The sequence below is a fragment of the Arthrobacter sp. TJ-240 genome (genome assembly GCF_058269195.1).
This window is the reverse complement of sequence record NZ_JBZCNG010000001.1, coordinates 897,345-951,722: the sequence shown is the minus strand read 5'-3', so window position 1 is coordinate 951,722 and position 54,378 is coordinate 897,345. Positions and strand designations below refer to the sequence as shown.

Genomic DNA, 54,378 nt, shown 5'->3' with positions numbered 1-54,378 from the left:
GACGGCCCTCGCGCAGGGCGCGTGCCATCTCGAGCACGCCGCTGCCGCGCGTTGACGTCGCACCGATCGCGGGGATGGTCTCCGGCTCGTCACTCCCCCGGCGCGTGAGCGTGAGGTCGCCGGTGAAGTTGTTCGGGTCGGGGAACGCGAGCGTCCCCTCCGTGCCGGTGACCTCGACGAATCCGGCCCGCTTGAGCGGTGAGTCGAAGCTGAAGATGCTCTGCGAGGACTCGCCGTTCGCGAACTGGGCGATCGCGCTGACGTGCGAGGGGACGGTGACGTCGAAGACCTCGCCGGCCTTCGGGCCCGATCCGATGGTCCGGGTCTCGCGGGACTTCGAGCCGAACCCGGCCACCTTCGTGATGGCGCCGAAGGTCTGCACGAGGGTGGTCAGGTAGTAGGGGCCGATGTCGAACAGCGGACCGGCCCCCTCCTGGAAGAGGAAGGCGGGGTTCGGGTGCCAGGACTCGGGGCCCGGGGACTGCATCAGGGTCAGCGCCGTCAGGGGGACCCCGATGTCGCCGCGCGCCACGAGCCGCAGCGCGGTCTGCAGGCCCGCACCCAGGAAGGTGTCGGGGGCGCAGCCGAGGCGCACACCGGCGGCGTCGGCGGTCTTCAGCAGGCCGATGCCGCTCTCGCGGTCCAGCGAGAAGGGCTTCTCGCTCCACACGTGCTTGCCGGCGTTGACGGCGGCGGTCGCCACCTCGACATGCGCGGCGGGGATGGTCAGGTTGACCACGATCTCGACGTCGGGGTGGTCCAGGGCGTCCTGGACACCGCCGGAGGCCGGGACGCCGAACTCGGCGGCGCGGGCGGCCGCGACCTCCTCGAACATGTCGGCGACGATGTGCACCTTCACGTCCGGGAAGCTGGTCAGGTTGGTCAGGTATTCCTTGCTGATGACCCCGGCGCCGATGACGGCGACGCCGACGGGGCCCGTGCGCTCGGTGTTCATGGGGGCGCTCATTTCCTTCCCTCGTTCAGGTACGCGAGGCTGTCGGTGACGGCGGTGAAGATGTCGCCCTCGAAATCGTCGAGTTCGACGACGGCGGCCTCCAGGCCGGGAACGGCGTCGAGCACGTCCCAGACGCGCATCTTCCCGGATCCGACGGCCACCTGCTCCTTGTCGTTCTTGGTGAGCGGGCCGTCCTTGATGTGGACGAAGCGCACGCGGTCACCGAGGCGGCGGAGCAGTTCCACGGGGTCCTCACCGCCCACGGCGGCCCAGTAGGTGTCCACCTCGAGGACCACGGCGGGATCGAGGTAGCCGGCGAGCACCTCCAGCGCGGAGGTGCCGTCGATGCGCTCCTCGAGCTCGAACTCGTGGTTGTGGTAGCCGACGGTGATGCCGTACTCGGCACCCTTCTTCGCCGCGGCGTTCAGGGCCTCGGCGGTGGCCCTGATGTCCTCGTCCGTGGTCCAGTGGGAGCGTTCCACGTGGGGGTCGATCACGGTGCCGATGCCCAGCTTGCGGGCCGCCTCGAAGATCTCGTCCTGGTCGGCGCGGAGGAGCGGCGCGTGGCCGGACGGGGCGGCGAGTCCGCTCTCCGAGAGTGCGGCCGCGAGCTCGTCGGCGGTGGCCACGAAGTTGTAGGGCTCGACGGCGGTGTAGCCGAGTGCGGCCACGCGCTTGATGGTGCCCGGCAGGTCCTCCCCCAGTGCCGTCCGCAGTGTGTAGAGCTGGAGTGAATACGTCACGGAGAATTCTCCTCGCTGAGAAAATGGGATTACTGAACCGGTTCAGGTACTACATGAACCTAGGGGATATGCCGGGACGGGTCAAGCAATTCCTGGGGCTATTGTGTAAGCCATGGCCAAGGAAACCATTGCGGGTCTGGCGAAGAGGCTGGGCATTTCGAAGGCATCCGTGTCCTACGCCCTCAACGGCCAGCCGGGCGTCAGCGAGCTGACCCGGCGCCGCGTCCTGGACCTCGCGGAGGAACTCGAGTGGTACCCGAGCTCGTCCGCGCGCGCCCTCTCCCGGTCGCGGGCGGGGGCCGTGGGGATGGTGCTGTCCGCCGATCCCGTCCTGATCGGCACCGAGCCGTACTACATGGCGATGCTCGCGGGCATCGAGACCGCCCTCGCCGAAGGGGACATGGCCCTGATGCTGCGGATGGTGGGGAAGGACCCGGCGCAGGAGCGCGCCACCTACGAGCGCTGGGCGGGCGAGCGGAAGGTGGACGGCGTCCTGGTGTTCGACCACCTGCACGACGATCCCCGTCCCGCCCTCCTGGACCGGCTGGGCCTGCCGTTCGTGCTGCACGGCGCACCGGAGTCGGCGGCGCCGCCCGCGTTCTCCGGGACGACGACGGACCACGCCATGGACGCCGCCACGATCGTCCGCCACCTCCACGACCGCGGGCACCGGCGGATCGCCCACGTCTCCGGTCCCCGCACGTTCCTGCACGAGGAGGAGCGGATCCGCGGCGTGGCGGAGTGCGCGTCCGAGCACGGCATCGACGTGGTCCCGTACGAAGCGAACTATGCGCTCGAGGCCGGGCACGACGCCGTCGTATCCCTCCTGCACGCGCCCGCGGACCGGCCGACCGCGATGGTCTTCGGGAACGACCTCATGTCCATGGGCGGGCTCCTCGCCCTCCGCGAGCTCGGGCTGCGCTGCCCGGGGGACGTTGCGATCGTCAGCTGGGACGATTCGCTCCACTGCCAGCTCGCGTCGCCCGCCGTCACGGCGTTGTCCCGCAACCCGGGGATGCAGGGACGGGTGGCGGCGGAACTGCTGCTCGCCCTGCTCGACGCCGGCAGCATCCAGACCCGTTCCATGCCCGTCAGCGAACTCGTGGTGAGGTCCAGCACCGCCGCGGCCTGAGCACGCGGCTCCGGGCGCTAGCCGGCCGTCGCCAGCACCGCGCCGAGGGGCAGGGCGTCGCCGGCGAGCGACAGGGCGCCGCGGACCCCGGACTCGTCGCCCAGTGCGGGCCGGACGATGTACCCGCTGCCCGGATCCATGAGCGGGTGCTCGGCCAGCGCCCCGCCGACGAGCAGCGCGAGCTGCTCCCGCACGGCGTCGAGCAGTCCCGCCGTCTTCAGCACCCCGCCGCCGACGACGATCCGCTGCGGGGCCACCGCGTACGTGACCGTCGCGAGCAGTTGTGCGATGTAGTAGGCGGACAGGGCGACGGCGTCCTGGTGCAGGGACCCGAGGTCGGTGCCCGGCCTCCCCCACCGGGCCGTGACCGAGGGCCCGGAGGCGAGCCCTTCGAGGCAGTCCCCGTGGAACGGGCAGACGCCCGCGAAGGAGTCGTCCGCGTGCCGCCGGATGATCAGGTGCCCGAGTTCGGGGTGGCTGCGGAGGGTGAAGGGCACGCCGTTGACCACGATCCCGGCGCCGACGCCGGTGCCCACCGTCACGTAGACGAGGTCGCTGACGCCGCGGCCCGCACCGAACCGGTGCTCGCCGAGTGCCGCGCCCGTCACGTCCGTCACGAGACGGACCGGGGTCCCGGGGGCGAGGTCGAGGCCCGCGACGAGGTCGGTGTTCCGCCACCCGGGCTTCGGGGTGGAGGTGATCCAGCCGAAGCGGGCAGCCGCGGCGTCGACCTCGACCGGCCCGAAGGACGCGATGCCCACCGCGTCGAACCGGCCGTCGGCTGCGTGCGGGGCGAGGAAGTCCCGCACCGCCGCCAGGGTCTCCGCCGGGGAGGTCGTGTCGATCCGCGCCTGGTCCACGAGGACGCCGGGATCCTGCGGGTCGGCGACCGCGCAGATCACCTTGGTGCCGCCGGTCTCGATGCCGGCGATCATCGCGTCGCGTCCCCTGCGGCCCCGCCCGGACCGGCAGGCACGAGGGACGGGCGGTCGCCGATGCACCGGACCACGGGGAACAGCGTGGCGGCCGAGAGATCGGCGGGCGCGTCGAGCGGACCGCCGTCGCGCCGGCTGATCGTGAAGACCGCGGTCTCCCCGGGCAGCACGGTGAGCATCATGTCGTCCACCGCTAGTTCCGGGGCACTCACGCCGAGCAGGTCGGCGAGGCGGTCCGCGAAGACGCAGAGGTCGCGCAGGAGCGTCTCCGCATGCACGCTGACGCGCACGGTGCCGCCGTCGGCCGAGGCCTCCGCAGTGAAGCGCGGTGCCGTGGGTGCGAGCGCGGCGTCGGGTACGAAGAACCACGTGGAACGCAGCCCGTCCGCGTCGGCCACGAGGAACTCGGAGTCGCTGACGGCGGCGAGGCCCTCGGGGAGGGGTGCGCGCACCGTCCCGTCCGCCGCGGCGGTGAGCGGAAGGGTCTCGCGGGCGAGCTCCGTCCCGTCCAGCGCGAGGCGGCGCACGACGACGTCGGCCACCCAGGCGGACAGGCCGTCGTTGACCAGCACCACTTCGAGCCCGTCCGGGCCCGTGGGGTCGTCCGTCCCGCCGGCCGTGACGGGGACGATCGCCAGCAGGTGGTCGGCGAAGGAGCGGCGCAGCGCGTACCAGACGGGCTTCTCGATGCCGTCGCCGTCCACGGCGGACCAGCTGAGCACGGGCCAGCAGTCGTTGAGCTGCCAGATGACCACGCCCGCGCAGCGCTCGCGCGTCCGCAGCCACTCGGCGCCGGCGGCCTGCGAGCGGGCCTGCACCATCTGGGTCAGGTAGTGCCAGTCCTCGGCCGCCTCGGGAGCGCCGAAGTAGGGCTCGAGGCCCCGGGCGAGCTTCTCCATGCCGTCGGCGGCCCGCATGTGGTGGGCCACCTGCGGGTTCTCCGGGACGAGGTCCCCCTCGGTCACGACGCGCTGCAGGGTGGACCAGGCCGGGGGTGCGCACCAGCCCATCTCGGAGACGAAGGGCGGGTCGACGTCGCGGTAGTGGACGTAGTCCACGTTGTTCCAGACCTCCCAGATGTGCACGGGCCCCGCGTCGCGGTCGTTCGGGTGCTTGTCCAGGGACCCGGACCACGGGCTGTTGGGCACGTAGGGGCGGGAGGGGTCGAGACGGTCGATGACGCCCGGGAGGACCTCCGTGTAGAAGGCGGCGCCGTACGGGCGTCCGTCGAGGACCTCGGGCCAGCCCCAGTCGTACATGCCCCACACGCACTCGTTGCCGCCGCACCAGATCACGAGGCTCGGGTGCGAGGACAGGCGGGCCACCGCCTGCTCGGCCTCGGTGGTCACGGCCTCGATCATGGCGTCGGACTCGTCGTAGGCCGCGCACGCGAACAGGAAGTCGTGCCAGACCATGAGGCCGCGTTCGTCGCAGCCGGCCATGAACTCCTCGGTCGAGAAGTAGCCGCCACCCCAGACGCGCAGGAGGTTCGCGCCGCCGTCGACCGCCTGGTCGAGGCGCTGCCCGAGCCGCTCGTCGGTGACCTCGGCGATGAAGGGGTCGTCCGGGATCCAGTTGTAGCCGCGGACGCGGACGCGGCGGCCGTTGACCGCCAGGGCCCAGGTCGTGCCGATCGCGTCGGGCTCCTCCTGCACCGTCACGGTGCGCAGGCCGATGCGGCGCGTGCCGGCGGACAGTGCGTCGTCCTCGCTGTCGTCGTGGAGGACCACGGACAGGCCGTAGAGCGGCTGGGCGCCGAGCCCCACGGGCCACCACAGCTCGGGATCGGCGACGTCGAGTGCGAGCACGACGTCGTCGGCGTCGGCGGGGACGCTCAACCGCGCGGCCTCGGAGCCGTCCGGTGCGGTGAGGACCGCAGTCAGGGTCAGCGCCGACGCCGGGTCGGGACGCTCGATACCGACGCTGACGCCGACGGTCGCCGTCGTGCCGCCGGGTCCTTCGTGGAGCGCGGTGTCGGGCCGGATCGAGACGATGCGCCCGCGCGACCAGGACTCGAGGCGGATCGGCTGCCAGATCCCGGCCGTGACGTAGTGCGGCCCCCAGTCCCAGCCGAAGTTGCAGGCGCTCTTGCGCACGTAGGGGTAGGGCTCGTCGTAGGGGCGCGGCAGTTCGCCGCCGAGCTGGACCTCGCACTCGTGGGCCGCGTCCCAGGCGGAGCCGAACGTGATCTCGAGGAGGTTCTCGCCGCGGGCGAGCAGGTGGGCGACGTCCCAGCGGTACCCGATGTGCTGGTCCGCCGTGACGGCGACGTCGTGCCCGTTCAGGCGCACGGTCGCGAAGGTGTCGAGGCCGTCGGCGACGAGCTCGGTCCGCTCCTCGGACGTGCCGTCCCACGTGAAGGTCCGCGAGTAGGTCCACTGCGAGTGCCCGATCCACATCTGGTCCGCCTCGCGCAGGCCGACGTCCGGATCCTCCAGCAGCCCGGCGGCCAGCAGGTCGGTGTGGACCTGTCCGGGCACGGTGGCGGGGATGGCCGCGCCCCCCGTGGCGTACGACGGCGAGTCGTCCGGTCCGGTGGTCCAGGCGAGGTGCCAGGTGCCGCCCAGGTCGAGGGTCTGCGGGGCGGTGGTCGTGTGGTTCATGCACATACTCCAGTGGTGGGTCTGCGGCGCCGCGGGGGCTGCCGGTGGTTCGGGGACCTGCGGGGATCAGGCGCTGAGGCGCTTCTCCGGGTTCGGCGCGGCCTCGGCGAGCAACTGCGTGTACTCGTGCTGCGGGTTCAGGATCACGTCGTCGGCCGGGCCGCGCTCCACGATCTCGCCCTTGAACATGACGAGGATGTCGTCCGAGAAGTGGCGTGCCGTGGCGAGGTCGTGGGTGATGTAGAAGACCCCGAGGTTCTCCTCGCGCTGCAGGTCGGCGAGGAGGTTCAGGACGCCGAGGCGGATCGAGACGTCGAGCATCGAGACGGGTTCGTCCGCGACGAGGATCTTCGGTTCGGGGGCGAGCGCGCGGGCGATGGCGATGCGCTGGCGCTGCCCGCCGGAGAGTTCGTGCGGTTTGCGCTGCGCCATGTCCGGGTCGAGCCGCACGCGTTCGAGCAGCTTGGTGACGCCGGCCATCACCTCGTCGCGGCCCTTGGCCTTGCCGTGCAGGATGAGCGGGCGCCCGATGTGGTGGGCGATGGTGTGGTACGGGTTCAGCGAGGCGAACGGGTCCTGGAACACCATCTGCACGTCGCTGCGGTACTGCCGCAGGCCCGCGCCGCGTCGGCTGACGGGGGCTCCGTCGAGCAGGATGCTGCCGGACGTGGGCCTCTCGAGCTGCATGAGCAGCTTCGCCAGGGTGGACTTGCCGCTGCCGCTCTGCCCCACGAGGGCCACGGTGCGCCCGCTGTCGATCGAGAAGCTGACGTTGTTCACCGCCTTCAGGGTGCTGGAGTGGCGCCCGTTGCGCAGCCTGTACTCCTTGACGAGGTCCTTGACTTCCAGCGAGCTCATGCCTGGTCTCCGTTCTGGGTCCGCGATCCACCGCGGATGAAATCGCCGCGTGCTCCGGTCAGGCTGGGGAAGGACGCGAGGAGTTTCTTGGTGTACTCGTGCTGCGGGTTGGTATACAGCTCGACGGCGTCACCGAGTTCGACGATCTCCCCCTCGCGCATCACCGCGATGCGGTCGCTGATCTCCAGCAGGAGCGGGAGGTCGTGCGTGATGAAGACGACCGCGAAACCGAGGTCGGCCCGCAACCGGGTGATCTCGCGCAGGATGTCACGCTGTACCACGACGTCGAGGGCCGTGGTGGGTTCGTCCATGATCATGACCTGCGGGTCCAGTGCCATGGCCATGGCGATCATGACGCGCTGGCGCATGCCGCCCGAGAGTTCATGCGGGTAGGAGCGAAGCCGGCTCCGGTCCACGCCCACGCGTTCGAGGAGGTCCCCGCATTTCGCGCGGCGCTCCTTCTTCGACATGTCCGGCCGGTGGGTGGAGAAGATGTCCTCGATCTGGCTCTGGATGGTGATGACCGGGTTGAGCGAATTCATGGCGCCCTGGAAGACCATTGCGATCTTGTCCCAACGGAAAGCGCGGAGCTCCTCGCCGCTGAGTTCATTGAGGTCGATCACGTAGCCTTCGCGCGAGTGGAAATGGGCGCTGCCGCCGGTGATGACGGCCGGCGGCTTCAGGAGCCGGTTGATGCCGTAGGCGAGGGTGGATTTGCCGCAGCCGCTCTCCCCCGCGAGGCCGAGGATCTCCCCGCGGCCGAGGGTGAGGCTCACGTTCTTCACGGCCTTGACCACGCGTTCGCCCTTGTACTCGACACTGAAGTCGTCGATGGTCAGGACCGGGTGTTCGCGCGCCTCCGCGGCCCGGCCGCTGCGCTGCTCGCGTCCGGGCCGGCCCTCGTCCGCGGTGTCGAGTGCGCCGAGGTCCGTGATGCTGACGGAGTGGGCTCCCTGGTTGGTGCTGCTGCTCACAGGACATCCTCCTTCGTGGCGGTGCGCAGTTCGGACTTGGAGAGCTTCCAGGAGCGCCGGGTGGCACGGGTCTGGGAGCGCAGCTTGGGATTGATGATCTCGTCGATGGAGAAGTTGATGAGGGCCAGCGCCGCGCCGAACAGGGCGATCAACAGTCCCGGTGGTACGAACCACCACCAGGCCCCGAGCCGCAGGGCGAGCCCGTTCTGGGCGAAGTAGAGCATGGTGCCCCAGGTGAAGGAGTCCGACGCCCCGAGCCCGAGGAAGGAGAGTCCTGCTTCACCGAGGATCGCGAAGATGATGGCGAACACCATCTGCGAGGCGAGCAGGGGGATCAGGTTCGGGAGGATCTCGACGCCCAGGATGCGCCAGGACCGCTCGCCGGACACACGGGCGGCGGCCACGTAGTCGCGGTTGCGCACGCTGAGGGTGAAGCCGCGCAGGACCCGGGCGGAGCCTGCCCAGCCGGTGATCGCGAGGACCACGGCGACGAGCAGGATGCTCTTCTCGGGAACGTAGCTGGAGATGATGATGACCAGCGGCAGCCCGGGGATGACGAGCATGACGTTGCTGAAGAGCGAGAAGGACTCGTCGAGCCACCCGCCGAAGTACGCACCGATGATGCCGAAGAAGGCGGACAGGAAGAGGGTCAGGACGCCGACGATCAGGCCGACCGTGAGGGATCCACGGGTGGCATAGGCGAGCTGCGCGAAGACGTCCTGACCTGTCTGCGTGGTGCCGAGGATGAATCCGTCGGCGGGACCGGCGAGGCCCACGTTGTCGACCGTCGACGGGTCACCGACGAAGAACGGACCGAGGATCCCGAAGAGGGTGATGCTGCCGGCGATGACGAGCCCGATGACGAGCTTCGGTGTGAGGGGCGGGAATGCGCGTTTGGGCCGGGTGGAGCGGGCACTCGCCGCAGCGATTCCCGGGTCCTGGGTGGTGGCGGTCATGGCGAGTCCTAGCTTCGGGCCCGGGTGCGGGGATCGATGAACGAGTAGAGGAGGTCGACGATCAGGTTCGCGCCGAGGACGGACAGTGTGATCACGAGGAAGAGACCCTGCATGAGGGAGTAATCATTACTGCCCACCGCGTTGAGGAGCGCCGAGCCGATGCCGGGGTAGGAGAAGACCGCCTCCGTGACGATGGAACCGGCCACCACGAACCCGAGCGAGATGGCGAAGCCCGCGACCGACGGCAGGACGGCGTTGCGCGCGGCGTAGGTGGTCATGATCCGGCTGGGCCGAAGTCCCTTGGCTTCCGCCGTCAGGATGTAGTCGTCGGAGAGGGTGGACACCATCATGTTGCGCATACCGAGCATCCAGCCGCCCACCGAGGAGATGACGATCGTCAGTGCAGGGAGAGTGCCGTAGTAGATGACGCTGCCGATGAAGGGCCAGTTCCAGCCCGGGCTCACCTCGTAGACGTTGTAGCCGCCGTTCAGCGGGAACAGGCCCCACATACCACCCAGGACGAAGAGGAGGATCAGCGCGAGCCAGAAGTAGGGCACCGACTGCAGCATGGTGGTGACCGGGATGAGGTTGTCCAGCCACGAGCCCCGCTTCCATCCGGCGAGCATGCCGAGCGTCACACCGAGGACGAAGGAGATGATCGTGGCGATCCCGATGAGGCCGATGGTCCATGGCAGGGTCTGCCCGATGATGTCCGTCACCGATGCAGGGAAGAAGGCGACGGAGGTTCCGAGGTCGAGGGTGAAGAGCTTCCCGAGGTACTGCCAGTACTGCACGATCAACGGTGCGTCCGTATTGGTACCGAGGAGAAGTTCGACCGCTTCCCGCGCTTCCGGCGTCACCGGCCCGCGCTGGGCGAGCTTCGCCAGCATGATGTCCACGGGGTTTCCCGGGAGGAGCCGTGGAAGGAAGAAATTGACCGTCAGTGCGGCCCAGAACGCAATCAGGTAGAACCCGAGCTTCTGAAGGATGTATTTCATGGGAATCGACTTTCCACGGCAGGTCGAGGCCCGGCCACGGACGGGAGGGATCACCACGAGGATGATCCCTCCCGTCCGTGGCACGGGGTGGAGGACTGGTTACTCGGAAGGTGTGATGTTCTTCAGCACGATGCCGTTGTCCCAGGCCTTCCACGTCGCTGCGAGGGCGTACGGGTCCTCGTTCGTGGGCCACCCGGTGGCGCGCTCCGTGTTGAACTCCGTCAGGAGCGAGTTCACGTAGATCGGGATGTAGGGCATGTCCCTGACGATCTCGTCCTGGATGATGCCGTACTGCTCCTTCTGCACGGCCTCGTCATTGGTCGACCGTGCGACGGCCAGTGCCTCGTCGACCTTGGGGTTGCTGTAGCGCGCGGTGTTGTTGTTCAGCGCGGACTCGCCGACCGGCGTCGTGTTCGCGGAGTTGTACCACTTCTCGTAGGCGTAGTACGGGTTGTTCGACGGCTGGAGCCCGATGGACTCGAGCGTCAGCTGGTACGAGCCGATGTTGAGGTTGTTGATCCACTCGTTGTAGGTGATCTGCGTCGGCTTGAGTTCGATGCCGACCTCGCGGAGTTGCTGGGACATGGCGTCGTTCAGCGAGATGAAGTCGCTGTAGCCCGTGACCGTCTGGATGCCGAGGGAGAGCCGCTCGCCGTCCTTCTCACGGATGCCGTCGCTACCCTCGACCCAGCCCGCGTCCTCGAGGACCTTCTTGGCCTCCTCGACGTTCGCGTTGGCGGGTGTCTCGGTGTTCTCGGGGTCAGCGATCCAGGCCGCGTCGCGCTCCGGCAGCACCAGGGTGGGCGACGCGGTTTCAGCGAATCCGCCGCCGGCCAGCGCATTGAGCTGCTCACGGTCGATGCCCTGGTAGATGGCCTGGCGCACCGCGGGATCGGTCTGCGGCCCCTTGCAGCCCAGCTCCTCGTTGGAGCAGGTGAAGATCGAGGCCGTCAGCGCGGGTGTGTTGACGTAGGAGAGGTTCTCGTTGTCGGAGAGAATCTGCTCGAGACCGGGCAGGAAGGAGCTCATCCAGTCCACCTCGCCGGCCAGGAGCGCACCGGTGGCGGCATCGGCGCTTTCGAGCGAGATGTAGCGGACCTCGTCGATCGCCGGCTTGCCTTCCTCCCAGTAGACGTCGTTCTTCTCGAGGAGGTAGCTCTGCGCGGTGAAGTCCTTGACCTTGAAGGGGCCGGTGCCGACGGGGTTCGGGTTGGTCTCCGTGATCGGATCCGCGACGTCCTTCCAGATGTGCTCGGGGACGATGCCGCGGTTGCCGAGCACGCTCGGCTCCTGCATGAACGAGTTCTCGGTGAAGGTGAGCACCGCGGTGGTGTCGTCCGTGGCCTCGGCGGTCGCCGCGAGGCCCGTGGTGTTCAGCTCGGGGGTCTCGTTCACGAGGTTGAAGGTGAAGGCCACGTCCTTCGCGGTGAACGGTTCGCCGTCGGACCACTTGACGCCCTCACGGGTCTTGATGGTGAGCTGCGTGCCGTCCTCGTTCCATTCGAACGATTCGGCGAGCAGCGGGGTGGGCGCCTCGTCGGACGCCGCGTTGTACCAGAAGAGCGGCTCGAAGATCACGCCGAGGGTGGGCTGGAGCGCGGTGGACGAGAACGGGTTGAAGTTCTCGGAGATGGTTCCGGTGGCTCCGTTGAAGACCGTGACGGAGGTGGAGTCCGAGCCGGCGCCTTCGTTGGACGCTCCCCCGCCGCCGGCGCAGCCGGTGAGGGCGAGGGTTGCGACGCTGAGCAGCGAGGCGGCAGCCAGGCCCAGTCGCCGGGAACCCGAGAGTGTTGAGGACATCTTTGTACCTTTCATCTGTGGGCGGCTGCGGTGCCGCCGGCCGGTTCCACCACCCGAGGGCGAACCGTTGACTACTTTCTTAGGCCACTTTATTATCTAAGTCAAGTAAGTCTGTGACTTACGTCTCAGGATGGACTCCATCCGGAATGCCTTCAAAGGAGAACCGCATTGCTCCGTCGTGACACCCCCTCCACCCCGCCCGGGAGAGCGCTGACCACGCTCGCCGCCGTCGGCGCCCTCGCCGCCGCTCTCGTCTCCGCCGGGCCGGCCGCCGCGGCACCGCCGTCACCCGAGGTGCAGCGCGCCGGACCTCCCGTCGCCGTCGACCTCGTGGACGGCGACGCCACGCACGAGACGCGCTCCCTCTTCGCCTACCTGCAGTCGGTGCGCGGCACCGGCATCCTCTTCGGCCACCAGCACACCACCGACTACGCCGTCACCGACCCCGCACCCGCGGGGCTGGCCTCGGACGTGAAGAACGGCGTGGGCGACTACCCGGCGATCTTCGGCTGGGACTCGCTGATCCTCACCGGTGACGAGCGCCCCGGAATCCCCGGTGCCTCCCTCGACCGGAACGTGGACGAACTCGTCGACGGCATCCGGAAGGCCGACGCCCTCGGCGGCATCAATACGATCAGCGCGCACTTCCCCAACTTCGCGACGGGCGGCCGCTACAACGACACCGGCGGCAACGCCGTCCGCCAGATCCTGCCCGGCGGTCCGGACAATGCTGCGTTCCTCGAGTACCTCGACGCCTTCGCGGACGTCGCCGAGGAGTCCGTGAACGAGTCCGGCAAGCACATCCCGATCATCTTCCGGCCGTGGCACGAGAACAACGGCGGCTGGTTCTGGTGGGGTGCCGGCCACACCACCAGCGCCGAGTACAAGGAGATCTTCCGCTACACCGTGGAGTACCTGCGCGATGTCAGGGGTGTGCACAACTTCCTCTACGCCTACTCCCCGAACGGTTCCTTCGGCGGCACACCGGAGACCTACCTCAAGACCTACCCGGGCGACGACTTCGTGGACGTGCTCGGCTACGACCTCTACGACGGCACGAACGGCAGCCAGCAGTGGCTCGATTCCCTCGTGGCCGACACCGCGATGATCTCGCGCATGGCGGACGAGAAGGGCAAGATCTCCGCGCTCACCGAGTTCGGCATGAGCGGAGCCCTCAAGCCCAACGGCCAGAACCCGGACCTGCAGTGGTACACGAGCATCCTGAACGCGCTGCGCAGCAACCCCGATTCGGCGAGGATCGCATACGCGCAGACCTGGGCGAACTTCGGGCTCGAGCAGTTCTTCCTGCCGTACCCGGCGTTCGGGTCCACCCCCGAGCACGAACTGATGCCGGACTTCCGCGCGTTCCACGCGGATCGCGCCAGCTACTTCGCGGGCGACCTGAAGAACGTGTTCACCCGCCGCACGCTGCCCGCCGCACAGGAGGCGACCGTGCACATCGTCACGCCGACCGACCGCCAGCGAGTCACGGGTCCGACGACGACCATCCGCGTCAGCGCGCAGGGCGTGAAGAAGGTGAACGCCACCTACTCGGTGGACGGCGGCCCCGCGCAGCCCCTGACCCTCGACGCGCAGGGCTACTGGTCCGGCACCTACACGATCCCCGACGGCAATACGGAGGCCCGCACCGCCACCGTGACGGCCACCGTGACGGAGGGCAACGGCCGCGGCTCGAAGGCCACCTTCACCGATGAGGCCCTCCTGCTCCTCGGCCCTGCGCCGGCCGCCGTGCGCGGCGTCGTGGACACCTTCGAGGCCTACTCCGGCGACGACGTGACCCTCGACGAGGCCTACACGAGCGCCGGCGTCAACACGATCGCGCACTCCGCCGACAGGAAGGCCTCGGGAAACTACGGCCTGTCCTACAGCTACGACTTCGCGTCGCAGAACTACACCGGCATCGGCAAGACGGTGGACCAGGACTGGTCCGGCCTCACCTCGCTCGGCGCGTGGATGCTGCCCGACGGTTCGGGGACGGGTGCCACGCTTCAGGTCGTGGCGGACGGCGTCTACTTCGAGTACAACGTGCCGCTGACCGGCACCGCGCCGCTGCAGGTCTCGGCCCCGTTCTCGGCGTTCGAACCGGCCTCCTGGGACACCGCCCACGCGGGCGCCGTGCTCGACGCGGCGAAGCTCGCGAAGGTCACGCAGTTCAGCCTGTACCTGGGCCAGGGCGATGCGGGCGTCACCAGGGGCACCATCTACGTCGACGACATCATCGCGAAGTAGCGCGCCCGGGCGGTCGGGCGTGCCGGACACGCTCGACCGCCCCTACGATGGGCACCATGGACCACCCCGGACGCCCGCTGCCCGCCGAACGTGACGCCGAGGCGCGCGGACTCGCCGTCACCCTCGTGCACAGGGACGACACCGGCACCTTCGACGACGCGGCCGCCGCCCAGGGCCTCACACGCGACGACGGCGTGAAGACGATGGTGGCCAAGGTCGGTGGCGCCGCGGTGTTCGTCCTGATCCCCGGCACGCGGCGCCTGGACTGGTCCAAGCTGCGTGCCCTGCTCGGCGCCAACCGGGCGTCCCTCGTGGAGCCCGAGGCGGCCCTCGAGATCACGGGCTACGCACCGGGCGCCATCACGCCCCTCGGCAGCAGCAGCGACCTGCCCGTCTACGCCGACGAGCGCATCGCCGGACGCCGGATCGGGATGGGTTCCGGTGCACGGGACTTCCTGCTCTTCACCGATGCCGATCCGCTCCTGGCGTCCCTCGGCGCCACGATGGGTGACATCACGTCCTGAGCCGGACCGGGAACCGCCAGGCGGGCCGGACGGGCGCGGTCGTGCCGGGCGCGGTCGTGCCGGGCGACCGCGGTCGGAGACGGTCAGGCGAGGGTGCGCGCGTAGCAGACCGAGTGCGCCTCGCCGGCGTAGTGGCCGAAGTTGTCGATGCGGCGGTAGCCCTCGCGCTCGTAGAAGCGCATCGCGTCCGGCTGTTCCGTTCCGGTCTCGAGGAGCAGCTCCGGGCACCCCAGGGTCCGCGCCTCCTCCTCGATGCGCCGCAGGATCGCCGTCGCGACGCCCTGGCCGCGGAGGGCCGGCAGCACGAACATGCGCTTGATCTCGAGGCCCCCGGCCCCGAGCGGCCGCAGCCCGCCACAGCCCACTGCGGTCCCGTCCGCGGTCCGCGCGACGAGGAAGAACGGCACGTTGTCCGCCGTGGGCGGCTCGCCGGGCTCGTGGTCCTCGCTGCCGTAGCGCACGTGCAGCTCGGCCTGCTGGGCGTCGCGCAGCGCTGTGGCATCGGGGGTGTCGTAGGGCACGCGGTCAAGAATCAGGTGCATCGGGGCGTCGCTCCTCGCGGGGTGTCGGGGCCTTCCATCCTTGCACCCGGGGATCTCCGGCCGGGCGTCCCGGCGAGCCGCAGGTGCCTCAGCGCAGCACCCGGAGGTGCACGAGCACGGCCTGTTCGGGGTGCAGCAGGGGCACCTGGAGGCCCATCGACCCGAGGACGCGGCCGTTGACCACCAGGTCCCCGCCCTGCCAGGCGGGTGCCGTGAAGGGCTGCCCGGACGGCCCGGGACCGCCGACCTGCGTGATGGCGTAACGGGCGTCGGGGTCGAGGCCCGGGAGCTTCACGAGCCCGGGCGGCCAGGTGGACGGACGGGCGAGCAGCGAGAGGGAGAAGAGGGCCTCCGAGGCGTCCGCAGCGACGACCCCCGTGACCGCGACCTCGCGGAGCGCGGTATCACCGCGCACCGTCGTGCCGGAGTGGAGCAGTGACCGGAAGCGCTTGTGGAGAGCCACCCAGCCGGCGACGGCGGCGAGTTCGCCGTCGTCGAGCCCGTTGATGTCCCACTCGATGCCGAAGTGCCCGAACATGGCCGTGATGGCCCGGAAGTCCAGGGAGGAGGCCCGGCCCGTGGTGTGGGAGACGGCGCTGCCGATGTGGCTGCCGACGAGCTCGGCAGGGAGCAGCTGCGCGGTCCACCGGAGGATCTGCTGCCGCTCGAGCGGGTCGATGCAGTCGCTGGCCCACACCCTGTCCGTCCGCTCGAGGATGCCGAGGTCCACGCGGGCGCCGCCGGAGGAACAGGATTCGATCTCGAGTCCGGGATGCCGGCGGCGCAGCTCGTCGAGGAGCGCGTAGACGGCGTGGGTCTGGCCGTGGACCCGGGGGCGCCCGGTGGCGGCCGATCCGGCGTCGACGAGATCCCGGTTGTGGTCCCACTTGAGGTACTCCAGGCCGTAGTCGGTGACGAGAGCCGAGATGCGGTCGAGGAGATAGGCGGACGCCTCCGGGACGGTGAGGTCGAGGACCTGCTGCCTCCGGGCTTCGAGCGGCAGGCGGCCGTTGACCCGGAGGATCCAGTCCGGGTGGTTCCGGGCCAGGTCGGAGTCGGGGTTCACCATCTCGGGTTCGAACCAGAGCCCGAACTGCATGCCGAGCGCCCGCACCCGGTCCACGAGCGGGTGCAGGCCCTCGGGCCACACCTCCGGATCCTCGAACCAGTCACCCAGCCCGGCGGAATCATCGCGGCGCCCCCGGAACCAGCCGTCGTCGAGCACGTAGCGCTCCACACCCACGCGGGCGGCGCGCTCCGCCAGTTCGAGCAGCGGCTCGAGGCGGTGGTCGAAGTACACGGCTTCCCAGACGTTGAGCGTGACGGGGCGGTCGGACGCCGGGTGTTGCGGCCGCGAGCGCAGCCACCGGTGGAATCGCGCGGCCTGGTCGTCCAGCCCCCGGCCGTAGGAGGCGTACAGCCAGGGCGAGGCGTAGGTCTCCCCCTCGGCGAGGACCACCTCGCCGGGCAGGAGGAGTTCTCCGCCCCCGATAACGGTCCGCCCGCTCGTCATCCGCTCCACGAAGGACTGGTGGTTGCCGCTCCAGGCGACGTGCACTCCCCAGTTCTCGCCGTCCCGGAAACCGAAGCCGGGGACACCCGCGCTCAGCACGGTCGGTGAATCAGCGCCCGTACGGCCCCGCCGCACCTCGCGCCGGTACGTGCCCACCGTGACGCGGTGGCGTTGCGGCACGCGCTCCTTGGCCCAGCGTCCCGCGAGATCGAGGATCTCGTGGGCCTCGGGGGCGAGAGGGAGGACGACGACGAGGTCCTGCAGCTCGTAGTCCTCCGGAGCGCGGTTGGTGATCGTGGCGCGTGCCCGGAGCAGGCCGGAAGCCAGGAGTTCCAGGGTGTAGTCCAGGGCGAGCCGGGTGAGCGGATCCTCGGCGTGGACCAGCAGCCGGTTGCCCTCGACGTCGTGCTGCACGGCTGTGAAGAGGGGTGACCAGTCCTGCCCGCCCCGGTGCCCGGACAGCCCGGGCGTCCCCATCCAGCCGGCGCCGTGCTCGGGCAGGACGCCCAGCCGGACCGGGAGGTCGGTCGTGTTCTCGAGGAGGGGTTCCCCGAGGGCGGCGACGACCGCGAGATCCTCCGGCCCCAGGTCGCCGAGGGCGGCACCCCAGTACAGCACCTCGGGGAGGCGGTCCACCGGGCAGCCGAGGACGACGCTGACGCCTCCTGCCTGGAGATGTCTGATGGTCGGTTCCGGAAGTGGCATGGGTCCCTATCGCCGCGGTATCTACCTGTACTAAGTTAATCTACTAAATATAGTGACCAATGGAAGGATGCGCCGTGAACCTCGAAGGGTGCCTTGTTTTCGCCGGTGACAGCGTCACGGACTGCGGCCGACGCGAGGACCCGGACCACCTGGGTTTCGGGTACGTCCGCGAGCTCGCGTCGTCCGGGTCGCTGTCGGGGTGCCGGGTCCTCAACGCGGGTGTCGGCGGCGACCGGCTCGAAGACCTCGAGCGGCGCTGGGAGACGGATGTACTCGCCACACGGCCCGACGCCGTGTCCGTGATGATCGGCATCAACGACACCTGGCGCCGTTTCGACAGCGGGATCGCCTCCGATCTCGGTGCCTTCACAAACCGCTACCGCCGCCTGCTCGGCACTCTCGCCCCCGATGTGCGGATCGTCCTGCTGGAACCATTCGTGCTACCGGTGCATCAGGACCAGGTCTCCTGGCGCGAGGACCTCGATCCGCGGATCGACGCCGTGCACCTGCTCGCCGAGGAGTTCGGCGCGGTGATCGTCCCCGTGGACGGCATCCTCAACGATCTGGCGCAGCGCACGGGGGCCGCCGGTCTCGCCGACGACGGCGTCCATCCCACGGCGCAGGGCCACCGGGAGATCGCGGCGGCCTGGCGCCGGGCCGTGGACGCGGCATGACGGCCGGGCCCCGGAATCCCCCCGGAGAGAAGGTTGCCCCTTCAACTGCTCCACCCTCGGGGCTACCATTGACCGTGATCGAAAAGACCCGCCGCCGCGAGTCTTCCCGAGGGAAGGTCATCGACCTCATTCGCTCAAGCGGACCGATCAGTCGCGTGGAACTCGCCGAGAAGACGGGCCTGACCCAGGCCACCATCTCCACTCTCGTGCGCACTCTGCTGACCGAGGACATCATCCTCGAATCCGGCCGCGGCGAATCGACGGGCGGCAAGCCCCGGATGTTCCTCGAACTCAATCCGGCCTCGCGCCTCGGCGTCGGCGTCCATATCGGTCAGGACTACATCACCTACATCATCGCGGACCTCCGCGGCCATGTGGTGGGCCGGCGACGCGTCGACGGCCCGGGCGACACCTCCCCCCTGACCGTGGTCAGCCGGATGACGAGGGACATCGAGGCGCTGATCGTCGAGTCGGGCGTCAACCGCGGCAGCATCGTGGGCATGGGCATCGCGACGCCCGGGCCCCTCGATCGCGCCACGGGCACGGTCCGCAACGCACCGTCCCTCGAGACCTGGAGCGACTTCCCCATCCGCCGAGCGCTGACGTCCACCACGGGCTTCCACTGCGAGTTCGACAACGACGCCACGGCGGCGGCCATCGGCGAGTACTGGCTCGGCGCCACGGAGGGGTACTCGAGCTACGCCTCCGTCTACATGGGCTCGGGCATCGGCTCCGGCATCGTCATGGACGGCACCATCTACCAGGGCGTCAGTTCCAACGTCGGCGAGATCGGCCACGTGACGGTCGACGCCCGTGGACTCCAGTGCCCCTGCGGCAACATCGGGTGCCTGGAGCTGTACGCGAGCCCGAGGATCGTCGTGGCGCAGGCCGCCGACGCCGCGGCGCGGGGGGAGCTCGCCATCCCCCTGACGGGCGTGATCTCGGAGGACTTCGCCGCCGTGGGGACGGCCGCGACGAACGGGGACGCGACGGCGCTGCGCCTGATGCAGGATTCCGCCGAGTACGTGGCGAGTGCGGTGATCTCAATGGTGAACCTCCTCGATCTCCAACTCATCGTCCTCGCGGGAAGCGCCTTCTCGACGGCCGGTGGGTTCTATGTGGACATCATCAGCGACGCCCTGGCTCGCCGGGCGATGGCGCGGGCGATCCACCCCGTGGAGGTCCGCCTGTCCGTGAACGGCAACGACGCCGCGGCCCTCGGCGCTGCGACGCTGGTGCTGCAGGACCGATTGTCGCCGCGCACCCTCCGCTCCGTCTCGTTCGCCTGACCGGCGGACGGGACCACCGGATCAACGCCTTCCTCCGAGGAGAAGACCATGCCATCCCGCCTGCCCGTCACATCCCACACCTCACCCGAAGCCGCACGGCTGCTCGAGCGGATCTACGCCCTGCAGGGCAGCAGGACGCTCTCCGGGCAGCACAACACGCCGCGCGAGATGTCCGACTACAGCGACCAGGCGGCGTCGATCGCCGGCGCCTACCCGGCGGTCTGGGGACAGGACTTCGGCTTCGCCGCGGACGGCACCATGGACGGGGTCGGCTTCCGCCAGGGCATCATCGACGAGGCGAAGCGCCAGCACGCCGCAGGGTCGGTCATCACCCTCATGTGGCATGCGGTCCGACCCACCGAGGACGAGCCGGTCACGTTCGAGGACAGCATCTGCAACGGGAGGCTCTCCGGCCAGGACTGGCAGGATCTCCTCACTCCCGGCACGGCGACCCACGAACGCTGGAAGGCGCAGGTCGACGTGGTCGCCGGGTTCCTCGCGCAGTTGCGCGATGCGGCGATCCCCGTCCTCTGGCGGCCGTACCACGAGATGAACGGTGAGTGGTTCTGGTGGGGCACACGCCCGGGTACCGGGGGTTACGAGGCGCTCTACCGTCAGCTGTACACCCGGTTGACCGAGCTGCACGGGCTCACCAACCTCCTCTGGGTGTGGAACGCGAATGCGCGCCGCGAGAACGTGGCTCCGTACGCCGACTGCTACCCGGGCCACGACGTCGTCGACATCCTCGCGTTCGACGTGTACGAGAACATGTACGGGCAGGAGAGCTACGACGAGCTCGTCGCGCTCGCCGAGGGACGGCCGGTGGCACTGGGCGAGGTGGGTGTCCTTCCGACGCCGTCGATCCTGGAGGCGCAGCCCCTGTGGAGCTGGTACATGACGTAGACGGACTTCCTCACCGAGCACAATACGGCGGACGACGTCCGCGCCCTGATGACCAGCCCGCGTGTACTGAACCGCCCGGGCCCGTGAAGGACTACAGCGCCACGAGCGCGTCGATGATGTCGCACGCCTCGGTCCGCGCGGTGTAGTCGACCCGCACGTCGATGAGACGGATCGTGCCGGTGGCGTCGGCGACGACCACCGTGGGGAACGGGATCGCCGCGGTGCGGTCCATGTTGGAATCGGCCACGTCGATGCCGAGGGCCGCCCTCGCGCGGATCGACTCACGGCTCGGCACCGTGACGATGCCCAGCTGGGCGGCCAGGGCATTGCCCCTGTCCGAGTACATCGTGAGGTACAGCCCCGCCTCGCGGGCGGCCCTCACCGAGTGGTGGGGCGCCTGCGGGCTGATAGCGACGAGCCGTGTGCCGAAGGCCTCGACGACGGGCTGCAGCTCCCGCTGGTAGGTCTTCAGGGCGATACTGCAGTAGGGGCACCACGAGCCGCGGTAGAAGATGAGGATCGCCGCCGCCGCCCCGAGCACCTCCCCCAGCCCGGTCCGGTGCCCTTCCGCGTCGTACAGGTGGGTATCGGGAAGCCGGTCACCCGCTCGGGCGATTCCCTGCGGCGTGCCCGCCCGGCGCAGGTCCTCCTGCTCGCGGGCGAACACCGCGGCCAGCTCCGGCCCGACCTGCGCCTCGAACGTCGGCGTGAATTCCTCGACCTGCGATGCGATGGTCTCCGTGAATGCCGTTCTCTGCTTCATCTGTTCCCCTCGACACAACCGCCACAGGAGCCTCAAACCTGCGGCAGGACCAATTGTGGTCCACTTCACAGCAAATGCCCAGCAGGCAGGCGTCACTGCCGGATCCCGCCCGCAGCACCCGCGCCCCACCCGCGCCTCGCCTGCGCCCCCACCCGCGACGCCGTCAGCCGGAGGACGGCTGGCAGCGCGGACACCACCAGGTGCGACGACGGCCTGGGTCACCGGGCACCTCGGCCCGCACGAGCACGGTGGTCCCGCACCGCAGGCACGGCCTCCCGGCCCGGCCGGCCACCCAGTGCTGCTCGCCCCTGCGTGTGTTCCCCGTGGTGACCTGGTGGGCGCCGGGCCGCGTGGCGGAGAAGCGGAGGCAGCGGGAGCCGAGGGCCACGAGGGCCGGGACGTCGACGTCGGCGATGGCCGTGTCGGGATGGAGGCCGCGCAGAAAGCAGAGTTCGTTCGCCCAGAGATTGCCGAAACCGGCGACATTGCGCTGGTCCAGCAGGGCCGCGGCCACGCGTTCGCCCGGGGAGCAGCGGAGCCGCCGGACCGCCTCACCCGCGGACCAGTCGTCCCGTAGCGGGTCCGGCCCGAGGTGCCCGACGACGTCGTGCTCGGCGCGCGTGGGCAGCAGGTCGACGACGGGGAGGTTCAGCCCGTACGCCGTCGGTCCGTCGGCGACCTCGAGGATCACGCGTGCCTCCGGCAGCAGCCGGTGCGGGAGCCTCCTGCCCGGTCCCGTGACGGTCCAGGAACCCTGCATTCGCAGGTGCGTGTGCAGGGTGAGCCCGCCGTCGAACCTGGTCAGCAGGTGCTTTCCGTGCGTGACGTGCTGTGTCACCCGCTGTCCGTCCAGGGCGTCGGTGGCATGCGCGGGGACGCGCAGGTCCCCGCGCCGGAGGGGCCGGCCATCGAGCGACCGCCGCAGGCGCACGGCGAGGCGGAAGACGCTGTCACCCTCGGGCATGGCGCCTCCTCCGGTCGGTGCTCTGCCGGTAGGAAGACTAACTCCCGCCACGGACACATCCGCCGCCGCCGACCGACGATGCCGTGACTTCCGTTCCCTGCGACCGGCGGCTACTGTGATCCCGTGCCCGGACTGCCCGGCGCGCGTGGTCCACCAGCAGGCCCGGTTCCACCATCCACTCCGAATCACCGAACAGGCCACCATGACCACCAGACTGTCGCCCTCCGAGGACTTCCCGGAAGACCTCACCGCACTCGACCTCCCCGAGGCCGAGGTCCTGAACAGCAGGATCCACCGCGAACTCGACCACGAGTACGCCCACGACGGCGACACCGCGCCGGAGACCGAGTTCCGGCACGAGGAACTCACCGAGGAGCTGGACCGGCGCGACGAGCAGTCCGGGTCCGCAGCCCTCCCCGCCGGGAACGCCGACTCGGAGCGCCTCTCGTCCTGACCTGCGCCGGGAGCCGCCCGATGCGGAAAACTCCCCTCGCTCCCGTCCCTGCTGTGGTCTAGATTCGAAGGCAATGCAATCCACCGAAGGGAGAAGGGCATGAAGAACAAACTCGTATTCGCGGCGGGCATGGCTGCCGGTTACGTCCTCGGCACGCGGGCCGGCCGGGAGAGTTACGAGCAGCTCCGGTCGAAGGCGCAGAAGCTGTGGAACGACCCGAAGGTGCAGGAGAAGGTGTCGTCGACCACCGACACCCTCAAGAGCAAGGCACCCGCTGTCCAGGACTCCCTCAAGGGCGTGCTGAAGAAGGGCGGTTCGGACTCCGGGGACGGCGCGAAGGATCCGGGCGCCCCGGGCAAGGACATCGGCGCGAGTGGGGACCTCCCCCTCGACATCCCCCCGGTGGTCACCGTCATGGACACCGGAACGGCAGGTGCTGCAGGGACTCCGGGTACTGCGGGAACCACCGGCCCGAGCGGTGGTGACCCGCGACACGTCGAGGACACCCCGTTCGAGGCGCAGGACGGGGACACACGCCCCGACCTGAAGGGGTAGTACCTCCGCACATCAGGGGAGGCCCGCTCGCGCGGACCTCCCCTGATGCATGTCCGACACCGATGCAGGTCCGATGCCGACGCGTGTCAGACGCTGATGCATGTCCGACACCGATGCAGGTCCGACGCCGACGCGTGTCAGACGCCCTCGCTCACCGCTTCCTCCGCGTCGAGGCACGCGGCGCAGTCGGCCTCGACGAGCAGGGCGTTGACGGCGACGGCGGTCCGGTAGGCGTCGCCCGCGGCGGGCGCCAGCTGCGCGGCCGGGTCAGCCGCGTTGCCGACGGCCCAGACCCCCTCCACCGAGGTGCGCCCGATGTCGTCGGTGACCACGCAGCCGTCGTCGCGCAGGGCGCACCCCAGTGCGTCGATCAGCGGTAGACCGGTGTCGGAGCCGGGCTCGCAGAAGACCGCCGAACAGGGGTGTACGGAACCGTCCTCCAGACGGACGCCGCGCAGGGCCCGTGGCGCGCCGTCGTCCCCGTCCGCCAGGACGAGGGCCTCGACGCGCCCCTCGGCGATCCTCACACCGCGAGAACGCAGGCGCCGCTCGTCGTCCTCCGTCAGGGGGTCGAGGGTGTGGGGGAAGAAGGTGACGTCCTCGGACCACTGCCGCACCAGCAACGCCTGGTGGAGCGAGCTCGACGAGGATCCCAGGACACCGAGAGGCTGGTCCCTGACCTCCCAGCCGTGGCAGTACGGACACTGCAGCAGGCCGCGGCCCCACGCCTCCCGTGCGCCCGGGACCTCGGGGAGGACGTCACGCAGCCCCGTGGCGAGCACGAGGTGCCGCCCCTCGGCCGACGCGCCGTCCGAGGTGGTGACGGACCACGCCTCCCGGACCTTCCGGGCTCCCTCGGCGGTGCCCTCGAGGAACTCCACACCGTACGGCGCGAGGTCCTGCCGTCCCAGCGCGACGAGTTGATCGGGTGCCGCCCCGTCCCGCGTGATGAATCCGTAGGCAGCCCCGGCCGGAGCGTTGCGCGGCGTTCCCGCATCGACCACCAGAACACTCCGCCTGGCCCGCCCGAGGACGAGTGCGGCACTCAGTCCGGACACCCCTCCACCCACGATGACGACGTCGTACGTTCCCAGTTTGTCCATCCCTCCATCCGATCATGCGGCGCGGACGGCCCGCGGCATCAGATTGTGCTTGCCATCAGGGGACTGGCTCTGCGACTTCCCCGTCCGCCGGGACACCCAGCGACGCGACGAGCGAGGCGAACCGCTCGTTCCCGGCGAGGTCCTCGACGAGGACCGCCTTGCCGTCGGCGTCGGCGAGGGGGATGCGCCAGTTGGGGTACTCGTCGTTGGTGCCCGGCTGGTTCTGGGTGCGGCGTTCACCGACCGCGTCGGCGAGTGCCACGCCCAGCAGCACCGAGGGGGTCTGCGCTATGAAGGCATGGAGCGCCTCGACGGTCTGCCGGACGTCCGGTGACGCGCCCTCCAGGAGGCCGCGCTGCCGCAGGAGCGCGAGGAACTTCTCCTGGACGGCGCGGTCCTCGGCCTGTTCCTCCGCCACGGGGCGGCTGAGCAGCCCGAGCTTCTCGCGCAGCGCCACGTGCTCGCCGGCGAGGTAGCCCGCGCTCGGCGGGAGATCGTGCACCGTCACCGTGGTCAGGCAGCCCTCGCGGTAGGCCTCGGGCGGCCGGGGGCCGTCCTCGTCCTGCTCGAACCAGAGGATCGAGGTGCCGAAGACGCCCCGCTCGCCGAGGTACTCCTGCACGCCGGGCTCGAAGACGCCGAGGTCCTCGCCCACCACGACCGCCCCGGCCCGCTCGGCCTCCAGTACCAGGATGCCGATCAGCGCCCTGTGGTCGTAGTAGACGTACGCTCCGGCGCCCGGCGCCGCGCCCTGCGGGATCCACCAGAGACGGAACAGGCCCAGGATGTGGTCCACCCGGATGCCGCCCGCGTGGCGGAGGATGTTGCGGAGCATGTCGCGGAACGCCGCGTACCCGGACGCTGCGAGGCGCTCGGGGTGCCACGGCGGCTGGCTCCAGTCCTGACCGTGCTGGTTGAACATGTCCGGCGGCGCACCCACGCTGATGCCCGACGCGAGCACGTCCTGCAGCGACCACGCGTCGGCGCCGCTCGGATGGACGCCCACGGCGAGGTCGTGCACCACGCCGATCCGCATCCCCGCACCCGTGGCCTCGAGCTGGGCCTCCTGCAGCTGCTCGTCGAGGAGCCACTGCAGCCACTCGTGGAACTCGATCCGGGCGGCGTGGCGCTCCGCGTACTCCCGCGCGCTCGCCGACCCCGGCCGGCCGACGTCGTCCCACTCCGGCGCGCCCGGAGGGTAGGTCTCGGCGAGCGCGGACCAGAGGGCGAAGTCGGCAAGGCCCTGCCCCTGGTGTGCGCGGTACGCGTCGAAATCGTGCTGGCGCTGCTCGGGGCGCGGGTGGGCGAAGACGAGTTCCAGTGCCTCGAGCTTCGCGGTGTAGGAGGAGTCGCGGTCGAGCAGGTCCGTGGCGGTGTTCGCCGCGGCGAATCCGGCGGCGAGGGCGCTGATCCTCGCCCGGGCGGCGTCGTCGAGCCTCGCGTACTCGGGGATGTCCTCGATACGCAGGTAGAGGGGATGGAAGTAGCGCCGCGTCGTGGGCAGGTACGGGGACGGTTCCACGGGAGGCACGGGCTCGGCGGCATGCAGGGGGTTGACCAGGACGAAACCGCCGCCGTGTGCGGCTGCGGCCTGGGCCAGCCGCCCGAGGTCGGAGAGGTCCCCGATGCCCCACGACTCGGCGGAGCGGACGGAGTAGAGCTGCGCCATGAGGCCCCACGTGCGGTGCTTCCTGAGCGCCGCCGTCGTGCTCAGCCGGTCCGGCGTGACCACGAAGGTGGAGGAGGTCTCCCGCCCGTCCACCCTTGCATGGACGGTGTGCCAGCCGAGCGGCAGGGCGTGCGGCAGTGTGCCCTGCCGCTGTTCGAGAGCCTGCCCGTCGACCGTCCGGCCCCCTGTCGCGTCGCCGACGGTGCCGGTGTAGTGGACCCCGTCCTCGTCGACGGCCCAGAACTCCACCTCGGCGCCCACCGGCAAGTGCAGGACCACCGGGTCGATATCGCTCCGACGCACCACGACGACGGTGGGGAGCACCGAGCGCCACGGGCCGTCCTCGACGTCCGTCAGCGCCTGCCCGATCGCGGCGTCGGACGAGGCGTCGACGCCGAGCGCGGCGAGGACGGTGACGAGCGTCTCCGGCGTGACGCGCGCAGGCCGGCCGTCCCACCCCTTGAAGGTGGTGCCCACCCGGTGGGCTTCGGCGAGTTGCTCGAGGGGTGTGGACGCCACCGGGGCGTCTTCTTCATGCTGCGTCGTATCTGCCATGGCTCCAATCTAGGCACGCGGGAGCAGCCGGTGCATCCGCCCCGCACCGCCTCCGCCGATTTGACGGCACCGGCCGGACCCCGTGCCCGCCGCGGATACCAGTCCGGGGAGGGTCCGGCAAGCCTGCGCGCGCCCGGGGGTCCGGCTGGCAGCGGCACGGACCCCGGTGCGACCGTGGGACATGGCCTATTTCCTGGAGTACGTCGTCCCTGCGGAGAGCGGCGGGGCGGACGTGCCGCTCGACGACGATGGTGACGGCGTCACGATCCCGCTGGGTGAGACCGCCGAGCGGGTGGTGCATCTCGACACACTGCCCGCACGCAGCCGGATCGCCGCCGGAACGGTCGAGGACGCGCGGGCCGAGGCCGAGCAGCTCCTCCGGCACAGCAAGGCGGACGCCGGTGAACTGTTCGATGATCCCGCCGACTCCCTCGATGCCCGCTCGGGGCAGCGCGTGGGGGTCTTCCGCGAAGGGGCGGGGTGGACCGAGGGCTGATCCACTACCAGGTGTCCTTCTTGTAGGCGCTGTTCAGCCGGGCGATCAGCAGTCCGAGCGTCTCGACGTCGCCCCTGTCCCAGCTGCGCATCAGCGCGGTGAAGGCCGTGCGGCGGCCAGCCTGGGCGGCGGCCAGCTGCTGCTGCCCCCGGGCGGTCAGCAGGACACGCTGCGAGCGGGCGTCCGACGGGTCGAGCTGGCGGCTGACCAGGCCGAGCCGCTCCAGCGCGCCGAGCTGGCGGCTCACCGACGGCTTGCCCACCCCGATGCTCGTGGCGATGTCGGTGGCTCGGAGCGACCCCTCCCGCTGCAGCAGGGTCAGGACGCCGTAGGCTGCCGGCTCCATCTCCGGGTGCACGTTCTTGGCGAGCGCGTGGGACGTGGTCCGTTCGCGGCGCCACAGCACGCTCGTCTGCTCCTCCAGCACCTCGATGGCGCGGTCGAAGTCCACCCCGTCCGTATCTGCTGCTGCGTCCATGGAGGAAGCGTATAGATGCCGGAGGCACTCAGGGAGGTCCTGGCCGGAAAAGTTCGAAGATGTCGAGGCTCAGGGCAGCCCGTGCCGCCGGACGAAATCCCGGTGCATCTCGGTCTGGGACAGCGCGGAGAGCAGCTGGAACCCGTGCAGACCGTCCCAGCCCGCGGTCCAGGTCAGGCGCGAGGCGATGCCCCACACGGTCGGCTCCTCCTCGATGACGGCGGCCACCTCCCGGGCACGCGCCAGCTGGTGCCCGGCGCACCGGATGGCCCGCCGGCGGAGGCCCGTGAACCGGTAGCCGTGCCCGGGCGCCGCCTCGTACCGGCCATAGGGCAGGATCCGCTCCACGGACGCGAGGTAGTCGGCCAGCGGGTTCGACGGCGTCGCTCCCCCGAGTCCGAGGCCGGGGAACACGGTCGGCAGCACGTGGTCGCCGGTGAAGAGGAGACCGCGGTCGTCGTCACGCAGGCAGAGGTGCCCGGCGGTATGGCCGGGGGTGGACATCACTGTGACCCGGAAGCCGGGAACGGGCAGGAGGTCCCCGTCGTCGAACTCCCGGTCGACGGCGAGCACCAGCCCCTCGGGCGACCGGTCCACGTCCTGGGCCAGCTCCCCGCGGCGCTCCTCCGGTACACCCCAGTCCGCCAGGCGTCCGAGGTGCGCGGCGGTATCGACGCGGCGGACGCTGCGCCGCTCGAGCGCCCGGCGCTCCAGCGCGTGCATCGCGAGCGGCGCGCCGGATGCGGCCCGCAGGCGGGCGGCCATGCCCACGTGGTCCGGATGGAGGTGCGTGCCCGTGATGCCGGTGACGGCGTCGGCCCCGGATGTGCCGTTCCCGGGCGCGGCGGGGGCGATCTCCGCGAGGGCCGTGGTGAGGCGGCTCCAGTTGTCGTCGGAATCCCAGCCGGGGTCGACGACGTGGACACCGCCGTCCGTGCCCCGCAGCAGATAGGTGAAGGAGTAGGCGAGGTGGCCGCCGGGCATGGGTTGGGCCAGGGCCCAGACGTCGTCGCGTACCCGGTCCAGTGGGGGGAGCTCGCCCCGCTCGACCGCGTCCATCTGCTGCGTGCTCGTGGGGTGCGGGCCCGGGTGGTCTCCTTCGCTCATGGGGTAGCCGTTCCTCGCCGATCGGGTGTCGGGGCGGCTTCCGGGCCGGTCGGGTCGGTCCACTGCGTGAGGGCGACGGTGAAACCGTGGACGAGGCGTTCGAAACTGCGGTCGATGTCCGCGCTCATGGCGAACGATCCCGTGGTCTCGAGGAGGACGAAGCCGTGCAGGGAGGAGCGGAAGGCCCGGATCGCGTCCACGGCGTCGTCGCCCGCCAGGTCGTACCCGGAGAGGACGTCGGCGATGACCTGGATACCTGCGAGCGACACGGCCTCGTCCTCGAGGTCGCCCGGTGAGGGCGGCCGCTGCGAGGATTCGTAGCGGGCGGGGTGCTCCCGCGCCCAGTCCCGGTAGGCCTGGGACATGGCGTGGATGGCGGCCGCGCCGGAGCGGCCGACCGCGGCGCGGGCCAGGACCTCGCCGAGGTCGCGCTTCGCGCGGACCGAGATGTCGCGATGCAGTCCCGCGATCGAGTCGAGGTGCTTGTAGAGCGAGGGCTGGCGGATTCCGAGCCGTCCGGCCAGGGCCGCGAGCGTCAACCGGTGGAGGCCCACCTCGTCGACCATCAGCTCGGCTTCCTCCACCACCCGGTCGCGGGAGAGACCGGCCCTAGGCATGCTGCACGGTCCTGAGGAAGCGCAGGACGGCGTCCGCAGTCACGTCGGGCTGCTGGGCCTGGGGGTAGTGGCCGGCATCGGCGACCATGACGACCTCCGCCCGAAGGGCGTCACCGACGAAGCGGGCCTCGGCAGCGGGGTCCCTGAAGTCGGGGTCCTTCTCACCCATGATCACCATCGTCCGGGCGGTCACCGCACCGAGCTTGGCCTCGACGGGATCGTGGTCGGTCTGCCGGGTGGTGAACGAGAACGCCCTGCCGTAGGGCTTGCGCCTGAGGCTCGCCACGACCGCCTTCCGGTACTCCTGGAAGTCATCGGGCTTGCGGCCGGCGTAGAGGGTGGGCATGTAGGCCTTCCATACGGTCGCGATCCACGCCGGGGCCATCATGGCGCGGAACATCCCGCGGACGACGGCATTGGTCGGCGGGTTCCGCACGAACGGGCCGACCAGCACCAGTCCGTCGATCAGGTCGGGATGGTCGGCGGCGACGATGACCGCCGCTCCGGCGGCCATGGAGTTGCCGACGACGACTGCCGACCCGCCGAGGTGGGCGATCAGCGCCCGGATGTCGCCTGCCGTCTCGACGTCACCGTAGGCGGAGAAGGTGGTATCGCTGTCACCGTGACCGCGGAGATCGCTGCTGGCGACCGAGTAACCGGCAGCGACGAGCACCGGCGCCAGGAAGCGGTACGACGAGCGCAGTTCCCCCATCCCGGGCACGAGGACGACGAGCGGGCCGGAGCCCTGGAGGTCGTACGCGACGCGCCCGTCAGGGCGGGCGAGATACAGGGTCGCAGGGGCGGAGGCGGAAGGGGAGGGAGTCATGAAGCTAGTATGTATCCCCATATGGCTATGGTCAATAGCCATATGTCTCCCTTCCCCTCGGCGCTCCCGTCCGTCCCGGCCCGGCCCGGCCGGCTCAGCCGCCGAACAGGGCCGCGACGCGGGTCAGGGTCTGGAAGATACCGTAGGCGAGGGGCACTCCTACAAGTGCCCAGGCGGCGGCGATGCGTACTCCGGTCATGTCAGGCCTCCTTCACGGATTCGCGCTGTGCGCCCTTGACCGGCTCGTGGAAGCGGGGGTCGACGGGCTTGATGAGCAGGTTGGCGATGAAGCCGACGATCAGCAGTCCCACCATGGTGAGCAGCGCGGGCTGGTAGGCGCCGGCGGTCAGCTCGCCCGGCGTGCCCTGGGCGTCGAGGAACGCATTGACGATCAGTGGCCCCGCGATGCCGGCGGCAGACCACGCGGTGAGCAGCCGGCCGTGGATCGCGCCGACCTGGTACGTCCCGAACAGGTCGCGCAGGTAGGCGGGGACGGTGGCGAACCCGCCGCCGTAGAAGGAGATGATCACGAAGGCCAGGACGACGAACAGGAGCGTCGTCGAGGATCCGGCCAGCGCCAGTACCAGGTAGAGAGCGGCGCCCCCGCCGAGGTACACCATGTAGATGCGCTTGCGCCCGATGATGTCCGACGTCGTGGACCACACGAAGCGCCCGCCCATGTTGCCGATCGAGAGCAGGCCCACGAACCCGCCGGCGATGGCGACGGTCACCGCCGTGGTGCCGTCCGCGCCGCGGAAGAAGTCCTGGATCATCGGGGACGCCTGCTCGAGGATGCCGATGCCGGCCGTGACGTTGCAGAACAGGACGATCCAGACGAGCCAGAACTGGCGGGTCCTGATCGCATTGGCGGCGGACACGTTGTCGGTGGTGACCAGCGGTTTGGACTTCAGCTGCGAGGGGTCGAAGCCCTCGGGCTTCCAGCCGTCGGCCGGCACCTTGATGGTGAGGGCGCCGAACATCATGTAGACGAAGTAGACCGCGGCGAGCGTGAGGAACAGCTTCCCGACGGCGTCGCCGCTGGCCACCCAGCCCTCGGCCCCGGAGTCCGGGTCGTACACGCGCAGCAGCTGCGTGGACAGCGGGCTGGCGATGAGGGCGCCGCCACCGAAGCCCATGATGGCCATGCCGGTGGCGAGGCCGGGGCGGTCGGGGAACCACTTGATCAGCGTGGACACCGGCGAGATGTAGCCGATGCCGAGGCCGATCCCGCCGATGAAGCCGTACCCGATGTAGACGAGCCACAACTGGCCGGTGAAGATGCCGAGCGCGCCCACGAGGAAGCCCGAGGTCCAGAACACGGCGGAGGCGGCCATCGCCTTGCGGGGGCCGTTGCGGTCCACCCAGGTACCGAGCACGGCCGCGGACAGGCCGAGCATCACGATCGCGATCGAGAAGATGATACCGATCTGGGTGAGGGTGGCGTCGAAGTGGGCCGTCAGCGCGGTCTTGTACACGCTGGTGGCATACGCCTGACCGATGCACAGGTGGACGGCGAGCGCTGCCGGCGGGATGAGCCAGCGGTTGTATCCCGGTGGTGCGATGGTGTTCTCGCGGTCCAGCCAGCTCATCGATGCCCTCTCCATAGCATGATCGGCCGATCCCGGCCATGGTTGATACAGGCAAGTATGCTTTGGATCACACCTGCCGGACACTCTTCCGCGGCAGGTGGCGTTCCTGGCGCGCCGAGTGGTAGGGGCCGGACCCGAATAGCCAGCAGGCTTAGTGTTCTCGCCATAGAATGACCCCTATGGCCACCACTGAGCAGGTTCCCGACACCAGATTGAAGCGCGGCATCTCGGGGCCGCTGCTGTACCTCTTCATCCTCGGCGACGTCCTGGGCGCGGGCGTCTACGCGCTCGTCGGCGTGATCTCCGAGCAGGTGGGCGGTGCCATCTGGGTTCCCCTCCTGGTGGCCCTGGCCCTGGCCCTGCTGACCGCCGGCTCGTACGCCGAACTCGTCACGAAGTACCCGAAGGCCGGTGGTGCCGCCGTCTTCGCCGAACGCGCGTTCGGGAAGCCGCTCATCTCGTTCCTCGTCGGGTTCTGCATGCTCGCCGCCGGCGTGACGAGCGCGGCGGGTCTCGCCCAGGCCTTCGCCGGCGGGTACCTCACCACCTTCATCGACGTCCCGGCCGTGCCCGCGGCCCTGGTGTTCCTCGTCCTGCTGGCCCTGCTGAACATGCGCGGCATCAAGGAATCGGTCCGCAGCAACGTGGTCATGACCGTCATCGAGGTGTCCGGCCTGGTACTGGTCATCGTCGTCGTCGGAATCTTCGTGGGCGGCGGCAACGGCGACATCTCCCGCGTCACCGAGTTCCCGCCCGGTGTGGGCGCGGCGTCGGCGACGCTGTCCGCAGCCCTGATCGCCTACTACTCCTTCGTCGGCTTCGAGGTGTCGGCGAACGTCGCCGAGGAGGTCAAGGACGTGAGCCGCGTCTACCCCCGTGCCCTCTTCGGCGCCCTCCTGACGGCCGGCGTGGTGTACCTCCTGATCGGCCTCGCGTCCTCCGCGGCGCTCGCCCCCGAGCAGCTCGCCGGCTCGAGCTCACCCCTGCTCGACGTCGTCGCGGCGACCGGCGCGGGGATCCCTCCCTGGCTCTTCAGCCTTGTGGCCCTCATCGCCGTCGCAAACGGCGCCCTGCTCACCATGATCATGTCCAGCCGCCTGACCTACGGGATGGCGGAGCAGGGGCTGTTCCCATCGGTGTTCGCCCGCGTGCTCCCCAACCGCCGCACCCCCTGGGTCGCGATCATCGCCACCACCCTCGTGGCCATGGCGCTGACGCTCACGGGCGGGCTCGAGTCGCTCTCGCAGACGGTCGTCCTGCTCCTGCTGTTCGTGTTCCTCAGCACCAACATCGCAGTGATCGTGCTGCGGAAGGACACGGTGGACCACCGGCACTTCCGCATCCCGGCCATCTTCCCGTACCTCGCGATCGCGTCCTGCCTCCTGCTGCTCACACAGCAGACCGGCGAGATCTGGCTCCGCGCCGGGATCCTCCTGGCCCTCGGGCTCGCCCTCTACGGGATCCAGCACCTGATGCGCGGCCGGACGACGAAGACTGCCCGGTAAAACGCGGCCGGCACAGGACACGACAGGACAGGGGGAGGCGGGCCGCTCCCCCTGTCGTGTCCCGGCGCTCCTACCGCTTGCCGTACTTGCGGTGCACCGCCTGCTTGCTCACGCCCAGGCTCTGGGCGATGGCCTCCCACGACAGTCCGGCCTGGCGCGCACCGCGCACGAGGCCGGCCTCCGCCCTGCCCACCTCCCGGTGCAGCTCGGCGATCGCCCGCAGCGATTCCGCGGGCCCCTTCCCGTCCATCGAGCCGACGAGTGTCTTCATGCGCTCCACCTCCATGCGTCAACATTAGTTGACAAAGCGCGGTCGAGACAAGGGTGCGCGCTCACCAGGAATGCGGTGCGGGCCTGCGCGTACTCGGAAGCGTGTTGTTGAGGCGCCACTCATGGATCCACTCGGGCAGCACGAGACCCTCGGGCGGCGCACCAAAGGCCGAGATGATGTCCTCATTGCCGACCGGGCCTTCATCGGAGACGAGCCGCGTGGCGATCACGGCGCGGGCGTAGATCTCGCCGTCGGACACGGCACGCTGCTCGAAGTATATGGCGCGCTCGTCGAGGCCGAGAATGCGGGTCTCGACGGAGTACCGCTGGCCGAGCTGGAGCGACTTGCGGAAGCTGATCGTCTCTCCCGCCGCGACGGGACTCCACCGGCGGGCACGCATCATCCGCCAGACACCACTGCGGACCATGAGGTCGAAACGCCCGAGGTCGAACACCGAGAAGTACATGCCGTTGTTCATGTGCATCGCGATGTCGATGTCCGTCAGGAGGACGCGCAAGGGGATGCTGCCGGAATCCCAGATACCGAGGGCGGGTCGCCTGCCGGAGACGAACAGTTGCAGCATCGTGCGGAAGATCAGGTGCATGCCGCTATGTTACTCATTGGTAACATGGCCGTCGACGGATCCTCGGCGGTCGAAACGGAATATCCCCTCCGTTTCAACCGTTGTGGTGGGCAGGACACAATCCACGAGGAATCGATCCAGCACCAGGAGCAGTCATGACCACCAGCACCCAGATCCAGCTCGTCTCGCGCCCCGTCGGCGTTCCCACCGTCGAGGACTTCGCCACGGTGGAGGTGGAACTCGCCGCGCTCGGGACCAACGAGGTGCGCGTCCGCAACGAGTACGTGTCCGTCGACCCCTACATGCGTGGCCGGATGAGCGACTCCAAGTCCTACATCCCGCCGTTCGAGCTGGGCGAGACCATGACGGGAGGTGCGGTGGGCAGGGTCGTGGAGTCGACCTCCGACGCGCTTCCCGTGGGCAGCGCGGTCCTCCACAGCTTCGGCTGGCGCGACCTCGCGCAGGGACCCGCCGACCACTTCTCCGCCCTCCCGGAGACGGACCTGCCCCTGTCGGTCTTCCTCGGCGCCGCCGGCATGACCGGGCTCACCGCTTACGCAGGACTGAAGCGCGTGGCCGGGCTGAAGGAGGGGGAGATCGTCTTCATCTCCGGAGCAGCCGGTGCCGTCGGCTCCATCGCGGGGCAGGTGGCCCGCAAGCTCGGCGCATCACGGGTCATCGGCTCGGCCGGGTCGGACGAGAAGGTGGCACTCCTCAAGGAGAAGTACGGGTACGACGACGCATTCAACTACAAGGACGCTCCCGTCCGGAAGCAGCTGCGGAGCGTCACACCCGACGGCATCGACGTCTACTTCGACAACGTGGGCGGGGATCACCTCGAGGCGGCCCTGGACCGCCTCAATCGCGGCGGCCGTGCCGCACTCTGCGGCGCCATCTCCCAGTACAACGCCACGGAGCGCACCCCGGGCCCCGACAATCTGGCCAACCTCGTGAAGAACTCCCTGAAGCTCGAGGGATTCATCGTCGGCCAGCACCAGGACCTGCAGGGCGAGTTCGCGGAGAAGATGACGGGGTGGCTCGCCGACGGGAGCGTGGTGTTCGACGAGACGGTCGTCGACGGCATCGGGAACGCCGTCCACGCCTTTCTGGACATGATGAACGGCGCGAACACCGGCAAGATGCTCGTGCGCCCCTGACCGCTCCGCACCTGCCGGCAGGGGCCGCCACCGGTCGGACCGGCGGCGGCCCCTGCAGGACGGCGATTCCCGACGGCGCCGCCAGGTGCCGGCTAGTGGGCCTCCGCTACGCGCAGTGTCGCTTCGAGTCGCCTGCGCTGGTCCACCGGAAGAAGCGCACGGTACTGCGGGAACTCCGTGAGGAACTCGCGGACGCGCGGGCAGTAGGGGACCACGGCGATGCGGCGCTTGTGGGCGTTGAGCAGGACCTGGCGGATGAGGGCCGGCTCGACGTCGACGGCGTCGAAGCGCGGGTCCACGACGGACTGGATCAGGACCGCGTGCGAACCCTTCATCTCGTACTTGACGTGCCCGACCATCGTGCCGTCGCTGAACAGCTCGAAGCGGGCGAACAGGGAGTTGTCGCGGAATCCGCTGCGGGTCCTCACGGGAGCGGAACGGACCTCCGCCTTCACCTCGCGCCGCTCGATCTCCTCGACCAGCAGTTCGTAGTGGTGCACTGCCTCCATCGGCGGGAAATCCCGATCGATCAGGCGGTAGGTCTGGTTGCACAGGACGCGCAGCTGGCGTGTCGAGGCGACAGACAGGTCCTCGGGGAATTCCGCGTCCTCGGTGCGAGCGAGGGGGCTGGGCGAGATCCGGGGAATGGCACCCCACCCCGCCTGGTCCACGTCGGTCGGCTGCGCGGACTGGGGACGGTAATCGACGAAAGAGGTTGTTTCCATGGTCAGCTCCACGATGGTGGTTCAATGGCCCGCTGCTAGGCCCTTCCCGAAACTATAGGCGCATTCTTTCCCGATGGGAAATTAAGTAGCCTTACTATATCTCCGCCGAAGCGCTTCCCGGCCCTTCGGCTTGAACGGATCCTGATGCCGCGATCACGTCGCCTTGACGCCATCCTCCCTGCCCCTCGGCGAGGTGTACCTGCCCTACCTCGACTCCGGCGGCTTCTTCGACGAACTGGAGGTCGACGCCTACCTCCACGGGCTCATCCCGCTGACGCGCGGGGAACGCGACTGCATCGCGGGCGCCGTCAACGAACTGATCGACGATCTGCTCGCGAGCGGCACCGCCGGCCGTCCACCCCGGGCCACCTACAGCGGCACGACCGAGGCCCGCGCCGCCCGGCCGGATCTCCACCACCGAGGCCTCGTCGGCTAGTCCCCGAGGAACTCGTTCGTCACCGCGACGATCTCGTCCTGCGCCGTCCGCCGGTCCGTCGTGGCGACCCCGTCGCCGGGCTGGTCCCCGTAGTCGCCGAAGAAGGCATGCACTCCCCCGCTGATCTCCTCGAAGCGGGCGTCGGCCGGCAGCAGCCGCCGCGAGGCATCGATGTCGGACGGGGTCGTGAGACCGTCCTGCGACCCGCTGACGGACAGGACGTCCAGGCCGCTGCCGGACAGGTCGTCGAGTGGGTAGGACGCCCAGAGCAGCAGCCGGTCCACGTCGTCGTTCCCGGCCGCGACGACGGAGGCCGAGACGCCGCCGAGGGAATGGCCGCCCACAGCCCACTCGGTGATCTCCGGATGCGCGTCCAGAGCGGAGCGCGCCTGCCCCGTCTGGAGCAGGGCGATGCCGAGCGGCTCCTTCAGGAGGACGACCGTGGTCCCCTCCTGCGCCACACGAGCCAGGAGCGGCACGTAGGCGAGAGCCTCGACGCGCGCCCCGGGATAGAAGACGAGACCGCGCGAGGACCCTTCGGAGGGCGTCAGCGTGATGGACGTGGCGTCCTCGACGAGTTCCACCCCGACCGGGGAGCCGGCCACCGCTGACAGGTCCACCGCAGCGCCCTGTCCACCCGTCACGGCGAAGGGCTCGAGCCATGCGAGTGCCGCCATGAGTCCGATGGCCGCCAGCGCGCCGAGCCCCGCCCGTACCGGGCGCCGTCGGGCCGGCGGAGGCTTCCTCGCTGCCCGGAGCGTCAGCGCCGCCACGCCGAGTCCGACGACGAGCGCCGCGATCAGGAGCAAGGGCAGCAGCGGGTGCGACCTCGCTACCGCGGGGTTCGTGGCAAAGAGCCACAGGGGCGTGGCGATGAGCGCGACGGCGGCGCACACGGCGGGGACGCGGTGCAGCATGGCATGCCTCTTTCCGGCGCTCGGCGCCCTGGGGACACGCCAAGAATATATCTCCATGACGGAGATACAGGGCCTGATCGGTTGACGCCGCAGGTGCCGACGGGAAAGGCTGGTGCGGACACCGTCCCCCGAGCAGGAGTTCCCCCATGGCAACGGCCCCCACCGTCCAGCTGCGCAGCGGCGCCCATCTCCCCCTCCTCGGACTCGGAACCTGGCCGCTGGACGACGCCGGCGCAGCGGACACCGTGGATCGAGCGATCGGGACCGGCTACCGGCTGATCGACACCGCCGAGAACTACCGCAACGAGAAGGGCGTGGGCGAGGGGATCCGCCGCTCCGGCGTGCCCCGCGAGGAACTGTTCGTCACCACCAAGTTCAACCGCGAACACCACGGCAGGGACGGCGCCCGGCGCGCCTTCGAGGCGAGCACCGCGCTACTGGGCCTCGACTACATCGACCTCCTGCTCGTGCACTGGCCCAACCCGGGCCAGGGCCGCCACGTGGAGGCCGTGCAGGGCATCGCCGCGCTGCTGGAGGAAGGGCTCGTCCGCGCCGTGGGTACCTCCAACTACAAGCCTGCACACCTCCAGCAGGTCATCGATGCCGGGATCGTCCCCGACGTGAACCAGATCCAGCTGGACCCCCAGCGGCCCCGCATCGAGGAACGCGCCTTCCACAACGAGCACGGCATCGTGACCGAATCCTGGAGCCCTCTGGGCCAGGGCGGCGGACTCCTCGACGAGCCCGGACTGGTGGCGATCGCCGAGGCGCACGGCCGGACGCCGGCGCAGGTGGTGCTGCGCTGGCACGTGCAGCAGGGCATGGTCGCCATCCCGAAGTCCTCCGATCCCCGGCGCCTGGCGGAGAACCTCGACATCTTCGACTTCGAGCTCTCGGGCGCAGAACTCGCCCGCCTCTACACCCTGGACACCGGCGACGCGGAGATCGTGGACTCGGACGAGTTCGGGCACTGACGCGACCGGTCCCGACCCGAGGCCGTTCGGGCATATCCTTGCCGGGGGCGCCCCTTCCGCCGGAGCGCTGCGCGCCCTCCCCGGACGTGAGAGGACCCCCGCTTGCTCGAGATCGCTGTGATCCTCGCCGCCGGTTTCTGGGCAGGCATGATCAACGTCGTGGTGGGCTCCGGGACGCTCGTGACCTTCCCGACCCTCCTGCTCTTCGGCTACCCGCCGATCGTCGCCAACATCTCGAACAACATCGGCCTCGTGGGCGGCGGGCTGTCCGGCTCGTGGGGGTACCGCCGGGAGATCGCCGCCAACAGGCGGCTCCTCCTGAAGCTGCTGCCGCTGTCGGTGCTCGGCGGGCTGGGCGGCGCACTGCTGCTGCTCGTGCTCCCGGCGGCGGCCTTCCAGGCGATCGTGCCCGTCCTCATCATCATCGGCCTCGCCATGGTCGCGCTGGCGCCGCGCGTGCAGCGCGCGGCCGCCGCGAAGGCGGGCGACGCCGCCGCTGATGCTGCGCCCTCCCGGCGCCGTTCGCTGATCCTGCTCGCCGGCATCGGCGTCCTCGGGGTCTACGGCGGCTACTTCGGGGCGGCGCAGGGCATCCTCATCGTCGGCCTGATGAGCATGGTCACCATCGAGAGCCTCCAGCGCATCAACGCCATCAAGAACGTCCTGACCACCGCCGTCAACGGCGTCGCGGCTGTCACGTTCATGGTGTTCGCGTGGAGCTCGATCAACTGGGCGCTGGTGCTCATCATCGCCGTCGGGGCCACCCTCGGCGGATTCCTCGGCGCCCGGGTGGGCCGGCGGCTCTCCCCCCTCGCACTGCGCGCCACCATCCTCGTCATCGGCACCGCGGCGCTGATCCGTATCGTGTTCTTCGGCTGACCGCCCGCCGTCCCCCGACACCACCCCGACACCACACAGACACCACACAGAACCAGGAACCCATGCAACGCTTCACCTGCGCCGTCTGCTCGGCGCCCCTGTTCTTCGAGAACTCCCGCTGCCTCGCCTGCGGCACGCAGCTCGGGTTCCACCGCGGCGAGCGCGTCATCGCGCCGCTGGACGACGACGGCGTGTACCGGGACCTCGAGGGCCTGTCCCTGCGCCGCTGCGTCAACCTCACACTCTCGGGGTGCACGTGGCTGGTGCGGGAGGAGGGCGACGAATGCTTCAGCTGCAACCTCACCCGCAGCCGCCCGGACGACCACGACACCACCGGGCTGGCGCAGTTCCTCGATGCCGAGCGGTCCAAGCGGCACCTCGTCTACGAGCTGGACGTGCTCGGCCTGCCGATCGAGGACCGCAACCAGAACCCCGCGCGCGGGCTCGCCTTCGACCTGCTCTCCAGCGTCGAGGAGAAGGTGATCATCGGGCACCAGAACGGCCTGATCACCATCGATCTGGCGGAGACCGTCGACTCGCACCGCGAGAAGATGCGGGCCAAGCTCGAGGAGCCCTACCGCACCATGCTGGGGCACTTCCGCCACGAGACCGGCCACTACTTCGAGGGCACGCTCGTCTTCTCCGATCCGGCCCTGACGGAACGGGCCCGCAGCATCTTCGGCGACGACCGCGCCAGCTACCAGGACGCTCTCAAGCGCCACTACGCGGAGGGCGCGCCCGAGGACTGGCGCCGGGAGCACATCTCGACGTACGCCACCATGCATCCCTACGAGGACTTCGCCGAGACGTTCGCCCACTACCTGCACATCTGCGACACCGTGGACACGGCCCTGCAGTACGGGCTCGCCGAAGGCCCCGGACCGAACAGCTCCGAGGACTTCGGCGAGGTGGTCCGCGAGACCTGGATCCCGCTCTCGGTGGCCCTGAACCAGGTCAACCGCAGCATGGGCGCCAACGACCTGTACCCGTTCGTCCTGCCGCCCGCCGTCATCGCGAAGCTCGACTTCGTGCACGCGCTGCGCGTCCGCGTCGGGGAGCCGGTGGTCGACGAGGCCGCCTGACGGCGCCCGGGTCGCCCGGGACGCCTACGGCCAGAGCATCTCCCGGCGCCAGCCCTCGCCGAACCGCGTGTACAACAGGCGGGTGTGGCGCCGTTCCTGGTCCGCCTGCCAGAACTCGACGGCGTCCGGCGCCACGGTGAAGACCGTCCACGTGGTCGACGCGAGGCCGTCCGTGGCCTCGATGCGCGCCACCTGGTCCGCGACGGCGGCGTCGAGCTCGTCCCTGCTGCGCAGCACCGAGCTCTGCGACCCTGCCAGCACGAGGGCCCGGGCCACGGGGTGCCGGCGCTGGAAATCGGCGTCGTTCTCCTCGGTGGTGCCGATCGAGACCGCCCCTCGGATCCGCACCTGCCGGCCCGCTGCAGGCCAGAAGAACGAGAGCGCGGCGGAGGGGTGCGCCGTCAGCTGCCGCCCCTTGGGGCTGTCCGCGCTGGAGGCCACCTGCCAGCCGGACCGGGTAAGGTCCTTGAGGATCACCACGCGTGCGTCGGGCAGGCCGTCGTCGCCCACGGTGGAGAGTGTCACCGCGTGCGGCGCCGCGATGCCGTCCTCGACGGCGCGGGTCAGCCACTCGACGAACAGGTCCACCGGGGAGTCCGGCGCCGCCTGCGGGTCGAAGGGCGGCATGTCGTCGGGGAACACGGGGACGCCGCGCACGAGGTCGCGGATGAGGCCTGGCTCGGTCATGCCGTCAGCCTAGTGGCCGGGGAGGACACGCGTGTGCGATCGGCGCAAACCGCCTCCCGCTGCGTCGAGGGTGTGCTGCCGCGCGGGCCGGCGGCATAGAGTCGATGGATGCCAGCCCACCAGGACCAGTACGTAGGACCACGGGACCTCACCCGTTGGGAGTCGCCGATCGGCCGCCTCCTCGTGCGGTTCGTCCGACCGCTCGCCCGCTGGGCGGGACCGCACGGGGCCCTGCTGCTGCTCATCGGGATCGGCGGGGGGATCGCCGCCGCCCTGACGGCCGTCTCGGCCGAGGTGTACGAGGCGGTCGTGGAGTCGGACGGCGTCGCCGCCCTCGACCGCCCGGCGCTGGACCTCGCCGTCTCGCTGCGCCAGGACTGGCTCAACGCCTTCATCACGGGCTACACGAACATCGGCGGGCCGATCGGCATGCCCATCCTCGCCGTGTCGATCATGGTGCTCCTCGCGGTGAGCCGCAGATCGTGGTCCCCCGTGATCCTCCTGCCGGCGGCCGCCTTCGGGTCCCTGCTGATGACCGTCGCGGGCAAGGACGCCATCGGCCGGCTGCGCCCTCCGATCGAGCTCGCCGTCCCGCCCTACGAGTCGTCGCCGTCGTTCCCGAGCGGGCATTCGCTGAACGCCCTCGTCATCGCCGGTGTCGTCGCGTACCTGCTCGTGCTGCGGCAGCACCGCAAGCGCACCCGTGGGCTCACGGTCGCGCTCGCCATCCTGTTCGCGGTGACCATGGGGCTCAGCCGCGTCTACCTCGGCCACCACTGGCTCACCGATGTCCTGGTGGCATGGACCCTCGGGATCGCCTGGCTCGCCGTCGTCATCACCGTCCACCGGCTCTTCCTGACCTTCCGGCTGCACCGGGCGGCCCCGCGTGCCGCAGCCACCTGAGGCCACCGCCGGAGCAGAGGCCTCCGGGCGACCCCTGCGGCGGGACGCCCGGCGCAACCGTGAGGTGGTCCTCGCGGCGGCACGGCAGATGTTCGCCGAGCACGGTGCGGACTGCAGCTTCGAGGACATCGCCCGGGCGGCCGGTGTGGGGGTCGGCACGGTGTACCGCAGGTTCCCGGACCGTCGCACGCTGATCGAGGCGATCCTGGAGCAGCGCATCGTGGACGTCGACGCCGCCGCCGCGGCCGCGCTCCGGCTCGACGACCCGTGGGCGGCCGCGCGGCTCTTCGTCGGAGCCGCCGCCCGCATGCAGGTGGAGGACCGGGGGCTGCGGGAACTCCTGCACGACCACCGCTTCATCTCGGCCGGGCTAGCCCTGCTCCGCCTGCGCATCACGCCCGCCGCCGAGGAACTGGCGCGCCGGCTCAGGGACGACGGCGCCGCGCGGACGGATCTCACGGGACAGGACCTGGTGGCGCTCATCCGCATGCTCGGTTCGCTCGCCCCCGGACCGCCAGGGCCTGCCGAGTCCGCCGAGTCCGCCGACCCGGCCGAGCAGCCGACCGGGTTCGAACGATACCTGGATCTCGTCCTGGACGCACTGCGTCGCGAACGCCCGGTCCGACCCTGAGAATCGGGTTCCGCTGATCGGCAGCCGGCTTCATACTTGCTGGGAGGACAGCGCATCCCCTCCCCGGAAAGGACGATGATGTCGAAGACCTCAGGCGTACAGGCCACCCGGTCGGTGATGCGGCGCAAGCCCATCGACTACGTCGAGGACGAGACGGGCCGCACCGGCCTGTTCAAGAGCCTCGGACTGTGGCAGCTGACCGCGATCGGCGTGGGCGGCATCATCGGCGTGGGCATCTTCACCCTCGCCGGCCTCGTGGCCAACGGCGGGGAGGACGGCGAGCCGGTGGGCCCGGCCGTGCTGATCTCGTTCCTCATCGCCGGCCTCGCGAGCGCCGCCGCCGCGCTGTCCTACGCGGAGTTCGCGGGGATGATCCCGCGTGCCGGCTCCGCCTACACCTACGGCTACGTGGCCCTGGGCGAGATCATCGGCTGGTTCATCGGCTGGGACCTCCTGCTCGAGTACATCGCGATCGTGGCGGTCGTCGCGATCGGCATCTCGGGGTACTTCACCGAGTTCATGTCCGGGATCGGCATCACCGTCCCCACCTGGATGCAGGGCACCCCGGACACCATCGAGGGCGGCCTGGTCAACGTGCCGGCGATCGTGGTGTGCCTGATCATCACGTTCATCCTCAGCCGCGGAACCAAGACCTTCGGCCGGTTCGAGCTCATCGCCGTGGGCCTCAAGATCCTGCTCATCCTCGGGATCGTGGGCCTCGGCTTCTTCTACGTCAACGCGGAGAACTACTCGCCGTTCCTCCCGTCGGGCTTCGGCGCCGTGTTCACGGGTGCCGCCACCGTGTTCTTCGCGGTCTTCGGCTACGACGCCATGAGCACCGCGGCCGAGGAGGCGACGGACGGCAAGAAGCACATGCCGAAAGCCATCCTCCTGTCCCTGGCGATCGCGATGACCCTCTACGTGCTGGCGACCCTCGTGCTCACGGGCATGCAGAACTACGAGGACATCAGCCCGACGGCAGGCTTCGCCTCGGCCTTCCAGTCCGTGGGCCTTCCCGTCGTCGCGACCGTCATCTCGGCCTTCGCCGTGATCTCGATCCTGACCGTCATGCTGACCTTCCTCCTCGGCGTGACCCGCGTCTGGTTCTCGATGAGCCGCGACGGCCTGCTGCCGGCCTGGTTCTCCACGACGGACCGCCACGGCACCCCGCAGCGGGTCACCTGGATCGCCGGTATCGCCTCGGCCCTGCTCGCCGGGGTGTTCCCCATCCGGGCCGTCGCGGACCTCACCAACATCGGCATCCTCGCGGCGTTCGTCGTCGTCTGCATCGCGGTGATCGTGCTGCGCCGCACCCGGCCCGAGGTCCCGCGCACCTTCAAACTGCCGCTCATGCCGATCGTGCCCGCCTTCGGCGTCCTCTCGTCCCTGTTCCTGATGCTGCAACTGCACTGGGAGACGTGGGTGCGGTTCGGCATCTGGCTCGTGATCGGCCTGCTCATCTACTTCTTCTACGGCCGCAAGCACTCGCTCATGAACCCTGACAGCCCTCGCCACGCTCTGTCGAAGCGGGAGGCCTGACCGCTCCGGACGCAGAAGGGAACGTGCCGCCGCACCGTAACGAAGGTGCGGCGGGCCCCGCCGTGTCCCTATCCTCGACAGGGACCGGCGACGCATCACCGGTCCCCCACCCATGCCTACCCAGCTAAGGACCAGCACCTCCATGGACCTCTTCCGGACCAAGTCCGTCGAACAGTCGCTCAAGGACTCCGATGAGAAGGGGCACGGTCTCAAGCGTTCCCTCACCACCTGGGACCTCATGATCATGGGCGTCGCCGTCGCCGTCGGGGCGGGGATCTTCTCAGTGGGCGCACAGGCCGCCGCCTTCAATGCCGGCCCGGCCGTGACCATCTCCTTCGTGCTGGCGGCCATCACGTGCGCCCTCGCGATCATGTGCTACGCCGAGTTCGCCACCGCGATCCCGGTGGCCGGCAGTGCCTACGTGTTCACCTACGCCACCATGGGCGAGCTGCTCGCCTGGATCATCGGCTGGAACCTGATCCTCGAACTGCTGATGGCGGCCGCCGTCATCGCGAAGTTCTGGGGCGTCTACCTCAGCGATCTCTTCACCGCCCTGGACCTCGACGTCCCCGCCGAGATCAGCCTCCTGGGCCTCGACCTGACGTGGGGGCCGCTGCTGATCGTCGCGGTGTTCACCGCCGTGCTGATCTACGGCACCAAGCTCTCGGCCCGGGTCAACAGCGTCTTCACCGTCATCAAGATCGCGATCGTGCTGTTCGTGATCGTGGTCGGGTTCTTCTACGTCCGTCCCGAGAACTACACGCCGTTCATCCCCGCCTCCCAGCCCGCGGCGGACAGCGGAGCCGGCTGGGCCGACCAGCCCTTCCTCTCCTTCCTGAGCGGCGCCTCCCCCGCCGCCTTCGGTTTCACCGGGATCATCTCGGGTGCGGCACTCGTGTTCTTCGCCTTCATCGGGTTCGACGTCGTCGCCACTTCCGCGGAGGAGGTCAAGAACCCGAGCCGCACCCTCCCGCGCGGCATCTTCGCCGGGCTCGCCGTGGTGAGCGTCCTCTACATCCTGGTGACCCTCGTGGTCACCGGCATGGTGTCGTATACGGAGCTCGGGGCCTCGGGGTCGCCGTCGCTCGCGACCGCCTTCCAGCTCGTCGGCGCCGACTGGGCGGCCGGCATCATCTCCCTCGGCAGCCTGATCGGCCTGACCACCGTCATCATGGTGCTGCTCATGGGCCTCGCCCGCGTGATCTTCGCCCTGAGCCGTGACGGCCTCCTGCCCCGCGGGCTGAGCCGCACCTCGGACAAGCACGCGACGCCGGCGCGCACGCAGGTCCTCTGCGGCGTCGTGGTCGCGCTCCTGGCCGGGTTCACCCAGGTGGAGGTACTCGCCGAGATGATCAATATCGGCACCCTGACCGCGTTCATCACGGTGAGCCTCGGGATCATCGTGCTGCGCAGCAGGCGCCCGGACCTCACGCCCGCGTTCCGCGTCCCCTTCGGCAAGGTCATCCCGATCGCGTCGGCCGCACTGTGCCTGTACCTGATGTTCAACCTGGCCACCATCACGTGGGTGTTCTTCGCCGGCTGGCTCGTGGTGGGTTTCGTCATCTATTTCGCGTACGGCTACCGTCACTCCCGCCTCCGCACGGAGCAGCGGGTCACTGTGTAGTTCGCCTGGAGGTCGCCGGCAGGGCGTGGCAGGTCGCGCCGGCCGGGGTGCGCCGACGCCCGGAACAGGAGATGATGGTGCCCCGGAGCGGCTGCTTCGGGGCCCCCGCCCAGCTGAACCAGGAGAACCACGATGTCCCAGGATCCGTATCCCGGCGAGCGCCCCTCCACAGGGGGCTCCGAGAACCAGTCCGACGGCCCGTCCGACGGCCCGTCCGACGGCGGCGCCTACGGCAGCCGGCCCTACCAGCCCACGCAGCCGTACCAGCAGCCGTACCAGCAGTCCTCGACGGCGGGCGACTACCAGACAGGTGGATACCAGGCGGGTGGATACCAGGCGGGCGACTACCAGACAGGGCCCTACCGGTCCTACCAGCCCTCCTACGCATCGATGGAGGGCGAGAAGGCCGCGCAGCTCTCCCTGATCCTCGGGATCGTGGGGCTGTTCGTGGCGGGCATCGTCCTCGGGCCGCTCGCGATCTGGCAGGCACGGAAGGCCGAACGGCTCGGCGTGCCCGCGACGGTGGGAAAGGTGCTCGGCTGGATCACCACCATCCTCTACGCACTGGCGATCCTCGCGGGGATCATTTTCTTCGTGATCCTCGCCGTCGGGCTGGGTGCGACGTCCACCTACAGCAGCTGATCCTGCCCCGGCGCCGCGCCGGGCGGAGCCGCCGGAGCCGCCGGAGCCGCCGGAGCAGTCAGAGCCTGGGGAACAGGCGCGTGGACTGCTCGTCGGCCTCGAACAGGCGCGAGTGCGGCCCCGTGCCGACGATCAGCGGATCCGGCGTGCCGAGGACGTCGTGGTCCTTCTCGTCGTAGTCGAGGACGGACAGGACGTAGCGCAGCGCCTCGATGCGGGCCCTTTTCTTGTCGTTGCTCTTGATGACGGTCCATGGGGCATCGGCCGTGTTCGTGTAAAAGAACATGGCCTCCTTGGCCGCCGTGTAGTCGTCCCATTTGTCGAGGGACTGCAGGTCCATGGGGCTCAGCTTCCAGCGGCGCACGGGGTCGGTGTGGCGCTGGGCGAAGCGGCGACGCTGTTCCGCCCGGGACACCGAGAACCAGAACTTGATCAGATGCGTGTCGGAACGGACGAGCATGCGCTCGAGCTCGGGGGCCTGCCGCATGAACTCGAGGTACTCCGTGGGGGTGCAGAACCCCATGACGCGCTCCACGCCGGCCCGGTTGTACCAGGACCGGTCGAACAGGACGATCTCGCCGCCCGAGGGGAGCACCGACACGTAGCGCTGGAAGTACCACTGTGTCTGTTCCTTCTCGCTCGGCTTGTCGAGCGCGATGATGCGTGCGCCTCGGGGGTTCAGGTTCTCCGTGAAACGCTTGATGGTCCCACCCTTGCCTGCGGCATCACGCCCCTCGAACAGCACCGCCACCTTGGCCTGGTTCTTCTTGACCCACCCCTGCATCTTGAGCAGCTCGATCTGCAGGGCGCGCTTGGCCTGCTGGTACTCGCGTTCGGTCATCCGCCTGTCGTACGGGTAGTCCTCGCGCCATGTCGGCTGGTCCGGGTGCGGCAGGAGCACATGGTCCTCGCCCTCCGCGTGCGGCGTGGGCACCGGGATGTCGGGCGGTGCCCCGACGCCCGCGCCGTCGGTGCCTGCCGTGCCGGTCCTGTCGGCAGGAGCGTCCGTCGGCTCGTCGGTCAGCGCGTCCGTCGGCTCGACGCCGAGCGCTGCCGCATCATCGGTCGTTCCATCCCCCGGATCGTCGGTCGATCCGCCGGTCGCCTCGTCCGCTGATCGGGCGGTGGCAGTATCGGCAGCAGTCCCGGTCGCTCCCTGCGTGGGTTCGTCGGTCATCTCGGTCATCTCGGTCATCTCGGGTCCTCGGTTCCTCGGTTCCGCCGGTCCTTCATGGTTCCAGACAGCGCCCCGGGGGTACACGCGCACCGACCGGACCGGCCGGGCTGGACGGCTTCACCGCGGGCTTGGTACGGCGCAGGTCCCGACGCAGGCATCCCCGCACGGGGAATGCGGGACGGATGGTAGGGGTTCTAGCCCGTGCAGCACCCCTACCAGGAGACGATGCATGAGCCCCACCCAGACCGCCGAAGACCGCTGGATCCGCTTCCGCGCAGCACGCGACGCCGCACTCGCGGAGAGGCACGGCTGGCTGTCCCTGACGTCCTTCCACTGGCTCCCGGACCAGCCCGCCGACGTCGGGACGGTGCCGGGCCTCTGGTCCGCAGCCGGCGGCACCGCGACCCTGACGGCACGGCCGTCCGACGGCCTGACCGACCTGGCGACCGGCCGCCTCGTGGACGGCACCATCACCGCCGCGCTCGACGACGAGGACTCGCTCATGTGGGTGGCCTACGGCGGGCCGGACGGGCACCGCGTGGTGGTGGAACTGGCACGCCGCGCCGGCCGCTACGCCATCCGGACCAGGGACGCCGAGGCACCCACCCTGGCGGACTTCAGCGGGACCCCCGTCTTCGACTACCGGCCCGACCTCGTGGTCGAGGGACGGTTCGAACCGTTCCCGGAGCCGCGGCACGAGCGGATCTCCACGTCACATCCCGACGTGCCCGGGACGCACACGTCCGTCGGTGACGTCGTCTTCACACTCCCCGGAGATCCCCGCGAGCACCGGCTCCGGGCATCGCAGGACGAGACGGGAGCGCTCGCCGTCACGTTCCACGACGCCACCAACGGCACGTCGACGGCGGCCTGGCGCAAGGTCTCCCTGCGCCGCCCCCGCCCCGACGGGTCCGTGGTCCTCGATCTCAACAGGACCATCAACTACCCGAGCGCCTTCACCCCGTACGGCACCTGCCCCCGGCCGGTGGCCGCCAACGTCGTCGACGCCCCGATCGAGGGCGGGGAGAAGCGGCCCCTGCACTGACGTTCAGAGCAGCGGCCGGGTCTCCTGCGCGGTCACGCCTCGGGCTCTCCGGTGCTCGCCGCAGCCGTGGCCTCAGGCATCCGCTTCGGGGTAGATGCTCCGTGTCTCGGTCCGTCGGTTGCGGTTGGTCACCCAGTCCGTGGGGTAGATCTTGGGCAGGACGTTGGCCAGCGCCAATGAGGCGTAGATGACCGTGTTGATCGCGACGAAGGCCGCCAGGATGGCGAACACGCTGGTGTGGAGCACGGCCTCGGGGAGGACGATGCCGGTGCGGATGACCGGTCCTGCTGCGCTGCTGATCATGGCCTAGGCCTCCTGGGACGAGAGTCGTGACGCCGGAGCGGCGTGGGTGAGGTGCTTCCAGTTGGCCTGGCGACCGGAGGAGAGATCGATGACGCCCTTGACGTAGACGAGGTTGAGGAACATGTCGAAGAACAGCTCGGGGAACAGCGTGAGGGCCAGGATGCGGGCCTTCCAGCCTCCCTTCCACACCGTGACGAGCCGCTCGAGGGTGAACAGCAGGCCCAGCCCCAGCCAGAACGGGAACCAGATCCATGTCTCGAGGGACACGATGGTGAGGATGATGAGTGCCAGGTAGGCGCTGAGGGCGATCACGCCGTAGCCGATACCCAGCTGCTGCGCCCAGTAGCGCATGGTGGGGGCCGTGACGCCGTAGGCGCCGATGTTCTCGAGCGCGCCCCGCTGCCAGCGCAGGCGCTGGTTCCACAGCGTGCCCCAGGAGGGCATGAGTTCGGTCACCACGGTGCAGTCCTGAGGCGAGATCATGAGGCCTCCGAGGGATTTCAGGGCGATCGTCAGCTCGTTGTCCTCGGTCAGCGCGGCGGTGTCGTACACGTCCCCGTGCCGCCCCGGGAGGGTCCTGCCGCGGTGGTCGGCGATGGTGCGCAGTGCCACGGGCCGGAAGAGCGATGCCGTACCGGTGAGCACGAACACCCGGCCCCGGCGCCGGCGCATCTGGCGGGAGTAGCGGATGTACTCGTTGCGCTGGAACTGGCCGATCAGGCCGTGGCCGCCCTCACCGTAGAAGAGGCCACCCACCGCCACCAGGGCGCGGTCCTGGGCGAAACGCACCACCGCGTTGGCGAGGAAGCCGTCGTCGAGTTGGGTGTCGGCGTCCATGATCATGACCACGTCGTTGTCGCCCTGCTCAGGCAGGACCCCCCTCAGCGCCTGGTTGAGCGCGCCCGCCTTCTTCTTCGTGTTGCCCACCGACTCGATGACCTCGACACCGGCCTCGAGGGCCAGCCGCACGGTGGCATCGGTGCAGTTGTCGGCGACCACGATGATGCGCTCGGGGCGGTGGGACTGGCTCTTGAGGGACGCGATGGTCTGCGGGAGCGACGCCTCCTCGTTGTGCGCGGGGATGAGTACCGTGACGGTCACCTCGCCGGCGAACTGGCCACGGTTGGCGGCCATGATCACCTTCGGTGCCAGGGGCCGGCGGCCCGGGTTCATGGACCGGCGTGCCTTCGTCGCGATGTGCCGTTCCACGAGCGCGAGACCCGCGGCGGCGAGCAGCGCGAGCGCGATGGCCGTGAGGATGGTGCTCACGTCCGGGGCGTCCGCGTTGTAGAGGACGCGCCAGATGCCGATGACCGCGTCGTTCGACTCCGCGATCGTCGTGTCCGGCCCTTTGGCCGCGACGGCGAGCCACAGGAGCCCGGCGGCGGCGGTCACGATGCCGGCGATCACCACGCCGACGATGCGGTCCAGCCGTACGATCGCTCGGCGGGACGTCTGCTCCTCCCCCGGTACCGCTGCGGAGTCCTGCCTTCGGGGCGCGTCGAGTGTCATGGTCATGGCTGCGTCGTCTCCTGAGACCTGGTGCCGGACCGCTCCCGGGAGCAGTGGCATTCACATGGTTCGGCGCAGGTCCTTCCAGCAGGGCCCGCGCTCTTCCCGAACGAGTCTTCCGCTGCAACCTCGACACTGCCCTGCACTGAGACCGAAGAATGCTTCAACGAACGGCGCGGGTACGCCGTGACCCTGCGTCAACGCCGTAGCGGAGCTCAACCGCGGCCCCCGGCGCACAATGGGACGGTGAGCGAACCGACCGACGCCCTGATCCCCCGTCCGCGCCGGGAGTTGGCGCCCGGCGCCGTGCACCTGCCCGACTGGCTCGACCCCGACCACCAGCGCGACCTCGTGCGCCTGTGCCGCACCTGGGCGAGCGGACCGGTCCCCATGCGCGCCGTGACGATGCCGAACGGCGGCGTGATGTCCGTGAAGAGCGTGAGCCTGGGGTGGCACTGGCTCCCCTACCGCTACAGCCGGACGGCCGACGACGTCGACGGTGGCCCCGTGGCCCCGTTCCCGGACGCACTCCGCTCCCTCGGACGGGATGCGGTCGCCGCCGCGTGCGGCCCGGAAGCGGGGGCGGACTACGAGCCCGACGCCGCGCTGGTCAACTACTACGACGACGCCGCGAGGATGGGTATGCACCAGGACCGGGAGGAGCGCACGGACGCGCCCGTGGTCTCGCTCAGCCTCGGCTCCTCGTGCATCTTCCGGTTCGGCAACACGGAGAACCGGAACCGCCCCTGGCAGGACCTCGAGCTCGCCTCGGGCGACCTGTTCGTGTTCGGCGGTCCGTCGCGGTTCGCCTACCACGGGGTGCAGAGGATCCTGCCGGGCACGGCGCCGGCGGGGATCGGCTTCGAGGGCCGGCTCAACATCACGCTACGGCAGACGGGCCTGGCCTAGGCGAGGATGATGCCCCGTGCGTAGGCGGCCTGCCCGGCGTGCTGCACGGCGTCGTCGACCACGCTCACGAGCCGGACGAGCAGGGTCACGGGCGGATCCCAGCGTTCGTCGACCACGCGGGCGAGGTCCTCGTCGTCGAGCCCTGCCACCAGGTCCTCGGCCAGGGCGTGGACGGCGTCGAAGTAGTCCAGCAGCTGCTGCACGGACCCGACCCGGACGGCGTCCACCTGATCCGACGAGTGGCCGTACCCGGTGTCGGCGGATTCCAGGGACAGCCCCCACCGCTCGGCGAAGCCGTCCGCGAGCCACAGCTCGTCGTGGCCGAAGGCCTCGGCGAAGTGGCTGTCCTCCACGCGCGTGAGATGCCAGACGAGCCAGCCGATCGAGTTCGCCGATCCGCCCGGACGGAGTGCCAGCTGGTCGGCATCGAGGCCGTCGACGGCGGTGCGCACCAGGTCCGGCAGGCGCCCGTAGGCCTCGGACAGCACCTCGGTCGACGTCACCGGGCGTCCTGTCCCGTTGCCATGACGCGGGAGGCCATGAGCAGCCGGAACCGGCGCCGCTGCCGGGCGGGGATGAGTGAGAGGAACTGCGGATGCTCGGCCAGGAACTCCTGTGCCTCGGCGCAGCAGGGCAGCACGGCGAGCCTCCGGCGGTGCGCATCGAGGAACACGGCCCGCATCAGCGCGGGTTCGAGACCGGCGTGCCGGAACCGCGGGTCCACGACGGCGTGCAGCAGCAGCACCTGCCCGCCGCGCAGCTCGTACTGCACGTAGCCGGCCATGGCGCCGTCGCGGTGGAGCTCGAAGCGGGAGAACAGGGCGTTGTCACGGAACTTCTCGCGGGCTTCGTCCCCGCCCGCGTGACCCGAGGCCTTCCGCTCTCGCCGTTCGAGCTCCTCGACGAGGGTGCCGTACTGTTCCCGCGTCTCGAGGGAGTGCAGTGCGCCGTGTCGCCTGGCGAGCGGTTCGAGTATCTCCGGGATGTGCTCCATGGTGGCTCCACGTCGGACGGGTCCATGGCCTCCTGCTCGACCAGTCCCTGAAGTCTAGGCGTCCCGGCCGGTCCGGGAACAGGGCGCACCGTGACGGAGGTCCTCTGGCGGGGATCCCGCACTCGCTGCAGGACGGCGTCGACAGCACGTTCGCGACCACAGGCCGTAGGATCTGGGATCAACCGGGCAGTGCAGTGGAGTCCGTCCGCGCACCGCACGGGTGGCCCGGCACGGTCCGACGACGATCAAAGGCACATCATGCAGCAATCCTCCGGCCCCGCTGTCCCCCCGGCCCTCAGGCGCCGGATCCCGAAGGTCGCGGACCTCGCCCCGCTCATGCAGTTCAAGCGGCCGGAGTTCGGCGCCGCCGCGCGGCTCCGCCGGGCGAACACTGTCTGGGACCTCCGCGACCTCGCGAAACGGCGCACGCCCACGGCGCCCTTCGACTACACCGACGGCGCTGCCGAGGCGGAGATCTCCCTCGGCCGTGCCCGCGACGCGTTCCTCGACCTCGAGTTCCGGCCGGGTATCCTCCGCGACGTCCGGACCGTCAGCACGGTGACGCCGGTCCTCGGCAGGGATTCCGCGCTGCCCTTCGGGATCGCACCCACCGGCTTCACACGCATGATGCAGTCGGAGGGCGAGTACGCCGGATCGCAGGCCGCCGCGGCCGCGGGAATCCCCTACACCCTGTCCACCATGGGCACCGCGTCCATCGAGGACGTGGCGCAGGCCGCACCGGGCGGGCGCAACTGGTTCCAGCTGTACCTGTGGACGGACCGGGACCGCTCCATGGAGCTCATCGGCCGTGCGGCCGCCGCCGGGAACGACACGCTCATGGTCACCGTGGACACAGCAGTCGCCGGCGCCCGCCTGCGGGACGTCCGCAACGGGATGACCATCCCTCCGGCCCTCACGCTGAAGACCGTCCTGGACGCCTCGTACCGGCCTGCGTGGTGGTTCGACTTCCTCACGCGCGAGCCGCTCTCGTTCGCGTCGCTCTCACGCTACTCGGGCACCGTCGCGGATCTCATCAACTCGATGTTCGACCCCACCCTCACTTTCGACGACCTCGACTGGCTGCGGGGCGTGTGGAAGGGCAACCTCGTTGTCAAGGGCATCCAGACGCTCGACGACGCGAAGAAGGCCGTGGACCACGGCGCCGACGGCATCGTGCTGTCCAACCACGGCGGACGGCAGCTCGACCGGGCTCCCGTCCCCCTGCACCTGCTGCCGCGGGTGGCGGCGGAGCTCAAGGGCAGGACGGACATCATCCTCGACACGGGCATCATGAGCGGCGGGGACATCGTCGCGGCCCTGGCGCTCGGCGCGGATTTCACCCTGATCGGCCGCGCCTACCTGTACGGGCTCATGGCAGGCGGCCGCGCCGGAGTGGACCGCACCATCGAGATCCTCGGCACGCAGACCGCCCGCACCCTGCAGCTCCTCGGCGTGAACCGCATCGGCGACCTGACCCCCGACCATGTGCGGATCCTGGGCAGTGCGGCGGGCAGTGCGGCGGGCAGTGCGGCGGGCAGTGCGGACCGCCCCGGCGCCGCTCTCCCCCGCTGACGTCGCACACCACCCGGACACACCGAATGCCTGGTCAGGGCGCTATCATTCATCCAGTGGTACTGCCTGGGGGCGGGCCCGTCCAAGTCCGGGGAGACGAATATGGAGCGTAAGCGGATGCACTATCCGTTGCGTTATCGACGCGCGCGATCACTGCTGTACGTGATCGGCCTGTTCTGGCTGTGGCTCTGGCTCGGCAGCGCGGCGCTGATCGGCGCCCTCCACCAGTCACCGGTGCACGCCGTCCTCGTGACGTACGCGCTCGCCGTCGTCGTCCTGGTCTCGATCCCCGCGGCCCTGCTCGCTGCGATCCGGATGGTCCTCACGCACCCGCGCCGCAGCGGCGTCGTCGTGCCGTTGAACCCCGGTCAGCCGGGGGATTCGGCCCACTGGTGGTACGGCGAGAAGGCGTCCTAGCCCTCGCAGTCCGTGCAGTACTGCCGGCCGTTCTTCTCGAGCGCGATCTGGCTGCGGTGCCGGACCAGGAAGCACGAGGCGCAGGTGAATTCGTCCTCCTGCGGCGGGACCACCTGGATGAGGAGCTCCTCGCCGGAGAGGTCTGCGCCCGGCAGGTCGATGCCCTCGGCGGTGTCGCCGTCCTCGATGTCGACCGACGCCGACTGCGCTCCTGCGCCGCCGCGGTTGGCCTGGAGCACCTCGAGCGATTCCGCTTCCTTGTCCTCGTCGTTGTTGCGCGGTGCGTCGTAGTCCGTTGCCATGCCGATGCCGTTCTTGGTGGGGGTCCGGTGCCTCTGGGGCTCGTGCAGCAATCGAGTCTAGC

56 protein-coding genes (1 of these 56 cut by a window edge) are annotated in these 54,378 nt (G+C 69.9%); 24 read left to right on the top strand and 32 right to left on the bottom strand.

Annotation, left to right across the window (positions count from 1 at the left end; translation table 11 throughout):
* On the bottom strand, nt 1-967 hold the 5' portion of the coding sequence (locus tag AC4D2C_RS04675) for a Gfo/Idh/MocA family protein (protein WP_490912982.1). Its footprint begins 161 nt before the window's first position; 967 of the gene's 1,128 nt are visible here — the first part of the coding sequence; it begins with the start codon at nt 965-967; its stop codon lies off the left edge, out of view.
* A complete protein-coding gene (locus AC4D2C_RS04670) occupies nt 964-1,698 on the bottom strand; it encodes a sugar phosphate isomerase/epimerase family protein (protein ID WP_490912980.1) in 735 nt (244 codons plus the stop codon). Before AC4D2C_RS04670 ends, AC4D2C_RS04675 begins: the two co-directional genes overlap by 4 nt.
* 112 nt (nt 1,699-1,810) lie before the next feature.
* Here AC4D2C_RS04670 and AC4D2C_RS04665 point away from each other — a divergent pair, with 112 nt between their 5' ends.
* Nucleotides 1,811-2,830 (top strand): LacI family DNA-binding transcriptional regulator, encoded by a 1,020-nt coding sequence (locus tag AC4D2C_RS04665; RefSeq protein ID WP_490912978.1) that lies wholly within the window; start codon nt 1,811-1,813, stop codon nt 2,828-2,830.
* Nucleotides 2,831-2,847: 17 nt separating this feature from the next.
* Here the strand turns inward: AC4D2C_RS04665 and AC4D2C_RS04660 are convergent, their stop codons facing one another.
* The 7 genes from AC4D2C_RS04660 to AC4D2C_RS04630 form a co-directional block, all read right to left on the bottom strand.
* Nucleotides 2,848-3,765 (bottom strand): ROK family protein, encoded by a 918-nt coding sequence (locus tag AC4D2C_RS04660; protein WP_490912976.1) that lies wholly within the window; start codon nt 3,763-3,765, stop codon nt 2,848-2,850.
* Complete coding sequence (locus AC4D2C_RS04655; RefSeq protein WP_490912974.1) at nt 3,762-6,368, bottom strand: glycoside hydrolase family 2 protein; 2,607 nt, start codon at nt 6,366-6,368, stop codon at nt 3,762-3,764. The genes AC4D2C_RS04660 and AC4D2C_RS04655 overlap by 4 nt, the downstream gene beginning before the upstream one ends.
* 66 nt (nt 6,369-6,434) lie before the next feature.
* On the bottom strand, nt 6,435-7,226 hold the full coding sequence (locus AC4D2C_RS04650; protein WP_490912972.1) for an ABC transporter ATP-binding protein: 792 nt from the start codon (nt 7,224-7,226) through the stop codon (nt 6,435-6,437).
* Nucleotides 7,223-8,065 carry an ABC transporter ATP-binding protein gene (locus AC4D2C_RS04645; RefSeq protein WP_490913043.1) on the bottom strand — a complete coding sequence of 281 codons (843 nt, stop codon included), beginning with the start codon at nt 8,063-8,065 and terminating at the stop codon, nt 7,223-7,225. Before AC4D2C_RS04645 ends, AC4D2C_RS04650 begins: the two co-directional genes overlap by 4 nt.
* A gap of 131 nt (nt 8,066-8,196) precedes the next feature.
* Complete coding sequence (locus AC4D2C_RS04640; RefSeq protein WP_490908347.1) at nt 8,197-9,156, bottom strand: ABC transporter permease; 960 nt, start codon at nt 9,154-9,156, stop codon at nt 8,197-8,199.
* 8 nt (nt 9,157-9,164) lie between these two features.
* Entirely contained in the window at nt 9,165-10,154 is a 990-nt protein-coding gene (locus tag AC4D2C_RS04635) for an ABC transporter permease (RefSeq protein WP_490912970.1), read from the bottom strand.
* A gap of 99 nt (nt 10,155-10,253) precedes the next feature.
* Nucleotides 10,254-11,954, bottom strand: coding sequence for an ABC transporter substrate-binding protein (locus AC4D2C_RS04630; RefSeq protein WP_490912968.1), 1,701 nt, complete (start codon nt 11,952-11,954; stop codon nt 10,254-10,256).
* Between the two features lie 168 nt (nt 11,955-12,122).
* Here AC4D2C_RS04630 and AC4D2C_RS04625 point away from each other — a divergent pair, with 168 nt between their 5' ends.
* Nucleotides 12,123-14,204 carry a glycosyl hydrolase gene (locus AC4D2C_RS04625; RefSeq protein WP_490912967.1) on the top strand — a complete coding sequence of 694 codons (2,082 nt, stop codon included), beginning with the start codon at nt 12,123-12,125 and terminating at the stop codon, nt 14,202-14,204.
* Between the two features lie 56 nt (nt 14,205-14,260).
* Nucleotides 14,261-14,728, top strand: a complete 468-nt coding sequence (locus AC4D2C_RS04620; RefSeq protein WP_490912966.1) for an aminoacyl-tRNA deacylase — start codon at nt 14,261-14,263, stop codon at nt 14,726-14,728.
* Between the two features lie 83 nt (nt 14,729-14,811).
* Here AC4D2C_RS04620 and AC4D2C_RS04615 read toward each other — a convergent pair whose 3' ends face one another.
* Together AC4D2C_RS04615 and AC4D2C_RS04610 are read right to left on the bottom strand one after the other, a co-directional pair.
* Nucleotides 14,812-15,270, bottom strand: a complete 459-nt coding sequence (locus AC4D2C_RS04615; protein ID WP_490912964.1) for a GNAT family N-acetyltransferase — start codon at nt 15,268-15,270, stop codon at nt 14,812-14,814.
* Nucleotides 15,271-15,358: 88 nt separating this feature from the next.
* Nucleotides 15,359-17,488 (bottom strand): alpha-galactosidase, encoded by a 2,130-nt coding sequence (locus tag AC4D2C_RS04610; RefSeq protein ID WP_490912962.1) that lies wholly within the window; start codon nt 17,486-17,488, stop codon nt 15,359-15,361.
* Nucleotides 17,489-17,562: 74 nt separating this feature from the next.
* Between AC4D2C_RS04610 and AC4D2C_RS04605 the strand changes: the two genes are divergently transcribed.
* The 3 genes from AC4D2C_RS04605 to AC4D2C_RS04595 all read left to right on the top strand — a co-directional run bounded on the left by AC4D2C_RS04605 (nt 17,563) and on the right by AC4D2C_RS04595 (nt 20,354).
* Entirely contained in the window at nt 17,563-18,162 is a 600-nt protein-coding gene (locus AC4D2C_RS04605; protein WP_490912960.1) for an SGNH/GDSL hydrolase family protein, read from the top strand.
* A gap of 74 nt (nt 18,163-18,236) precedes the next feature.
* Nucleotides 18,237-19,451 carry an ROK family protein gene (locus AC4D2C_RS04600; protein WP_490912958.1) on the top strand — a complete coding sequence of 405 codons (1,215 nt, stop codon included), beginning with the start codon at nt 18,237-18,239 and terminating at the stop codon, nt 19,449-19,451.
* A 48-nt stretch (nt 19,452-19,499) separates the two neighbouring features.
* A complete protein-coding gene (locus AC4D2C_RS04595) occupies nt 19,500-20,354 on the top strand; it encodes a glycoside hydrolase family 26 protein (protein ID WP_490912957.1) in 855 nt (284 codons plus the stop codon).
* Nucleotides 20,355-20,445: 91 nt separating this feature from the next.
* Here the strand turns inward: AC4D2C_RS04595 and AC4D2C_RS04590 are convergent, their stop codons facing one another.
* Together AC4D2C_RS04590 and AC4D2C_RS04585 are read right to left on the bottom strand one after the other, a co-directional pair.
* A complete protein-coding gene (locus AC4D2C_RS04590; RefSeq protein WP_490912955.1) occupies nt 20,446-21,117 on the bottom strand; it encodes a peroxiredoxin-like family protein in 672 nt (223 codons plus the stop codon).
* Nucleotides 21,118-21,280: 163 nt separating this feature from the next.
* A complete protein-coding gene (locus AC4D2C_RS04585; protein ID WP_490912953.1) occupies nt 21,281-22,081 on the bottom strand; it encodes a DNA-formamidopyrimidine glycosylase family protein in 801 nt (266 codons plus the stop codon).
* Nucleotides 22,082-22,283: 202 nt separating this feature from the next.
* On the opposite strand from AC4D2C_RS04585, the gene AC4D2C_RS04580 reads away from it, so the two are divergent.
* Entirely contained in the window at nt 22,284-22,535 is a 252-nt protein-coding gene (locus AC4D2C_RS04580; RefSeq protein WP_490912952.1) for a hypothetical protein, read from the top strand.
* A 99-nt stretch (nt 22,536-22,634) separates the two neighbouring features.
* Entirely contained in the window at nt 22,635-23,090 is a 456-nt protein-coding gene (locus AC4D2C_RS04575) for a YtxH domain-containing protein (RefSeq protein WP_490912950.1), read from the top strand.
* A gap of 137 nt (nt 23,091-23,227) precedes the next feature.
* Here the strand turns inward: AC4D2C_RS04575 and AC4D2C_RS04570 are convergent, their stop codons facing one another.
* Entirely contained in the window at nt 23,228-24,193 is a 966-nt protein-coding gene (locus tag AC4D2C_RS04570) for an NAD(P)/FAD-dependent oxidoreductase (RefSeq protein ID WP_490912948.1), read from the bottom strand.
* Nucleotides 24,194-24,248: 55 nt separating this feature from the next.
* Complete coding sequence (malQ, locus tag AC4D2C_RS04565; RefSeq protein WP_490912947.1) at nt 24,249-26,417, bottom strand: 4-alpha-glucanotransferase; 2,169 nt, start codon at nt 26,415-26,417, stop codon at nt 24,249-24,251.
* 181 nt (nt 26,418-26,598) lie between these two features.
* Between malQ and AC4D2C_RS04560 the strand changes: the two genes are divergently transcribed.
* On the top strand, nt 26,599-26,913 hold the full coding sequence (locus AC4D2C_RS04560) for a hypothetical protein (RefSeq protein WP_490912946.1): 315 nt from the start codon (nt 26,599-26,601) through the stop codon (nt 26,911-26,913).
* Nucleotides 26,914-26,917: 4 nt separating this feature from the next.
* Here AC4D2C_RS04560 and AC4D2C_RS04555 read toward each other — a convergent pair whose 3' ends face one another.
* The 6 genes from AC4D2C_RS04555 to AC4D2C_RS04530 all read right to left on the bottom strand — a co-directional run bounded on the left by AC4D2C_RS04555 (nt 26,918) and on the right by AC4D2C_RS04530 (nt 31,530).
* Nucleotides 26,918-27,391, bottom strand: coding sequence for a MarR family winged helix-turn-helix transcriptional regulator (locus tag AC4D2C_RS04555; protein ID WP_490908364.1), 474 nt, complete (start codon nt 27,389-27,391; stop codon nt 26,918-26,920).
* A 69-nt stretch (nt 27,392-27,460) separates the two neighbouring features.
* Nucleotides 27,461-28,498: an MBL fold metallo-hydrolase gene (locus AC4D2C_RS04550; RefSeq protein ID WP_490912944.1), complete on the bottom strand. Its 1,038-nt coding sequence runs from the start codon at nt 28,496-28,498 to the stop codon at nt 27,461-27,463.
* On the bottom strand, nt 28,495-29,115 hold the full coding sequence (locus AC4D2C_RS04545) for a TetR/AcrR family transcriptional regulator (protein ID WP_490912943.1): 621 nt from the start codon (nt 29,113-29,115) through the stop codon (nt 28,495-28,497). The genes AC4D2C_RS04550 and AC4D2C_RS04545 overlap by 4 nt, the downstream gene beginning before the upstream one ends.
* Nucleotides 29,108-29,941, bottom strand: a complete 834-nt coding sequence (locus AC4D2C_RS04540; RefSeq protein ID WP_490912941.1) for an alpha/beta fold hydrolase — start codon at nt 29,939-29,941, stop codon at nt 29,108-29,110. The genes AC4D2C_RS04545 and AC4D2C_RS04540 overlap by 8 nt, the downstream gene beginning before the upstream one ends.
* A gap of 94 nt (nt 29,942-30,035) precedes the next feature.
* Complete coding sequence (locus AC4D2C_RS04535) at nt 30,036-30,140, bottom strand: MFS transporter small subunit (protein WP_490912939.1); 105 nt, start codon at nt 30,138-30,140, stop codon at nt 30,036-30,038.
* A 1-nt stretch (nt 30,141) separates the two neighbouring features.
* Nucleotides 30,142-31,530 (bottom strand): OFA family MFS transporter, encoded by a 1,389-nt coding sequence (locus AC4D2C_RS04530; RefSeq protein WP_490912937.1) that lies wholly within the window; start codon nt 31,528-31,530, stop codon nt 30,142-30,144.
* Nucleotides 31,531-31,709: 179 nt separating this feature from the next.
* Here AC4D2C_RS04530 and AC4D2C_RS04525 point away from each other — a divergent pair, with 179 nt between their 5' ends.
* Complete coding sequence (locus tag AC4D2C_RS04525; RefSeq protein WP_490912935.1) at nt 31,710-33,035, top strand: APC family permease; 1,326 nt, start codon at nt 31,710-31,712, stop codon at nt 33,033-33,035.
* Between the two features lie 70 nt (nt 33,036-33,105).
* Here the strand turns inward: AC4D2C_RS04525 and AC4D2C_RS04520 are convergent, their stop codons facing one another.
* A complete protein-coding gene (locus tag AC4D2C_RS04520) occupies nt 33,106-33,321 on the bottom strand; it encodes an AsnC family protein (RefSeq protein ID WP_490908371.1) in 216 nt (71 codons plus the stop codon).
* A gap of 46 nt (nt 33,322-33,367) precedes the next feature.
* Nucleotides 33,368-33,910, bottom strand: coding sequence for an acyl-CoA thioesterase (locus AC4D2C_RS04515; protein WP_490912933.1), 543 nt, complete (start codon nt 33,908-33,910; stop codon nt 33,368-33,370).
* Between the two features lie 134 nt (nt 33,911-34,044).
* On the opposite strand from AC4D2C_RS04515, the gene AC4D2C_RS04510 reads away from it, so the two are divergent.
* Nucleotides 34,045-35,046 (top strand): NADP-dependent oxidoreductase, encoded by a 1,002-nt coding sequence (locus AC4D2C_RS04510; RefSeq protein WP_490912932.1) that lies wholly within the window; start codon nt 34,045-34,047, stop codon nt 35,044-35,046.
* 92 nt (nt 35,047-35,138) lie between these two features.
* Here AC4D2C_RS04510 and AC4D2C_RS04505 read toward each other — a convergent pair whose 3' ends face one another.
* A complete protein-coding gene (locus tag AC4D2C_RS04505; RefSeq protein ID WP_490912930.1) occupies nt 35,139-35,771 on the bottom strand; it encodes a GNAT family N-acetyltransferase in 633 nt (210 codons plus the stop codon).
* A 163-nt stretch (nt 35,772-35,934) separates the two neighbouring features.
* Here AC4D2C_RS04505 and AC4D2C_RS04500 point away from each other — a divergent pair, with 163 nt between their 5' ends.
* A complete protein-coding gene (locus tag AC4D2C_RS04500; protein WP_490912928.1) occupies nt 35,935-36,207 on the top strand; it encodes a hypothetical protein in 273 nt (90 codons plus the stop codon).
* On the opposite strand, the gene AC4D2C_RS04495 is transcribed toward AC4D2C_RS04500, so the two are convergent.
* Entirely contained in the window at nt 36,204-37,124 is a 921-nt protein-coding gene (locus tag AC4D2C_RS04495) for an alpha/beta hydrolase (RefSeq protein ID WP_490912927.1), read from the bottom strand. The two genes, AC4D2C_RS04500 and AC4D2C_RS04495, sit on opposite strands and share 4 nt — an antisense overlap.
* Nucleotides 37,125-37,270: 146 nt before the next feature.
* Between AC4D2C_RS04495 and AC4D2C_RS04490 the strand changes: the two genes are divergently transcribed.
* From AC4D2C_RS04490 to AC4D2C_RS04480, 3 genes are all read left to right on the top strand, one after another.
* Nucleotides 37,271-38,098, top strand: coding sequence for an aldo/keto reductase (locus tag AC4D2C_RS04490; RefSeq protein WP_490912925.1), 828 nt, complete (start codon nt 37,271-37,273; stop codon nt 38,096-38,098).
* A gap of 102 nt (nt 38,099-38,200) precedes the next feature.
* Nucleotides 38,201-38,977: a sulfite exporter TauE/SafE family protein gene (locus tag AC4D2C_RS04485; RefSeq protein ID WP_490912923.1), complete on the top strand. Its 777-nt coding sequence runs from the start codon at nt 38,201-38,203 to the stop codon at nt 38,975-38,977.
* 62 nt (nt 38,978-39,039) lie between these two features.
* On the top strand, nt 39,040-40,059 hold the full coding sequence (locus tag AC4D2C_RS04480; protein WP_490912921.1) for a zinc-binding metallopeptidase family protein: 1,020 nt from the start codon (nt 39,040-39,042) through the stop codon (nt 40,057-40,059).
* Between the two features lie 24 nt (nt 40,060-40,083).
* Here the strand turns inward: AC4D2C_RS04480 and AC4D2C_RS04475 are convergent, their stop codons facing one another.
* Entirely contained in the window at nt 40,084-40,746 is a 663-nt protein-coding gene (locus tag AC4D2C_RS04475; protein WP_490912919.1) for a pyridoxine/pyridoxamine 5'-phosphate oxidase, read from the bottom strand.
* Nucleotides 40,747-40,854: 108 nt separating this feature from the next.
* On the opposite strand from AC4D2C_RS04475, the gene AC4D2C_RS04470 reads away from it, so the two are divergent.
* From AC4D2C_RS04470 to AC4D2C_RS04450, 5 genes are all read left to right on the top strand, one after another.
* Nucleotides 40,855-41,649 carry a phosphatase PAP2 family protein gene (locus AC4D2C_RS04470; protein WP_490912917.1) on the top strand — a complete coding sequence of 265 codons (795 nt, stop codon included), beginning with the start codon at nt 40,855-40,857 and terminating at the stop codon, nt 41,647-41,649.
* On the top strand, nt 41,633-42,280 hold the full coding sequence (locus AC4D2C_RS04465; protein WP_490912915.1) for a TetR/AcrR family transcriptional regulator: 648 nt from the start codon (nt 41,633-41,635) through the stop codon (nt 42,278-42,280). Before AC4D2C_RS04470 ends, AC4D2C_RS04465 begins: the two co-directional genes overlap by 17 nt.
* A gap of 78 nt (nt 42,281-42,358) precedes the next feature.
* Nucleotides 42,359-43,819: an amino acid permease gene (locus AC4D2C_RS04460; RefSeq protein ID WP_490908383.1), complete on the top strand. Its 1,461-nt coding sequence runs from the start codon at nt 42,359-42,361 to the stop codon at nt 43,817-43,819.
* A 142-nt stretch (nt 43,820-43,961) separates the two neighbouring features.
* Nucleotides 43,962-45,443 (top strand): APC family permease, encoded by a 1,482-nt coding sequence (locus tag AC4D2C_RS04455; protein ID WP_490912913.1) that lies wholly within the window; start codon nt 43,962-43,964, stop codon nt 45,441-45,443.
* Nucleotides 45,444-45,575: 132 nt separating this feature from the next.
* A complete protein-coding gene (locus tag AC4D2C_RS04450) occupies nt 45,576-46,085 on the top strand; it encodes a hypothetical protein (RefSeq protein ID WP_490912911.1) in 510 nt (169 codons plus the stop codon).
* Nucleotides 46,086-46,143: 58 nt separating this feature from the next.
* Here AC4D2C_RS04450 and ppk2 read toward each other — a convergent pair whose 3' ends face one another.
* Entirely contained in the window at nt 46,144-47,271 is a 1,128-nt protein-coding gene (gene ppk2, locus AC4D2C_RS04445; RefSeq protein WP_490913041.1) for a polyphosphate kinase 2, read from the bottom strand.
* A 220-nt stretch (nt 47,272-47,491) separates the two neighbouring features.
* On the opposite strand from ppk2, the gene AC4D2C_RS04440 reads away from it, so the two are divergent.
* On the top strand, nt 47,492-48,307 hold the full coding sequence (locus AC4D2C_RS04440; RefSeq protein ID WP_490912909.1) for a DUF1684 domain-containing protein: 816 nt from the start codon (nt 47,492-47,494) through the stop codon (nt 48,305-48,307).
* A gap of 72 nt (nt 48,308-48,379) precedes the next feature.
* Here the strand turns inward: AC4D2C_RS04440 and AC4D2C_RS04435 are convergent, their stop codons facing one another.
* Together AC4D2C_RS04435 and AC4D2C_RS04430 are read right to left on the bottom strand one after the other, a co-directional pair.
* Nucleotides 48,380-48,610 (bottom strand): hypothetical protein, encoded by a 231-nt coding sequence (locus AC4D2C_RS04435; RefSeq protein ID WP_490912907.1) that lies wholly within the window; start codon nt 48,608-48,610, stop codon nt 48,380-48,382.
* Between the two features lie 3 nt (nt 48,611-48,613).
* Nucleotides 48,614-50,128: a glycosyltransferase family 2 protein gene (locus AC4D2C_RS04430; RefSeq protein WP_490912906.1), complete on the bottom strand. Its 1,515-nt coding sequence runs from the start codon at nt 50,126-50,128 to the stop codon at nt 48,614-48,616.
* Nucleotides 50,129-50,368: 240 nt separating this feature from the next.
* On the opposite strand from AC4D2C_RS04430, the gene AC4D2C_RS04425 reads away from it, so the two are divergent.
* Entirely contained in the window at nt 50,369-51,031 is a 663-nt protein-coding gene (locus tag AC4D2C_RS04425) for an alpha-ketoglutarate-dependent dioxygenase AlkB family protein (protein WP_490912904.1), read from the top strand.
* Here AC4D2C_RS04425 and AC4D2C_RS04420 read toward each other — a convergent pair.
* Together AC4D2C_RS04420 and AC4D2C_RS04415 are read right to left on the bottom strand one after the other, a co-directional pair.
* Nucleotides 51,028-51,534 carry a mycothiol transferase gene (locus tag AC4D2C_RS04420; RefSeq protein WP_490912902.1) on the bottom strand — a complete coding sequence of 169 codons (507 nt, stop codon included), beginning with the start codon at nt 51,532-51,534 and terminating at the stop codon, nt 51,028-51,030. The genes AC4D2C_RS04425 and AC4D2C_RS04420 overlap by 4 nt on opposite strands.
* Nucleotides 51,531-52,025 carry a GNAT family N-acetyltransferase gene (locus AC4D2C_RS04415; RefSeq protein WP_490912901.1) on the bottom strand — a complete coding sequence of 165 codons (495 nt, stop codon included), beginning with the start codon at nt 52,023-52,025 and terminating at the stop codon, nt 51,531-51,533. Before AC4D2C_RS04415 ends, AC4D2C_RS04420 begins: the two co-directional genes overlap by 4 nt.
* A gap of 258 nt (nt 52,026-52,283) precedes the next feature.
* On the opposite strand from AC4D2C_RS04415, the gene AC4D2C_RS04410 reads away from it, so the two are divergent.
* Both AC4D2C_RS04410 and AC4D2C_RS04405 read left to right on the top strand, forming a co-directional pair.
* The gene (locus tag AC4D2C_RS04410) at nt 52,284-53,597 is read left to right on the top strand and encodes an alpha-hydroxy acid oxidase (RefSeq protein WP_490912898.1); all 1,314 of its coding nucleotides are present in this window, start codon (nt 52,284-52,286) and stop codon (nt 53,595-53,597) included.
* 117 nt (nt 53,598-53,714) lie between these two features.
* Nucleotides 53,715-54,014 (top strand): hypothetical protein, encoded by a 300-nt coding sequence (locus AC4D2C_RS04405; protein WP_490912897.1) that lies wholly within the window; start codon nt 53,715-53,717, stop codon nt 54,012-54,014.
* On the opposite strand, the gene AC4D2C_RS04400 is transcribed toward AC4D2C_RS04405, so the two are convergent.
* The gene (locus AC4D2C_RS04400; RefSeq protein WP_490908492.1) at nt 54,011-54,316 is read right to left on the bottom strand and encodes a DUF4193 domain-containing protein; all 306 of its coding nucleotides are present in this window, start codon (nt 54,314-54,316) and stop codon (nt 54,011-54,013) included. The two genes, AC4D2C_RS04405 and AC4D2C_RS04400, sit on opposite strands and share 4 nt — an antisense overlap.
* Nucleotides 54,317-54,378: the final 62 nt, after the last annotated feature.

Excerpts from the sequence above, each read along its gene's own strand:
- AC4D2C_RS04665 (WP_490912978.1), top strand. The coding sequence starts at position 1,811 with ATGGCCAAGGAAACCATTGCGGGTCTGGCGAAGAGGCTGGGCATTTCG.
- AC4D2C_RS04660 (WP_490912976.1), bottom strand. The coding sequence starts at position 3,765 with ATGATCGCCGGCATCGAGACCGGCGGCACCAAGGTGATCTGCGCGGTC.
- AC4D2C_RS04655 (WP_490912974.1), bottom strand. The coding sequence starts at position 6,368 with ATGAACCACACGACCACCGCCCCGCAGACCCTCGACCTGGGCGGCACC.
- AC4D2C_RS04650 (WP_490912972.1), bottom strand. The coding sequence starts at position 7,226 with ATGAGCTCGCTGGAAGTCAAGGACCTCGTCAAGGAGTACAGGCTGCGC.
- AC4D2C_RS04640 (WP_490908347.1), bottom strand. The coding sequence starts at position 9,156 with ATGACCGCCACCACCCAGGACCCGGGAATCGCTGCGGCGAGTGCCCGC.
- AC4D2C_RS04635 (WP_490912970.1), bottom strand. The coding sequence starts at position 10,154 with ATGAAATACATCCTTCAGAAGCTCGGGTTCTACCTGATTGCGTTCTGG.
- AC4D2C_RS04630 (WP_490912968.1), bottom strand. The coding sequence starts at position 11,954 with ATGTCCTCAACACTCTCGGGTTCCCGGCGACTGGGCCTGGCTGCCGCC.
- AC4D2C_RS04620 (WP_490912966.1), top strand. The coding sequence starts at position 14,261 with ATGGACCACCCCGGACGCCCGCTGCCCGCCGAACGTGACGCCGAGGCG.
- AC4D2C_RS04615 (WP_490912964.1), bottom strand. The coding sequence starts at position 15,270 with ATGCACCTGATTCTTGACCGCGTGCCCTACGACACCCCCGATGCCACA.
- AC4D2C_RS04610 (WP_490912962.1), bottom strand. The coding sequence starts at position 17,488 with ATGCCACTTCCGGAACCGACCATCAGACATCTCCAGGCAGGAGGCGTC.
- AC4D2C_RS04595 (WP_490912957.1), top strand. The coding sequence starts at position 19,500 with ATGCCATCCCGCCTGCCCGTCACATCCCACACCTCACCCGAAGCCGCA.
- AC4D2C_RS04590 (WP_490912955.1), bottom strand. The coding sequence starts at position 21,117 with ATGAAGCAGAGAACGGCATTCACGGAGACCATCGCATCGCAGGTCGAG.
- AC4D2C_RS04585 (WP_490912953.1), bottom strand. The coding sequence starts at position 22,081 with ATGCCCGAGGGTGACAGCGTCTTCCGCCTCGCCGTGCGCCTGCGGCGG.
- AC4D2C_RS04580 (WP_490912952.1), top strand. The coding sequence starts at position 22,284 with ATGACCACCAGACTGTCGCCCTCCGAGGACTTCCCGGAAGACCTCACC.
- AC4D2C_RS04575 (WP_490912950.1), top strand. The coding sequence starts at position 22,635 with ATGAAGAACAAACTCGTATTCGCGGCGGGCATGGCTGCCGGTTACGTC.
- AC4D2C_RS04570 (WP_490912948.1), bottom strand. The coding sequence starts at position 24,193 with ATGGACAAACTGGGAACGTACGACGTCGTCATCGTGGGTGGAGGGGTG.
- malQ (WP_490912947.1), bottom strand. The coding sequence starts at position 26,417 with ATGGCAGATACGACGCAGCATGAAGAAGACGCCCCGGTGGCGTCCACA.
- AC4D2C_RS04560 (WP_490912946.1), top strand. The coding sequence starts at position 26,599 with ATGGCCTATTTCCTGGAGTACGTCGTCCCTGCGGAGAGCGGCGGGGCG.
- AC4D2C_RS04555 (WP_490908364.1), bottom strand. The coding sequence starts at position 27,391 with ATGGACGCAGCAGCAGATACGGACGGGGTGGACTTCGACCGCGCCATC.
- AC4D2C_RS04550 (WP_490912944.1), bottom strand. The coding sequence starts at position 28,498 with ATGAGCGAAGGAGACCACCCGGGCCCGCACCCCACGAGCACGCAGCAG.
- AC4D2C_RS04545 (WP_490912943.1), bottom strand. The coding sequence starts at position 29,115 with ATGCCTAGGGCCGGTCTCTCCCGCGACCGGGTGGTGGAGGAAGCCGAG.
- AC4D2C_RS04540 (WP_490912941.1), bottom strand. The coding sequence starts at position 29,941 with ATGACTCCCTCCCCTTCCGCCTCCGCCCCTGCGACCCTGTATCTCGCC.
- AC4D2C_RS04535 (WP_490912939.1), bottom strand. The coding sequence starts at position 30,140 with ATGACCGGAGTACGCATCGCCGCCGCCTGGGCACTTGTAGGAGTGCCC.
- AC4D2C_RS04530 (WP_490912937.1), bottom strand. The coding sequence starts at position 31,530 with ATGAGCTGGCTGGACCGCGAGAACACCATCGCACCACCGGGATACAAC.
- AC4D2C_RS04525 (WP_490912935.1), top strand. The coding sequence starts at position 31,710 with ATGGCCACCACTGAGCAGGTTCCCGACACCAGATTGAAGCGCGGCATC.
- AC4D2C_RS04520 (WP_490908371.1), bottom strand. The coding sequence starts at position 33,321 with ATGGAGGTGGAGCGCATGAAGACACTCGTCGGCTCGATGGACGGGAAG.
- AC4D2C_RS04515 (WP_490912933.1), bottom strand. The coding sequence starts at position 33,910 with ATGCACCTGATCTTCCGCACGATGCTGCAACTGTTCGTCTCCGGCAGG.
- AC4D2C_RS04510 (WP_490912932.1), top strand. The coding sequence starts at position 34,045 with ATGACCACCAGCACCCAGATCCAGCTCGTCTCGCGCCCCGTCGGCGTT.
- AC4D2C_RS04505 (WP_490912930.1), bottom strand. The coding sequence starts at position 35,771 with ATGGAAACAACCTCTTTCGTCGATTACCGTCCCCAGTCCGCGCAGCCG.
- AC4D2C_RS04495 (WP_490912927.1), bottom strand. The coding sequence starts at position 37,124 with ATGCTGCACCGCGTCCCCGCCGTGTGCGCCGCCGTCGCGCTCATCGCC.
- AC4D2C_RS04490 (WP_490912925.1), top strand. The coding sequence starts at position 37,271 with ATGGCAACGGCCCCCACCGTCCAGCTGCGCAGCGGCGCCCATCTCCCC.
- AC4D2C_RS04480 (WP_490912921.1), top strand. The coding sequence starts at position 39,040 with ATGCAACGCTTCACCTGCGCCGTCTGCTCGGCGCCCCTGTTCTTCGAG.
- AC4D2C_RS04475 (WP_490912919.1), bottom strand. The coding sequence starts at position 40,746 with ATGACCGAGCCAGGCCTCATCCGCGACCTCGTGCGCGGCGTCCCCGTG.
- AC4D2C_RS04470 (WP_490912917.1), top strand. The coding sequence starts at position 40,855 with ATGCCAGCCCACCAGGACCAGTACGTAGGACCACGGGACCTCACCCGT.
- AC4D2C_RS04460 (WP_490908383.1), top strand. The coding sequence starts at position 42,359 with ATGTCGAAGACCTCAGGCGTACAGGCCACCCGGTCGGTGATGCGGCGC.
- AC4D2C_RS04455 (WP_490912913.1), top strand. The coding sequence starts at position 43,962 with ATGGACCTCTTCCGGACCAAGTCCGTCGAACAGTCGCTCAAGGACTCC.
- AC4D2C_RS04450 (WP_490912911.1), top strand. The coding sequence starts at position 45,576 with ATGTCCCAGGATCCGTATCCCGGCGAGCGCCCCTCCACAGGGGGCTCC.
- ppk2 (WP_490913041.1), bottom strand. The coding sequence starts at position 47,271 with ATGACCGAGATGACCGACGAACCCACGCAGGGAGCGACCGGGACTGCT.
- AC4D2C_RS04440 (WP_490912909.1), top strand. The coding sequence starts at position 47,492 with ATGAGCCCCACCCAGACCGCCGAAGACCGCTGGATCCGCTTCCGCGCA.
- AC4D2C_RS04435 (WP_490912907.1), bottom strand. The coding sequence starts at position 48,610 with ATGATCAGCAGCGCAGCAGGACCGGTCATCCGCACCGGCATCGTCCTC.
- AC4D2C_RS04430 (WP_490912906.1), bottom strand. The coding sequence starts at position 50,128 with ATGACCATGACACTCGACGCGCCCCGAAGGCAGGACTCCGCAGCGGTA.
- AC4D2C_RS04415 (WP_490912901.1), bottom strand. The coding sequence starts at position 52,025 with ATGGAGCACATCCCGGAGATACTCGAACCGCTCGCCAGGCGACACGGC.
- AC4D2C_RS04410 (WP_490912898.1), top strand. The coding sequence starts at position 52,284 with ATGCAGCAATCCTCCGGCCCCGCTGTCCCCCCGGCCCTCAGGCGCCGG.
- AC4D2C_RS04405 (WP_490912897.1), top strand. The coding sequence starts at position 53,715 with ATGCACTATCCGTTGCGTTATCGACGCGCGCGATCACTGCTGTACGTG.
- AC4D2C_RS04400 (WP_490908492.1), bottom strand. The coding sequence starts at position 54,316 with ATGGCAACGGACTACGACGCACCGCGCAACAACGACGAGGACAAGGAA.